53 protein-coding genes (1 of these 53 cut by a window edge) are annotated in these 56,880 nt (G+C 70.7%); 37 read left to right on the top strand and 16 right to left on the bottom strand.

Annotated features, from left to right (window positions below; genetic code table 11):
- The first annotated feature begins 217 nt into the window (after positions 1-217).
- Genes ASD43_RS07095 through ASD43_RS07110 form a run of 4 tightly spaced genes read left to right on the top strand, consistent with a single transcriptional unit; the run spans position 218 to position 5,062 of the window.
- Positions 218-937 (top strand): L-ribulose-5-phosphate 4-epimerase, encoded by a 720-nt coding sequence (locus ASD43_RS07095; RefSeq protein WP_056415342.1) that lies wholly within the window; start codon positions 218-220, stop codon positions 935-937.
- The gene (locus tag ASD43_RS07100) at positions 934-2,553 is read left to right on the top strand and encodes a xylulokinase (RefSeq protein WP_056415344.1); all 1,620 of its coding nucleotides are present in this window, start codon (positions 934-936) and stop codon (positions 2,551-2,553) included. Before ASD43_RS07095 ends, ASD43_RS07100 begins: the two co-directional genes overlap by 4 nt.
- Positions 2,554-2,582: 29 nt before the next feature.
- Positions 2,583-4,106, top strand: a complete 1,524-nt coding sequence (araA, locus tag ASD43_RS07105) for an L-arabinose isomerase (RefSeq protein WP_056415346.1) — start codon at positions 2,583-2,585, stop codon at positions 4,104-4,106.
- Positions 4,106-5,062: an aldose 1-epimerase family protein gene (locus tag ASD43_RS07110; RefSeq protein ID WP_056415348.1), complete on the top strand. Its 957-nt coding sequence runs from the start codon at positions 4,106-4,108 to the stop codon at positions 5,060-5,062. The genes araA and ASD43_RS07110 overlap by 1 nt, the downstream gene beginning before the upstream one ends.
- 620 nt (positions 5,063-5,682) lie before the next feature.
- Here ASD43_RS07110 and ASD43_RS07115 read toward each other — a convergent pair.
- Entirely contained in the window at positions 5,683-6,270 is a 588-nt protein-coding gene (locus ASD43_RS07115) for an antibiotic biosynthesis monooxygenase (RefSeq protein ID WP_056415350.1), read from the bottom strand.
- A gap of 261 nt (positions 6,271-6,531) precedes the next feature.
- Between ASD43_RS07115 and ASD43_RS07120 the strand changes: the two genes are divergently transcribed.
- On the top strand, positions 6,532-7,716 hold the full coding sequence (locus tag ASD43_RS07120; RefSeq protein WP_056419298.1) for a thiolase family protein: 1,185 nt from the start codon (positions 6,532-6,534) through the stop codon (positions 7,714-7,716).
- Positions 7,717-7,927: 211 nt separating this feature from the next.
- Here ASD43_RS07120 and ASD43_RS07125 read toward each other — a convergent pair whose 3' ends face one another.
- A complete protein-coding gene (locus tag ASD43_RS07125; protein ID WP_056415352.1) occupies positions 7,928-9,976 on the bottom strand; it encodes a beta-galactosidase in 2,049 nt (682 codons plus the stop codon).
- A 179-nt stretch (positions 9,977-10,155) separates the two neighbouring features.
- On the opposite strand from ASD43_RS07125, the gene ASD43_RS07130 reads away from it, so the two are divergent.
- The 4 genes from ASD43_RS07130 (at position 10,156) to ASD43_RS07145 (ending at position 14,947) form a co-directional block, all read left to right on the top strand.
- Positions 10,156-11,658 (top strand): CoA-acylating methylmalonate-semialdehyde dehydrogenase, encoded by a 1,503-nt coding sequence (locus ASD43_RS07130; protein WP_056415355.1) that lies wholly within the window; start codon positions 10,156-10,158, stop codon positions 11,656-11,658.
- 29 nt (positions 11,659-11,687) lie between these two features.
- A complete protein-coding gene (locus tag ASD43_RS07135) occupies positions 11,688-12,869 on the top strand; it encodes an acyl-CoA dehydrogenase family protein (protein WP_056415357.1) in 1,182 nt (393 codons plus the stop codon).
- Positions 12,866-13,765, top strand: a complete 900-nt coding sequence (mmsB, locus tag ASD43_RS07140; protein ID WP_056415359.1) for a 3-hydroxyisobutyrate dehydrogenase — start codon at positions 12,866-12,868, stop codon at positions 13,763-13,765. The genes ASD43_RS07135 and mmsB overlap by 4 nt, the downstream gene beginning before the upstream one ends.
- Positions 13,766-14,170: 405 nt before the next feature.
- Positions 14,171-14,947 (top strand): enoyl-CoA hydratase-related protein, encoded by a 777-nt coding sequence (locus ASD43_RS07145; protein ID WP_056415362.1) that lies wholly within the window; start codon positions 14,171-14,173, stop codon positions 14,945-14,947.
- Positions 14,948-15,065: 118 nt separating this feature from the next.
- Here ASD43_RS07145 and ASD43_RS07150 read toward each other — a convergent pair whose 3' ends face one another.
- From ASD43_RS07150 to ASD43_RS07160, 3 genes are read right to left on the bottom strand one after another with little or no spacing between them, the layout of a single operon-like run.
- A complete protein-coding gene (locus ASD43_RS07150; protein ID WP_056415365.1) occupies positions 15,066-15,509 on the bottom strand; it encodes a YdeI/OmpD-associated family protein in 444 nt (147 codons plus the stop codon).
- A complete protein-coding gene (locus ASD43_RS07155) occupies positions 15,506-15,976 on the bottom strand; it encodes an SRPBCC family protein (RefSeq protein WP_056415368.1) in 471 nt (156 codons plus the stop codon). Before ASD43_RS07155 ends, ASD43_RS07150 begins: the two co-directional genes overlap by 4 nt.
- A gap of 1 nt (position 15,977) precedes the next feature.
- Positions 15,978-16,514 carry a MarR family winged helix-turn-helix transcriptional regulator gene (locus ASD43_RS07160; RefSeq protein ID WP_082539303.1) on the bottom strand — a complete coding sequence of 179 codons (537 nt, stop codon included), beginning with the start codon at positions 16,512-16,514 and terminating at the stop codon, positions 15,978-15,980.
- Between the two features lie 131 nt (positions 16,515-16,645).
- Here ASD43_RS07160 and ASD43_RS07165 point away from each other — a divergent pair, with 131 nt between their 5' ends.
- The 3 genes from ASD43_RS07165 to ASD43_RS17630 all read left to right on the top strand — a co-directional run bounded on the left by ASD43_RS07165 (position 16,646) and on the right by ASD43_RS17630 (position 20,257).
- Positions 16,646-17,422 (top strand): electron transfer flavoprotein subunit beta/FixA family protein, encoded by a 777-nt coding sequence (locus ASD43_RS07165; RefSeq protein WP_056415382.1) that lies wholly within the window; start codon positions 16,646-16,648, stop codon positions 17,420-17,422.
- Position 17,423: 1 nt separating this feature from the next.
- The gene (locus tag ASD43_RS07170; RefSeq protein ID WP_056415384.1) at positions 17,424-18,395 is read left to right on the top strand and encodes an electron transfer flavoprotein subunit alpha/FixB family protein; all 972 of its coding nucleotides are present in this window, start codon (positions 17,424-17,426) and stop codon (positions 18,393-18,395) included.
- A 755-nt stretch (positions 18,396-19,150) separates the two neighbouring features.
- Positions 19,151-20,257, top strand: coding sequence for a cytochrome b/b6 domain-containing protein (locus ASD43_RS17630; protein WP_327043708.1), 1,107 nt, complete (start codon positions 19,151-19,153; stop codon positions 20,255-20,257).
- A gap of 112 nt (positions 20,258-20,369) precedes the next feature.
- Here the strand turns inward: ASD43_RS17630 and ASD43_RS07180 are convergent, their stop codons facing one another.
- A complete protein-coding gene (locus ASD43_RS07180) occupies positions 20,370-20,876 on the bottom strand; it encodes a GNAT family N-acetyltransferase (protein ID WP_056415390.1) in 507 nt (168 codons plus the stop codon).
- A gap of 130 nt (positions 20,877-21,006) precedes the next feature.
- Here ASD43_RS07180 and ASD43_RS07185 point away from each other — a divergent pair, with 130 nt between their 5' ends.
- The 5 genes from ASD43_RS07185 (at position 21,007) to rocD (ending at position 28,733) form a co-directional block, all read left to right on the top strand.
- Complete coding sequence (locus ASD43_RS07185; protein ID WP_056415393.1) at positions 21,007-21,567, top strand: acyl-CoA thioesterase; 561 nt, start codon at positions 21,007-21,009, stop codon at positions 21,565-21,567.
- A 4-nt stretch (positions 21,568-21,571) separates the two neighbouring features.
- On the top strand, positions 21,572-22,396 hold the full coding sequence (locus ASD43_RS07190) for a hypothetical protein (RefSeq protein ID WP_056415396.1): 825 nt from the start codon (positions 21,572-21,574) through the stop codon (positions 22,394-22,396).
- 165 nt (positions 22,397-22,561) lie between these two features.
- Complete coding sequence (locus ASD43_RS07195; protein WP_056415399.1) at positions 22,562-26,266, top strand: proline dehydrogenase family protein; 3,705 nt, start codon at positions 22,562-22,564, stop codon at positions 26,264-26,266.
- 360 nt (positions 26,267-26,626) lie between these two features.
- Entirely contained in the window at positions 26,627-27,532 is a 906-nt protein-coding gene (ddaH, locus tag ASD43_RS07200; RefSeq protein WP_056415402.1) for a dimethylargininase, read from the top strand.
- A 1-nt stretch (position 27,533) separates the two neighbouring features.
- Positions 27,534-28,733, top strand: coding sequence for an ornithine--oxo-acid transaminase (gene rocD, locus ASD43_RS07205; RefSeq protein WP_056415405.1), 1,200 nt, complete (start codon positions 27,534-27,536; stop codon positions 28,731-28,733).
- 82 nt (positions 28,734-28,815) lie between these two features.
- On the opposite strand, the gene ASD43_RS17410 is transcribed toward rocD, so the two are convergent.
- The 3 genes from ASD43_RS17410 to ASD43_RS07220 form a co-directional block, all read right to left on the bottom strand.
- Positions 28,816-29,244: a hypothetical protein gene (locus ASD43_RS17410; RefSeq protein ID WP_056415408.1), complete on the bottom strand. Its 429-nt coding sequence runs from the start codon at positions 29,242-29,244 to the stop codon at positions 28,816-28,818.
- Positions 29,245-29,314: 70 nt separating this feature from the next.
- The gene (locus tag ASD43_RS07215; protein WP_056419302.1) at positions 29,315-30,658 is read right to left on the bottom strand and encodes an MFS transporter; all 1,344 of its coding nucleotides are present in this window, start codon (positions 30,656-30,658) and stop codon (positions 29,315-29,317) included.
- A 5-nt stretch (positions 30,659-30,663) separates the two neighbouring features.
- Complete coding sequence (locus ASD43_RS07220) at positions 30,664-31,104, bottom strand: MarR family winged helix-turn-helix transcriptional regulator (RefSeq protein WP_056415411.1); 441 nt, start codon at positions 31,102-31,104, stop codon at positions 30,664-30,666.
- Between the two features lie 98 nt (positions 31,105-31,202).
- Between ASD43_RS07220 and ASD43_RS07225 the strand changes: the two genes are divergently transcribed.
- The 8 genes from ASD43_RS07225 (at position 31,203) to ASD43_RS07260 (ending at position 38,924) form a co-directional block, all read left to right on the top strand.
- Positions 31,203-31,940, top strand: coding sequence for a copper homeostasis protein CutC (locus tag ASD43_RS07225; protein ID WP_056415414.1), 738 nt, complete (start codon positions 31,203-31,205; stop codon positions 31,938-31,940).
- Between the two features lie 32 nt (positions 31,941-31,972).
- Entirely contained in the window at positions 31,973-32,827 is an 855-nt protein-coding gene (locus ASD43_RS07230; RefSeq protein WP_056415418.1) for an alpha/beta fold hydrolase, read from the top strand.
- Positions 32,828-33,002: 175 nt separating this feature from the next.
- On the top strand, positions 33,003-33,740 hold the full coding sequence (locus ASD43_RS07235; RefSeq protein ID WP_056415421.1) for a DUF1684 domain-containing protein: 738 nt from the start codon (positions 33,003-33,005) through the stop codon (positions 33,738-33,740).
- Positions 33,741-33,864: 124 nt separating this feature from the next.
- Entirely contained in the window at positions 33,865-34,914 is a 1,050-nt protein-coding gene (locus ASD43_RS07240) for a lipoate--protein ligase family protein (RefSeq protein ID WP_056415423.1), read from the top strand.
- Complete coding sequence (locus ASD43_RS07245) at positions 34,893-35,882, top strand: DNA-methyltransferase (protein WP_235564063.1); 990 nt, start codon at positions 34,893-34,895, stop codon at positions 35,880-35,882. Before ASD43_RS07240 ends, ASD43_RS07245 begins: the two co-directional genes overlap by 22 nt.
- A gap of 78 nt (positions 35,883-35,960) precedes the next feature.
- Positions 35,961-36,812: a hypothetical protein gene (locus tag ASD43_RS07250; protein WP_157550888.1), complete on the top strand. Its 852-nt coding sequence runs from the start codon at positions 35,961-35,963 to the stop codon at positions 36,810-36,812.
- On the top strand, positions 36,809-37,423 hold the full coding sequence (locus ASD43_RS07255) for a hypothetical protein (protein WP_056415432.1): 615 nt from the start codon (positions 36,809-36,811) through the stop codon (positions 37,421-37,423). Before ASD43_RS07250 ends, ASD43_RS07255 begins: the two co-directional genes overlap by 4 nt.
- A 34-nt stretch (positions 37,424-37,457) precedes the next feature.
- Entirely contained in the window at positions 37,458-38,924 is a 1,467-nt protein-coding gene (locus tag ASD43_RS07260; protein ID WP_056415434.1) for a carboxylesterase/lipase family protein, read from the top strand.
- 91 nt (positions 38,925-39,015) lie between these two features.
- Here the strand turns inward: ASD43_RS07260 and ASD43_RS17595 are convergent, their stop codons facing one another.
- The gene (locus ASD43_RS17595) at positions 39,016-39,150 is read right to left on the bottom strand and encodes a hypothetical protein (RefSeq protein WP_262492044.1); all 135 of its coding nucleotides are present in this window, start codon (positions 39,148-39,150) and stop codon (positions 39,016-39,018) included.
- A gap of 216 nt (positions 39,151-39,366) precedes the next feature.
- Here ASD43_RS17595 and ASD43_RS17305 point away from each other — a divergent pair, with 216 nt between their 5' ends.
- Both ASD43_RS17305 and ASD43_RS07265 read left to right on the top strand, forming a co-directional pair.
- On the top strand, positions 39,367-39,510 hold the full coding sequence (locus ASD43_RS17305; protein WP_162247461.1) for a hypothetical protein: 144 nt from the start codon (positions 39,367-39,369) through the stop codon (positions 39,508-39,510).
- 98 nt (positions 39,511-39,608) lie between these two features.
- Complete coding sequence (locus tag ASD43_RS07265) at positions 39,609-39,929, top strand: TraR/DksA family transcriptional regulator (protein WP_056415437.1); 321 nt, start codon at positions 39,609-39,611, stop codon at positions 39,927-39,929.
- 52 nt (positions 39,930-39,981) lie between these two features.
- Here the strand turns inward: ASD43_RS07265 and ASD43_RS07270 are convergent, their stop codons facing one another.
- From ASD43_RS07270 to ASD43_RS07280, 3 genes are read right to left on the bottom strand one after another with little or no spacing between them, the layout of a single operon-like run.
- Positions 39,982-40,329: a cupin domain-containing protein gene (locus ASD43_RS07270; protein WP_056415440.1), complete on the bottom strand. Its 348-nt coding sequence runs from the start codon at positions 40,327-40,329 to the stop codon at positions 39,982-39,984.
- Positions 40,326-41,732: an NAD(P)/FAD-dependent oxidoreductase gene (locus ASD43_RS07275; RefSeq protein WP_056415443.1), complete on the bottom strand. Its 1,407-nt coding sequence runs from the start codon at positions 41,730-41,732 to the stop codon at positions 40,326-40,328. Before ASD43_RS07275 ends, ASD43_RS07270 begins: the two co-directional genes overlap by 4 nt.
- Positions 41,733-41,760: 28 nt before the next feature.
- Entirely contained in the window at positions 41,761-42,228 is a 468-nt protein-coding gene (locus tag ASD43_RS07280) for an Lrp/AsnC family transcriptional regulator (RefSeq protein WP_056415446.1), read from the bottom strand.
- A 100-nt stretch (positions 42,229-42,328) separates the two neighbouring features.
- Here ASD43_RS07280 and ASD43_RS07285 point away from each other — a divergent pair, with 100 nt between their 5' ends.
- From ASD43_RS07285 to ASD43_RS07300, 4 genes are all read left to right on the top strand, one after another.
- Positions 42,329-43,762, top strand: coding sequence for a gamma-aminobutyraldehyde dehydrogenase (locus ASD43_RS07285; RefSeq protein WP_056419305.1), 1,434 nt, complete (start codon positions 42,329-42,331; stop codon positions 43,760-43,762).
- 120 nt (positions 43,763-43,882) lie between these two features.
- Complete coding sequence (locus ASD43_RS07290; RefSeq protein WP_056415450.1) at positions 43,883-45,022, top strand: ROK family transcriptional regulator; 1,140 nt, start codon at positions 43,883-43,885, stop codon at positions 45,020-45,022.
- Positions 45,019-45,927, top strand: coding sequence for a polysaccharide deacetylase family protein (locus tag ASD43_RS07295; protein WP_056415453.1), 909 nt, complete (start codon positions 45,019-45,021; stop codon positions 45,925-45,927). The genes ASD43_RS07290 and ASD43_RS07295 overlap by 4 nt, the downstream gene beginning before the upstream one ends.
- The gene (locus ASD43_RS07300) at positions 45,924-47,249 is read left to right on the top strand and encodes an MFS transporter (protein ID WP_056419308.1); all 1,326 of its coding nucleotides are present in this window, start codon (positions 45,924-45,926) and stop codon (positions 47,247-47,249) included. Before ASD43_RS07295 ends, ASD43_RS07300 begins: the two co-directional genes overlap by 4 nt.
- A 7-nt stretch (positions 47,250-47,256) precedes the next feature.
- On the opposite strand, the gene galE is transcribed toward ASD43_RS07300, so the two are convergent.
- The 3 genes from galE to galT are packed head-to-tail and all read right to left on the bottom strand — an operon-like array spanning position 47,257 to position 50,696.
- Positions 47,257-48,234, bottom strand: a complete 978-nt coding sequence (gene galE / locus ASD43_RS07305; RefSeq protein WP_056415455.1) for a UDP-glucose 4-epimerase GalE — start codon at positions 48,232-48,234, stop codon at positions 47,257-47,259.
- A gap of 33 nt (positions 48,235-48,267) precedes the next feature.
- Positions 48,268-49,455 (bottom strand): galactokinase, encoded by a 1,188-nt coding sequence (galK, locus tag ASD43_RS07310; RefSeq protein WP_056415458.1) that lies wholly within the window; start codon positions 49,453-49,455, stop codon positions 48,268-48,270.
- Positions 49,452-50,696, bottom strand: a complete 1,245-nt coding sequence (galT, locus tag ASD43_RS07315; RefSeq protein ID WP_235564065.1) for a galactose-1-phosphate uridylyltransferase — start codon at positions 50,694-50,696, stop codon at positions 49,452-49,454. Before galT ends, galK begins: the two co-directional genes overlap by 4 nt.
- 143 nt (positions 50,697-50,839) lie before the next feature.
- Between galT and ASD43_RS07320 the strand changes: the two genes are divergently transcribed.
- The 6 genes from ASD43_RS07320 to ASD43_RS07345 form a co-directional block, all read left to right on the top strand.
- Positions 50,840-51,850: a LacI family DNA-binding transcriptional regulator gene (locus tag ASD43_RS07320; protein WP_056419311.1), complete on the top strand. Its 1,011-nt coding sequence runs from the start codon at positions 50,840-50,842 to the stop codon at positions 51,848-51,850.
- A gap of 847 nt (positions 51,851-52,697) precedes the next feature.
- On the top strand, positions 52,698-53,861 hold the full coding sequence (locus ASD43_RS07325; protein ID WP_056415460.1) for a Gfo/Idh/MocA family protein: 1,164 nt from the start codon (positions 52,698-52,700) through the stop codon (positions 53,859-53,861).
- 2 nt (positions 53,862-53,863) lie between these two features.
- A complete protein-coding gene (locus tag ASD43_RS07330; RefSeq protein ID WP_056415463.1) occupies positions 53,864-55,093 on the top strand; it encodes a dihydrodipicolinate synthase family protein in 1,230 nt (409 codons plus the stop codon).
- A complete protein-coding gene (locus ASD43_RS07335) occupies positions 55,090-55,953 on the top strand; it encodes a sugar phosphate isomerase/epimerase family protein (RefSeq protein WP_056415466.1) in 864 nt (287 codons plus the stop codon). The genes ASD43_RS07330 and ASD43_RS07335 overlap by 4 nt, the downstream gene beginning before the upstream one ends.
- Positions 55,954-55,991: 38 nt before the next feature.
- Positions 55,992-56,750, top strand: coding sequence for a sugar phosphate isomerase/epimerase family protein (locus ASD43_RS07340; RefSeq protein WP_056415469.1), 759 nt, complete (start codon positions 55,992-55,994; stop codon positions 56,748-56,750).
- Positions 56,751-56,833: 83 nt separating this feature from the next.
- Positions 56,834-56,880, top strand: partial view of a LacI family DNA-binding transcriptional regulator gene (locus ASD43_RS07345; RefSeq protein WP_082539444.1) — the start only. 1,012 nt of this gene lie beyond the right edge of the window; only the first 47 of its 1,059 coding nucleotides appear in the window; the start codon lies at positions 56,834-56,836; its stop codon lies off the right edge, out of view.

Here is a 56,880-nt window from a genome sequence, read left to right on the forward strand (position 1 = left end):
GAATCGCAGGCGGGGTCGATTTCGCACGTTGATCGGCCGTATCCGATGCGAAACTGACCCCGCCTGGATCCGCGGTGCGAAACTGACCCCGCCTGGATCCGCGGTGCGAAACTGACCCCGCACGGACGCGGCGACAGCGCGCGTCTTGACCGCCGCCGCACCCGCGTGACACACTTCTGTGACCGGTCACAGTGACCACCGACGACCCGAGGTACCCGTGAGCAACGAAGCCCCCGCCTTCTCCCCCGAGATCGCCGCATCGATCCAGACCGTCCGTGAGGACGTCGCCCGCCTGCACGGCGAACTCGTGCGCTACGGGCTCGTGGTCTGGACGGGCGGAAACGTCTCGGGGCGGGTCCCCGGCGCCGATCTGTTCGTGATCAAGCCCTCGGGAGTCAGCTACGACGACCTCGCGCCCGAGAACATGATCCTCTGCGACCTCGACGGCGCCGTGATCGCCGGAACGCCGGGCAGCGATCGCTCGCCCTCCAGCGACACCGCGGCTCACGCCTACGTCTATCGCCACATGCCCGAGGTCGGCGGCGTCGTGCACACGCACTCGACCTTCGCGGTCGCCTGGGCGGCCCGCGGCGAGGAGATCCCCTGCGTCATCACGGCCATGGCCGACGAGTTCGGCGGACCCATCCCCGTCGGGCCCTTCGCGATCATCGGCGACGACTCGATCGGACGCGGCATCGTGCAGACCCTCTCCGGCCACCGCAGCCGGGCGGTGCTGATGCAGAACCACGGCCCCTTCACCATCGGCGTCGATGCGAAGGACGCCGTGAAGGCGGCCGTCATGGTCGAGGACGTCGCCCGCACCGTGCATCACGCCCGCGAGGCGGGCCCCCTGATCCCCCTCCCACAGGAGGCCGTCGACAGCCTCTTCGCCCGCTACCAGAACGTCTACGGACAGAACTCGGACGCCCGACGATGAGCGACACGACCCCCCGCACCACCGCCCCCCGCACCAGCGCCCGCGACGACATCCTCGCCGCCCGCACGAGCCTCGGCATCGAGCTCGGCTCGACCCGCATCAAGGCGTGCCTGATCGGATCGGATGCGACCGAGGTGCTCGCCACCGGGTCGTTCGCCTGGGAGAACCGCCTCGAGGGCGGCCTCTGGACCTACGACCTCGACGAGGTCTGGGCGGGCCTGCAGGCCGCGTACGCCGAGCTCGTCGCCGACGCGGAGCGCGCGCACGGCGTGCGCCCCGAGACGTTCGGCGCCATCGGCATCTCGGCGATGATGCACGGATACCTCGCGTTCGACGCGCAGAGCGAGCTGCTCGTGCCGTTCCGCACCTGGCGCAACACCAACACGGGCGTCGCCGCGACGGAGCTGACCGAGCTGCTCGGGGTGAACATCCCGCTGCGCTGGTCGATCGCCCATCTGCACCAGGCCGTCGTCGACAGCGAGGAGCACGTGCCGCAGCTCGACTTCGTGACCACGCTCGCCGGATACGTCCACACGGCTCTCACCGGCCGTCGCGTGCTCGGTGTCGGCGATGCATCCGGCATGTTCCCGATCGATTCGGCGACCGGCGACTACGACGAGCGGATGCTGCAGGCCTACGACGCGCTCGCGGCCGACCGCCTGCCGGCGAGCGCCAGAGACCTTCTCCCTGAAGTCCTCCCCGCCGGCGCCGAGGCCGGCACGCTCACCGCCGACGGGGCGGCCCTGCTCGATCCGACCGGCGCGCTGCGCCCCGGCATCCCGCTGTGTCCTCCCGAGGGAGATGCGGGAACAGGCATGGTCGCGACGAACTCGGTGTCGCCCCGCACGGGCAACGTCTCGGCGGGGACGAGCATCTTCGCGATGGTCGTCCTCGAGGGCCCGCTGTCGCACGTGCACCACGAGCTCGACCTGGTGACGACCCCGGCCGGCGACGCGGTCGCGATGGTGCACTGCAACAACGGGGCGAGCGAGCTCGCCGCGTGGGCCGGACTCTTCACCCGCTTCTCCGCTGCGGCCGGGCAGCCGCTCGACGCCGATGCGGTGTTCGACGCGCTCTTCCGTGAGGCGCTCGAGGGCGAGGCGGATGCCGGTGGCCTGCTCGCCTACAACCATCTCGCGGGCGAGCCGATCGCCGGCCTCACCGAGGGGCGTCCGCTCTTCGTGCGCACCCCCGACAGCGCCTTCACCCTCGCGAACTTCATGCGCGCGCAGCTGTACGGCGTCTTCGGCACCCTCGCGCTCGGGATGCAGGTGCTCACCGACGAGGGCGTCGAGCTCGACCGCATGTTCGCGCACGGGGGGATGTTCCGCACCGCGGGAGTCGCGCAGCGCTTCCTCGCCGGCGCGCTGGATGCCCCGGTCTCGGTGGGCGAGCTCGCAGCGGAGGGCGGGGCCTGGGGCATCGCGGTGCTCGCGTCGTACCTGGCCCATGCCGACACGCGCACCCTGGGGGAGTACCTCGACGGCGAGGTCTTCGCCTCGGCATCCCTCGTCGTGGCCGAGCCCGATCCTGCCGACGTCGCCGGATTCACCGCCTATCTCGACCGCTACCGTGCAGGCCTCGCCGTCGAGGCCGCCGCCACCACCGCTCTCTGAACTGCTCCCGCCAGACCGAAGGATCCGCCATGCCCCGCACCCCGCTCACCACCTCGCTCGACGGCTACGAGGTCTGGTTCCTCACCGGGAGTCAGCACCTCTACGGTCCCGAGACGCTCGCGCAGGTCGCCGAGCAGTCTCAGCAGATCGCCCGCCTCCTCGACGAGGCGGGGGAGGTTCCGGTGAAGATCGTGTGGAAGCCGGTCCTCACCGATTCCGCCGCCATCAAGCGCACCGCTCTCGAGGCCAACGCCGACGAGAGGGTGATCGGACTGATCGCGTGGATGCACACGTTCAGCCCCGCGAAGATGTGGATCGCCGGTCTCGACGCGCTGCAGAAGCCGCTCGCCCACCTGCACACGCAGGCGAACGTCGAGCTGCCCTGGGCCGACATCGACTTCGACTTCATGAACCTGAACCAGGCCGCGCACGGCGACCGCGAGTTCGGCTACATCCAGACGCGTCTCGGCGTGCCGCGCAAGACCGTGGTCGGCCATGCGAGCGACCCCCGGGTGCGTCAGGAGATCGCCACCTGGCAGCGCGCGGCGGCCGGCCTCGCCGCCTCGCGTTCGCTCAAGCTCGCCCGCTTCGGCGACAACATGCGCTTCGTCGCCGTGACCGAGGGCGACAAGACCGAAGCCGAGCTGCGCTTCGGCGTGCAGGTCAACACGTGGGGCGTGAACGACCTGGCGGATGCGGTCGCCGCGGCATCCGCGTCCGAGATCGACGCCCTCGTGGCCGAGTACGAAGAGCTGTACGAGGTGGTGCCCGAACTGCGCCGCGGTGGCGAGCGCCACCAGTCGCTGCGCGACGGCGCCGCGATCGAGATCGGTCTGCGGTCGTTCCTCGAAGAGGGCGGCTTCGGCGCCTTCACCACCTCGTTCGAGGACCTCGGTGCGCTGACGCAGCTGCCCGGCCTCGCGGTGCAGCGTCTGATGGCCGAGGGCTACGGATTCGGTGCCGAGGGCGACTGGAAGACAGCGATCCTCGTGCGGATCGCCAACGTCATGGGGTCGGGCCTGCCCGGCGGGGCGAGCCTCATGGAGGACTACACCTACGACATGACCCCCGGTGACGAGCTGATCCTCGGCGCGCACATGCTCGAGGTCTCGCCGTCGCTCACGACCGCGAAGCCCACTCTCGAGATCCATCCGCTCGGCATCGGCGGCAAGGACGACCCGGTGCGCCTGGTCTTCACGGCAGACCCCGGGCCCGCGATCGTCGTCGCGCTCAGCGACATGCGCGACCGGTTCCGCCTCACCGCGAACGTCGTCGAGAACGTGCCGCCGCGTCAGTCGCTGCCCAAGCTCCCCGTCGGCCGTGCCGTCTGGAAGCCGCAGCCCGACTTCACCACGTCGGCCGCCGCCTGGCTGACCGCGGGTGCCGCGCACCACACCGTGATGTCGACCGCCGTCGGTCTCGAGGCCTTCCGCGACTTCGCCGAGATGGCCGAGGTCGAGCTGCTCGTGATCGACGACGACACCACGCTGCCCGAGTTCCAGAAGCAGGTGCGCTGGAACCAGGCGTACTACCGACTCGCGCAGGGGCTGTGATGACGCAGGGCGCCGCACCGGCCGTCGATGTCGTGGCCGCCGCACGTCTGCGCTCCGGCCGACAGCTGCGCATCGCGGCTCACGGGTACGAGGCGGTCATCGCGAGCGTCGGCGCCTCGCTGCGCGTGCTCACCCACGACGGGCGGGATCTGATCGTGCCGTTCGACGCCGACGAGGTGCGCCCCGGATACCGCGGCGCCACCCTCGCGCCGTGGCCGAACCGCATCGTCGACGGCCGCTATACGTTCGGCGGGGTCGAGCACCGGCTGGCCCTCACCGAGCCGACGCGGGGGCAGGCGCTGCACGGGCTCCTCGCGTGGACCGAGTTCGAGGACCGTCTCGTGCTCGACGACCGCGTCGTGCTCGCCGCCGTCATCGAGCCGCAGACCGGGTACCCGTTCCGCGTCGAGGTCGAGACCGAGTACCGTCTCGACGCCGACGGGCTGCATCAGACGGTGACCGCGCACAACCTCGGGGCGGATGCCGCGCCATGGGGCGCCGGACCGCATCCGTACCTCGTCGCAGGCCCCGGCCGGGTCGACGACTGGACGCTGACTCTGCCCGCCTCCGACGTGCTCACGGTGACACCCGACCGGCTGAGTCCTGTCGCGGTGGAGGGCGTGACCGCGCATCCGCAGTGGGACTTCCGCGCCGCGCGCCCGATCGCCGATGTCTTCATCGACCACGCCTTCACGGGTCTCGCCCGCGAGGGCGGAGTGGCCGAGGTGCGCCTGGTGACGGATGCCGGAACCGGCGTCGCGATGACGTTCGACGAGCGCTGCCCCTGGGTGCAGGTGCACACGGCCGACAATCCCGAGATCGCCGCGATCCACCGCATCGGCCTCGCGGTCGAGCCGATGACCTGTCCGCCGGACGCGTTCAACTCCGGGACCGACCTGGTGGTGCTCGAGCCCGGGGACCAGCACTCCGCATCCTGGCGGATCGCCGCGATCTGAGCCGGAGCGGCGGGCTCCGCGTCTCGCGCGGTGCGTTCCGGCTGCCGTCTCGCGCGGTGCGGGGTCAGTTCTGCATCCGTGACGTCCGATTCCGGTGCGCAAGTGGCCCCGCCTGGCGGGGAGGTGCGCAAGTGACCCCGCCTAGGGGAGAGCTGCGCGAGGCGGTGGATGCGGCGTGGGGCGACTGCGGTGCGTTCCGGGCAGTTGTGCCCTGCCGATGTCTGTGCGGGGTCAGTTCCGCATCCGCACGTTGTGCGGGGTCAGTTCTGCATCCGTGACGTCCGATTCCAGTGCGCAAGTGGCCCCGACTGGTGGGGAGGTGCGCAAGTGGCCCCGCCTGGTGGGGAGCTGCGCAAGTGGCCCCGACCGGGTGCGGCAGCGCGAGGCGGCGGATGCGGCTGTGGCGGGTTCCGGCCGCAGTTGTGCGCTCGGCGGTTACGCGGGGTCAGTTGCGCATCCGTAACGCCTGATTCCGGTGCGCAAGTGGCCCCGCCTGGCGGGGAGGTGCGCAAGTGGTCCCGCCTGGGAAGGCAGCAGGCGAGGCAGCGCCAGCACGAGCCAGCACGCGGCAGCACGAGGTCGCGACGGATGCGTCGGCCGATGCGCGCGGCGGTCTTGCGTCAGCGGGTGAGCCAGCGGCGCAACGACCGCGTGACGAAGGGCAGCACCCAGTAGGCCATGATCGGCGTGAGCGCCACGGTCGTCGCCAGCACCCGCAGCCAGATGGGCAGCTCGTTCCAGCCGGGAACCGGGCTCATCGCGTACGTGAAGGCCAGGTTGACGGGGAAGAAGCCGAGCCAGATCGAGATGGCCTGCTTCCACCGCGGCGGCGTGCTCACCATCGCGACCGTGGTCGTCGATCCGTCCGCGCGCGGCAGCGTGATCGTGTCGGTGGTCGGCTCGTCGAACCAGCCCTCGATGCCGGTGCGACGCTTCACGCGCTCGCTGCGCACGAACTGCTCTCCGGTCGACTTCCACCACTCCCGCTCGCCCGACTGCTCCCAGGCGATCAGCGACTTCTCGTCGGTGAAGCGGTAGAGCATGTGCCAGACGTGCGAGTCCTCGCCGTCGCGCACCCAGCCGGAGCCGAGGAATCCCGGGTACCGGTGGGCGAGATTCACGCCGGTCTGCACCCACGCGGTGGCGGCGGCCACGTGCTCGGGGTCGACCTCGCGGCGGATGGAGACGGTGATGGGTTCGCTGGACATGGTGGGTCCTCGGAGAGTGCGGTCGCCCGGGTCACGGACGCCTCGACGGTGGGGGTGTCGCGCCAGGGTGCGGGCGCAGGATCGATTGTATTTCGGATGCCGGGGTCGACGCCTCGTTTTCGCGGCGCGCGAAGACGGCATCCGCTCATCGCACGCCCGCGACCCCGCACCCACGTCCCGCACCCACGACCCGGCCCCGCGATCGGCCGCCCACGAATCGCATCGGTCACAGGCGAACGCGACGGGGAGAGAATGGGTCTCATGAGCACGCGCAGCGAAGCCGTTCTGATCGATGTCGTCCGCACCCCCGTCGGGCGGGGCAAGCCGGGCGGTGCCCTGTCGGGTGTGCATCCGGTCGATCTCGCGGCCGGAGCGCTCGCCGCGATCCTCGCGCGCAGCGGTCTCGAATCGCGGCAGATCGATGACGTGCTGCTCGGGTGCGTGAGCCAGGTCGGCGATCAGTCGTCGAACATCGCCAGGCAGGCCGTGCTCGCCGCCGGCTTCGACGAGGCGATCCCCGCGGCGACGATCGACCGGCAGTGCGGGTCGAGCCAGCAGGCGGTGCATTTCGCCGCGCAGGGGATCATCGCCGGGGCCTACGAGGCGGTGATCGTCGGCGGTGTCGAGTCGATGAGCAGGGTGCCGCTGGGGTCGTCCGCCGCGGGCGGGTCCCCGATGTCTCCTCGTCTGCGGGAGCGCTACCCCGAGGGGCTCGTGAACCAGGGTGTCTCGGCCGAGCTGATCGCCGCCCGCTGGGGTCTCGACCGGGCGGCTCTCGACGCGTACGCGGCCGAGTCGCACCGTCGCGCCGCCGCTGCGTGGACCGAGGGGTTCTTCGACCGCACGGTCATCCCGGTCGCGGAGGCGCCGGATGCCGTCGTCGACGAGACCGTCCGCGCGGGCACGACGGACGCGGGGCTCGCCGGGCTTCCGGCGGCGTTCCGCACGGATGCGCTCGCGGCCCGCTTCCCCGAGGCGGACTGGCGGATCACCCCCGGGAACTCCTCGCCGCTCACCGACGGGGCTTCTGCCGCTCTGCTGATGAGCGCGGAGCGTGCCGACGCCCTGGGGCTCACACCTCGGGCGCGGTTCCACGCCTTCACGGTGGTCGGTGACGACCCGCTCATGATGCTCACCGGGCCGATCCCCGCGACACGGCGCATCCTGGAACGCACGGGGCTCTCGATCGACGACCTCGACGCGTACGAGGTCAACGAGGCCTTCGCGTCGGTGCCCCTCGCGTGGGCGGCGGAGGTGGGGGCGGATGCCGCGAAGCTCAACCCGCGCGGTGGCGCCATCGCGCTCGGGCACGCGCTCGGCTCGTCCGGCACCCGTCTGCTGGGCACGCTCATCGATCAGCTCGATGCCGTGGGCGGGCGGTTCGGTCTGCAGACCATGTGCGAGGGCGGCGGCATGGCGAACGCGACGATCATCGAGCGCCTGTAGTCCGCGCCCCCCGCCCCGCAGAGCAGAGAAGACCCCCGCCGACCCGATTCGGCGGGGGTCTTTCGCGGTGCGATCACCGCGACGGGAGCAGATGCTCGCCGTGTCGCGCGGATGACGTGACTACCCGATCCGGTCTGAGTCTGTGTCCGCGCATGTGAAGTTGTAGTCGGGCGACGTGTCCACAGGGTGAACGGCCGGCGAACGCGAAGCGTCAGCGGCCTCGCCGAGTGTCGCCGACGGTGCCCGTGTCGATGAACGCCCATCCGAAGGCGTCGAGCTCGCGGCGCGGTTCGGTCGATCCGCTGAGCAGATCGACGCCCTCGACGTCCACGGCGTACGGCCGGGTGCTGTGGTTGATGACGGTGAGGACGCTGCCGCGGCGGGCGACCTCCACATGCTCCGGCAGCCCCTCGATCTCGGGGGCGACGCCCGCCTCCACCGCGAGCCAGCCGAGCACGGCCGCCATGCCGTCGTCGTCGGGGATGGTCGCGAGATAGTACCCGCGGCCCGTCCCGAACGTGTGGCGGGTGAGTGCGGCGCGCCCAGTGGTGCGGCCCTCGGTGAAGCGGCCGAGCACCTCGGCATCCTGCACCAGCAGCTCCTCGGCGAAGTACTGCCCGACGATGCGTCCGGCAGGGCTCTCGAGCGGCGCCTCGGACTGTCCGGGGCCGCCGACGGATGCGTGGCTGGCGACCTCTCCTGCCGAGTCCGCGCCGCGCACCGACGCGGGCGGCACGAGCGCCCCGAAGTCCTCGAGCGCGACGCCGAGCACATCGCGCAGGCTCACGAGGAACCCGCCGTCGCGGAACGCGTCGTCCTGGTCGACGACGTCGCTGAACGCCGAGACGAACAGGTGGCCGCCCTGTTCGACGTAGTTCGAGAGGTTCGCGGCCCCCTCATCGCCGAGCAGGTACTGCTGCGGCGCGACGACGAGCGAGTAGGCGCTCAGATCGGACGTCGTGTTCACGATGTCGACCGAGAGGTTCTGGCGGTGGAGTGCCGCGTGCCACCGGTGGGACAGCGTGAGGTAGTCGAGCACGATCGGGTGGTCCCGGCCGTCGATCGCCCACCAGTTCTCCCAGTCGAAGACGAGGGCGATCTTCGCTCCCGAGGTGACGTCGGGCAGATCAGGGAGCTGTGCGAGCTGGGCGCCGAGAGCCGTGACCTCCCGCCAGGTCCGGGTCTCGCGCCCGGCCTGGGGCAGCATCGCGGAGTGGAACTTCTCGCTGCCGCGGCGGGATTGCCGCCACTGGAAGAACATGATGGCGTCGGCGCCGCGGCCCACGGCCTGGGCGCTGATGGCGGCCATCTGCCCCGGTGCCTTCGGCGCGTTCGTCGGGCGCCAGTTCAGGGCGTTCGTGGACTGCTCGGTGAGCAGCCACGGCACCCCGGGCTTCAGCCCGCGCATCAGCTCGCGGGCGAACGCCGCGCCCCGGAACGATTCGGGGTCGTTGGGGTCGGGGTAGTTGTCGTCGCAGATGACGTCGACCTCCGCCGCCCACTTCCAGTAGTCGGCCGGGGGGAACGCGCCCATGAAGTTGGTGGTGATCGGCTGCGTGGCGCCGGCCGCGCGGATGATGTCGCGCTCCATCACGTACAGCTCGAGGAGGGTGTCGGAGGTGAAGCGCTTGAAGTCGAGCACGCTGGTCGGGTTGATGCTGTACGGCGCTTTGCGTGGCGGCACGATCTCGTCGAACGCCGTGTAGCGCTGCGACCAGAAGTCGGTTCCCCAGGCGTGGTTCAGCGCGTCGATGGTCTCGTACTTGCGGCGCAGCCACGTGCGGAAGTGATCACGCGCCGCGTCGGAGTAGTCGTAGTGCAGGTGGCATCCGTACTCGTTGTTGACATGCCAGAGCGTGACGCCCGGATGCTGCGCGTAGCGCTCGGCGAGGGCGGTGACGAGCTCGGCGGCGAGGCGGCGGTAGATCGGCGACGACGGGGCGAAGGCCTGCCGGCTGCCCGGCCAGAAGGTCGAGCCGTCGGCATCCTGCGGCAGCATCTCCGGGTACGCGGCCGAGGCCCAGGGGGGAGGGGATGCGGTCGCCGTGGCGAGGTCGACCTCGATGCCGCCCTCGTGCAGCAGCCCGATGATCTCGTCGAGCCAGTCCCAGTCGAACTCGCCCTCGGCCGGCTGGATGCGCGACCAGGCGAAGATCCCCAGACTCACGAGGGTGACGCCTGCCTCGCGCATGAGTCTGACGTCCTCGGGCCACACCTCTCGTGGCCACTGCTCGGGGTTGTAGTCGGCGCCGTAGTGCATGGATCTCCCGGGTAGGTGGTCGTTGATCGCGCATCCAGCCTATCGGGAAGCGCTTTCCAAGCGCACCCCCAGGGAGCACGAGAGCGCCGGACGAAATATAGATGGACGCCCTAGTAAATATCCGGAGGCCGAACTATCATCGTCATAGTGCCAACGACGGCGCGAAGGGACATCGCACAATGACTCGCACCATTCCCCATTTCGTAGGCGGATCGCACCTCACCCCCGAGGGAGGTCGCTTCGCCGATGTGTTCGACCCGAGTACCGGATCCGTGCAGGCGCGCGTTCCCCTCGCGTCCGCCGACGAGGTCCGCGACGTGATCGCCGACGCCGAGGCCGCGCAGGTCGCGTGGGCGGCGACCAACCCCCAGAAGCGCGCGAGGGTGCTGCTGCGGTTCCTCGACCTGGCGCAGCGCGAGATGCAGTCGCTGGCCGAGCTGCTCGCGAGCGAGCACGGCAAGACGGTCGACGACGCGAAGGGAGACATCCAGCGCGGACTCGAGGTCATCGAGTTCTCCGCCGGTGCCCCGCATCTGCTCAAGGGCGAGTACTCCACCGGTGCCGGTGCCGGCATCGACGTCTACTCCATGCGCCAGCCGCTGGGAGTCGTCGCGGCGATCACCCCGTTCAACTTCCCCGCCATGATCCCGCTGTGGAAGGCGGGCCCCGCCCTCGCCGCCGGCAACGCCGTCGTGCTCAAGCCCAGCGAGCGCGACCCCTCGGTGCCGGTGCGCCTCGCCGAGCTGTTCCTCGAAGCGGGCCTGCCCGCGGGCGTCCTCAACGTCGTGCACGGCGACAAGGAGGCCGTCGACACCCTGCTCACCGACGACCGCATCCGCGCCGTCGGTTTCGTCGGCTCGACGCCGATCGCCGAGTACATCTACTCGACGGCCGCCGCCCACGGCAAGCGCGCGCAGTGCTTCGGCGGCGCGAAGAACCACATGATCGTGATGCCCGACGCCGACCTCGACCAGGCCGTCGACGCGCTGATCGGCTCGGGATACGGGTCGGCGGGCGAGCGCTGCATGGCGATCTCGGTCGCGGTCCCGGTGGGGCAGGAGACAGCGGATGCTCTCGCCGCGAAGCTCACCGAGCGAGTGGCGCAGCTGCGGATCGGGCCTTCTCTCGCGCCCGACGTCGACTACGGGCCCCTCGTCACGCGGGCTGCGGTCGAGCGGGTCGTCGGGTACATCCAGCAGGGTGTCGACGAGGGGGCCACCCTGCTGGCCGACGGGCGCGGCTTCACGGTCGAGGGCCACGAGGAGGGCTTCTACCTCGGGCCGACCCTCTTCGATCACGTCACGACCGACATGGCGATCTACCGCGAGGAGATCTTCGGTCCGGTGCTCGTGATCGCCCGTGCCGCCGACTACGAGGAGGCGCTGCGCATGGCCTCGGAGCACGAGTACGGCAACGGCGTCGCGATCTTCACCCGCGACGGCGACGCCGCGCGCGACTTCGCGGCCCGTGTCGAGGTCGGCATGGTCGGCGTCAACGTGCCGATCCCCGTGCCGATCGCGTATTACACGTTCGGGGGTTGGAAGCGCAGCGGATTCGGCGACCTGAACCAGCACGGCGCCGACGCGTTCCGCTTCTACACGAAGACCAAGACGGTCACGAGTCGCTGGCCGTCGGCGGGGATCCGCGACGGCGCCAGCTTCGTGATCCCCACCATGCACTGATCCCGCGACACCTCCCGCAAGGAACCACGATGACAATGACCACCGTCACCACCACCGCCGAAGAGCGCGAGGCCATCCTCGACGCCGTCCGGGAGTTCGCCGACACCGAGCTCGCCCCCTTCGCCGCCGAGCGCGACGAGAAGCACCTCTTCCCGCGCGAGTCGCTGGGCAAGGCCGGCGAGCTCGGACTCGGCGGCATCTACGTGCGCGAGGACTTCGGGGGCACGGGCCTCAGCCGCTCCGACACGGTCGCGATCTTCGAAGAGCTCGCCAAGGGCGATCCCGCGGTCGCCGCGTACATCTCGATCCACAACATGGTGGTCTGGATGATCGACACCTACGGCGACGATGCGCAGCGCGGCGAGTGGCTGCCGAAGCTCACCGCGATGGAGGAGTTCGGAGGCTACTGCCTCACCGAGCCGGGCGCGGGGTCGGATGCCGCGAACATCGCCACGAGCGCGGTCCGCGACGGCGACGACTTCGTGCTCACCGGCGTCAAGCAGTTCATCTCGGGAGCCGGCGAAGCCGCCGTCTACGTGGTGATGGCCCGCACCGGCGAGCCGGGAGCGCGCGGAATCAGCGCCTTCCTCGTCCCGGGCGATGCCGAGGGACTGAGCTTCGGCGCTCCCGAGAAGAAGATGGGCTGGCACGCCCAGCCGACCCGTCAGGTCATCCTCGACGGCGTCCGCATCCCTGCATCCGGAGTGCTGGGCGACGAGGGGCGCGGCTTCGCGATCGCGATGTCGGCGCTCAACGGCGGCCGGCTCAACATCGCCGCCTGTTCGCTCGGCGGAGCCCAGTGGGCGCTCGACCGGGCCGTGCAGTACGTGCACGAGCGGGTCGCGTTCGGCGAGCCCCTGGCCGAGAAGCAGTCGATCCTCTTCGCGATCGCCGACATGCGCACCGATCTGCAGGCTGCGCGCCTGATGGTCCGCGACGGGGCGCGAGCGGTCGACGAGCAGGCGCCCGACGCCACGATGCGGTGCGCCATGGCCAAGCGCTTCGCGACGGATGCCGGCTTCGACGTCGCCAACCGCGCACTGCAGTTGCTTGGCGGCTACGGCTACCTGCAGGACTACGGCATCGAGAGGGTCGTGCGCGATCTGCGGGTGCACCAGATCCTCGAGGGCACCAACGAGATCATGCGCCTGATCGTCGGCCGCGAGATGCTGAGGCCCGCAGGTTCCGTGTCGATGCGGAGCGCCTCATGACCGGGTCGCCGAGCAGAGTCGCGTTCCTCGGCCTCGGCCATATGGGTCTGCCGATGGCGAAGAACCTGGTCGCGGCAGGCCATGAGGTGCACGGCTTCGATCTCGTGCCGGCGGCGATCGAGGCGGCCGAGGCCGCCGGCATCCCGATCGCGGCGAGCGGGGCGAATGCCGTCGCCGACGCCGATGTCGTCATCACGATGTTCCCCGCCGGCCGCCACGTGATCGACGCGTATCGCACGGAGCTGCTGGCCGCCGCGCGTCCCGACACCCTGTTCATCGAGTCGTCGACGATCGCGGTCGACGAGGCCCGTGCCGCGCACGCCCTCGCGCTCGCCGCGGGGCACCGCAACATCGATGCTCCCGTCTCGGGTGGCGTCGTCGGGGCCGAGAACGGGACCCTGGCGTTCATGGTCGGCGGCTCCGACGAGGACGTCGCCGCTGCGATGCCGCTGCTCGAGGTCATGGGAAAGCGCATCGTGCACTGCGGCGGACCCGGGCTCGGTCAGGCCGCGAAGGTCTGCAACAACATGGTGCTCGCGGTGTCGCAGATCGCCGTCGCCGAGGCGTTCGTGCTGGGAGAGCGGCTCGGGCTCGAGCATCAGGCGCTGTTCGACGTCGTCTCGCAGGCATCCGGACAGTGCTGGTCGATCACGACGAACTGCCCGGTGCCGGGGCCGGTGCCGGCGAGCCCGGCCAATCGCGACTACCGGCCGGGCTTCGCCGGGTCGTTGATGGCGAAGGATCTGGGACTCGCGCTGCAGGCGATCGATCAGACCGGGACCGATGCCCGCATGGGGCGGCTGGCGCAGCAGCTGTATGCGGCATTCGCCGCGGGCGAGGGGGCGACGCGCGACTTCTCGGGCATCATCACCGACATCCGCGACGGCGCCGTGTGACTCGTGAACCGACGCGCGCGTTTCGTCTCGCTGCGCTCGCTCAACGAGCGGAGGTCTCCCCGGTCGTTGCGCGGGGCCGCGAAGCGCCTGGGACGCGCGCGTTTCGTCTCGCTGCGCTCGCTCAACGGACGGAGGTCTGCCCGGTCGTTGCGCGGGGCCGGGGAGCGCCTGGGACGCGCGCGTTTCGTCTCGCTGCGCTCGCTCAAAGAGCGGAGGTCTGCCCGGTCGGCTCGATGGGCGGAGGTCTGCCCGGTCGGCTCGATGGGCGGAGGTCTGCCCGGTCGGCGAGCGAGGCCGCGGAGCGCCCCAGACCCGCCCGTTGAGCGAGGCCGCGGAGCGCCCGAGACGAAACGCGACGATCACCCCGCGACATACTGAGATGACCACGACGGAGAGGGCTTCACGATGACCGAGTACGAAACGATCCTGGTCGAGCAGCGCGGACGAGTCGGGTGGATCACCCTCGACCGACCCGAGGCTCTGAACGCACTGAACAGCCGGCTCGCCGAAGAGGTCACCGCTGCCGCCGTCGCCTTCGATCTCGACGACGGCGTCGGCGCGATCGTCGTCACGGGATCCGAGAAGGCGTTCGCCGCCGGGGCCGACATCAAAGAGATGGAGGGCATGTCCGCCGCCGGGATGCTCGAGACCGACCACTTCGGGGTCTGGCGTGACTTCGCCGCCGTGCGCACGCCCGTGATCGCCGCCGTCTCGGGCTTCGCCCTCGGGGGAGGATGCGAGCTCGCGATGATGTGCGACATCATCCTCGCCGCCGACACGGCGAAGTTCGGCCAGCCGGAGATCAACCTCGGCGTGATCCCGGGCATGGGCGGCACGCAGCGACTGATCCGCGCGGTCGGGTACTACAAGGCCGCCGAGCTCGTGCTGTCCGGTCGCTTCATGGGCGCCGAGGAGGCCGAGCGCGCAGGGCTCGTGTCACGCGTCGTGCCGGCATCCGACCTGCAGGATGAAGCCACCAGGCTCGCCGAGACGATCGCGTCGAAGTCTCTGCCGTCGGTGTTCGCCGCGAAGGCCGCGCTCGACGCCGCGATGGAGACCACTCTCGCCGAGGGGCTCGCTCACGAGAAGAGCGCGTTCGCCGCGCTGTTCGACACCGAAGACCAGAAGGAGGGCATGTCGGCCTTCCGGGAGAAGCGTGCTCCGGACTTCCGGAACCGCTGAGCGCGCCCGGTCGGGGTTCACGATTCAGCACAGAAGCCGCGGAATGCCTACCTCGACACCGATCCGGCACTCGGCGCACCCGCTCATGCTGAATCGTGAACGGCGCACGCCCGAGACCTCAGCCGCGGAGCGCGTCGAGGATCTTCGCGATGCGGCGCTCCCGGGTCGCGTCCTGCTTCGCCTCGGCGACCGAGCGGGCGTGCTCTTTGCGCACCGAGTACGACAGTGCGGCGAAGGCGGTGCGCAGCGAGGCATCCGCGTCGAGCGCCGCCGCGAGGGCGGGCGGGATCTCGACCTCGCGTTCGGCGGAGTCCACGCGGATGACCGCATCGACGTCCTGGCCGATCTCGACCCCGAACTCGGTGCGCACGGCCTTGCTGAAGCCGATCATGTTCTGCCCGCCCATGCGGGCGAGGCGCAGCCGGCCGGAGTGGCCGCCGATCGTGACGACGACGGGGAACGCCTTTCCGGCGCGGAGCTCGGCGACCTGCTCGTCGGTGAGGATGATCGCGGCGGCGGGGCCGCGCCCTTCGAGCGTGGTGTGCAGGCGCAGTTCACTCATGCGGGCAGTGTACGCCCGCGCTCCTCGGCCTCGGAGGCCAGGTGGTCGTTGCGTTCCTCGATCAACGCGCGCATGTACTCGCGCAGGAACACGCGGTCGACGAGGCGCCCGATCGGACCGAGAGGCGAGTGGAAGATCACGGTGTCGCGCAGCAACGTCCCGGTCGGATGCTCCTCGAACACGTGCACGTGCAGGAACGCCCCGAAAGGACCCGAGAGCTGCCGGTCACGGAACCCGCTCGGGGCGTCGACGTCGTACACCATCGTCCGCAGTCGGAACGGGATGCCGAAGTGCCGCGCCCGCCAGGTCACGGTCGATCCCTCCGTGAACACGCCGCCGTCGGGCGCCTCGATCATCGTCTCGCCGTATCGAGCCATCGATCGCAGGTGCAGTCCGGGGTCGAGCGCGAGCGCGAACACCGTCTGCCTCGGCGCGGCGATGACCCTCTCGAGCACGAACTCGGCCACGTCAGAGCGGATCGGGTTGAGGCTTGGGGTCGGTGAAGTCGCCCGCCGCCTTGCGCATCCGCGCGACGATCGCGACGAGCTCGGCGGCATCCGCGCTGGTCATGCCGGGGTCGGCGAAGACCTCGGCATTGAGGGCGTGCGTCGCGCGGTCGACGAGCTCGCGGCCCGACGGGGTGAGGGCGAGCAGCGCCGCGCGACCGTCGTGCGGGTGCGGTTCGCGCACGATGAGTCCGTCGCGCACCAGACGCTCCGCGGTGCTCGTGACGGTCGTCGCGTGCACCTGCAGTCGGGCGACGACACTCGACAGGGGCAGGCGGCCCGACCGGCTGAAGGCCAGCAGCCGCAGCATCTCGTAGCGGGCGAAGCTCAGCGCGAAGGGCTTGAGCGCCGCATCCACTCGCGCGAGCAGCAGCTGCTGAGCCCGCATGACCGAGGTCACGACGGTCATACCCTCGGCGGCATCGGACCAGCCGTGCGCAAGCCACTGCCGCTTCGCCTCGGCGAGCGGATCGACGGGCAGAGGGCGGGGTCGGACCACGGTTCTACGGTAAGGCATCCGCTCGCTGCGCCGGGGATGCGGGGCTGTGCGCACTGTGTGGATCTCAGTCGCTCAGAGGCTGGGACTCAGTATCAAGGGACTAGAATCAAGGCAGTCGTGAGGAGCAATCGATGAAGATCTTCGTCCTGGTCAAAGAGGTGCCTGACACCTACGGCGATCGCAAGCTGGATCTCGAGACCGGCCTCGCCGATCGCGGTGCCGGTGACCTGGTGCTCGATGAGATCACCGAGCGCGCGCTCGAGGTCGCGCTGAGTCATGCCGACAAGAACGAGGGCACCGAGGTGGTCGCGCTCGCGATGGCTCCGGCCGGGTCGACGGCGTCGGTGCGACGGGCGCTCGCGATCGGCGCAGGGTCGGCCGTGCACATCGCCGACGAGCAGCTCGCGGGCGCCGATCTCGGCCTCACCGCCGAGACGCTGGCAGCCGCGATCCGCCGCGCCGAGCCCGACCTCGTGATCACCGGCAACCTCTCGACCGACGGATCGGGCGGCGTGATGGCGGCGATGCTCGCCGAGCATCTCGGCTGGTCGCAGGCGACGGCGCTCACGAGCGTCGAGATCACGGCCGACGCGGTCACGGGCATGCGAGGGGCGGATGCCGGCGGCCAGTCGATCTCCGCATCGCTGCCGGCCGTGATCTCGATCACCGAGGCGCTGCCCGATGCGCGCTTCCCGAACTTCAAGGGCATCATGGCGGCCAAGAAGAAGCCGCTCGAGGTGCTCACCCTCGACGACCTCGGGGTCTCGGCGGATCCCGCCGCGGAACCGCGAACGATCATGACCGCGGTGGCCGAGAAGCCCCCTCGCGCCGCCGGCGTCAAGATCGTCGACGAGGGCGACGCCGCCGACAAGCTCGTCGAGTACCTCGTGCAGAACAGGCTGGTGTGACATGTCGTATCCCGAGAACCCCATTCTCGTCGTGGTCGATCTCGACCCGGCCGGCGACCCCGCCAGCAGCACGGCGGCCCTGATCGGCGCCGCGTCGACTGTCGGAGCGCCCGTCGCCCTCGTGGTCGGCGGATCCGAGCAGGCGGTGTCGAAGGTCGCCGCCCTCGGCGCCTCGGTCGTGCTCACCGCCGATGCCGACGCGACCGTCCTCACGGTGCCGGTCGTCGATGCTCTGCAGGCGGCCGTCGCCCAGGTGCATCCCGACGCCGTGCTGATCTCGAACTCGATCGCCGGGCGCGACATCGCCGGACGTTTCGCCGTGCGCGCGCGGCTCGCGCTCTCGGTCGACGCGGTCGGCGTCTCCCGTGACGACGAGGGGGTGCTCGCCCACCATTCCGTGTACGGCGGGGCGTACCTCACCGACTCGGCGCCCACGTTCGGTGCGCCGGTGATCACGGTGCGCCAGGGCGCGGTCGAGGCCCGTGCCGAGGCGGTGCCCTCGCCGACCGTCGAGCCGCTGAGCGTCGAGGCGTCCGGTGCGCCGAGCGCGACGGTCGGCGCGGTCGAGGCCGTCGAGGCGACGTCGTCTCGGCCCGAGCTCCGCGGCGCGACGCGCGTGGTCTCGGGTGGACGCGGACTCGCCTCGAAGGAGAAGTTCGTGCTGGTCGAGGAGCTGGCGGATGCTCTGGGGGCCGCCGTCGGCGCGTCCCGCGCCGCGGTTGACGCCGGCTACATCCCCCAGTCGCATCAGGTCGGCCAGACCGGTGTCTCGGTGTCGCCGCAGCTGTACGTCGCGCTCGGCATCTCCGGCGCGATCCAGCACCGGGCGGGCATGCAGACCGCGAAGAACATCGTGGCGATCAACAAGGACGCGGAGGCGCCGATCTTCGACGTCGCGGACTTCGGCATCGTCGGCGATCTGTTCACCGTCGTCCCGAAGGTGATCGCCGCACTCGAGGCGCGGAACAAGTAGTCATGGCGACGCGGATGCTGAGGCGCGGGCTGCCCCGCGTGCGCGGCGGCGAACCCTGGCCCCCCGGCGACATCGCGGCGCATGCTGCCGTGCCGGCCCCCGCCGTGTCGGCCCCTGCCGTGCCGGCCCCCGCCGTGCCGGACCCTGCTGTGCCGGCCCCTGCCGTGTCGGACCCTGCCGTGTCTTCCACTTCGGGGGCCGACACGCCACTCGCAGGATCGTCTGTTGGCGAGCATCCTTCATCTGGCGTGTCGGCCCCCGAAGTTAACAGTGCGGCGACCTCGGGCTCTGCTGCACTTCGTCGGGGGCTGCCGCGCGTCTCGGGTGGCGAGCCCTGGCCGCCGGTGGGCGCGGTCGCATCGGCGGTCGCGAGTGCACACGCCGTTGTCGCGCCGGGTGGCACCGTTCCAGGTACTGCCGTTCCAGGACCCGCCGTGCCGGGTCCTGCCGTGCCGGGTCCTGCCGTGCTTTCCACTCCGGGGGCCGACACGCCACCTGCAGGATCGTCTGTCGGAGAGCATCCGTCATCTGGCGTGTCGGCCCCCGTCCCAGACGGCGTGGCGACGCGGCCCTCCATGTCCGTCCGTCGCGGGCTCCCGCGGGTCACAGGCGGCGAGCCGTGGCCACCGGGAGGGACGGCGCCGGTTCTGCCGACGCCCGCGTCGTTCACTTCGGGGGCCGACACGCCGCAATCCGGACCCATTCCCGGCGGAAGCCCTACGGGTGGCGTGTCGGCCCCCCAAGTGGAGGGCGCGGTGTCGGACACGGCGTCGGTGTCGGCCACGGCGTCGGCCACGGCGTCGGTGTCGGCGTCGGCACCCGCCGCCGCGGCCGCCGCGGCCGCCGCCGCGCTGGCCCGCGTGCCCGTGCTCGGCGACCCGTCGGTGCCGCTGCCGGCGCCGCGCACGGTCTGGAACGGCAGCGCCCCTCGGCACATCACGGCGGCGACGTCGACGGCATCCGGTCGGCCGAGGCCCGCATGGACCCAGGCGATCGCCGCTCTGCTGGGGGCCGCAGCTCTCGGCATCCTGGCGGCCGCGGCCGTCGCCTTCGTGCGTGCACTGCTGAGCTTCCCGTTCATGCAGGACTTCCTCGCCGCGTTCCCGGGGGAGTACACCCCGGCCATCGCCGTCGAACCGGGATTCGCGCCCTGGGTCAACTGGGCGCACTTCTTCAACGCGTTCCTGATCGTGCTGATCATCCGATCGGGTCTGCGCATCCGCAACGAGAAGCGGCCGACCGCGTTCTGGACCCCGCGCAACAACCCCAAGGGCAAGGTCAGCCTGACGATCTGGTTCCATCAGGCACTCGACATCCTGTGGCTGCTGAACGGCGCCGTCTTCGTGGTGCTGCTCTTCGTCACCGGGCACTGGGTGCGCATCGTGCCGACGAGCTGGGAGATGCTGCCGAACGCTCTGTCGGCGGCGCTCCAGTACGTCTCGTTCGACTGGCCCACCGAGCACGGCTGGGTCAACTACAACAGCCTGCAGCAGCTGGCGTACTTCGTGACGGTCTTCATCGCCGCCCCGCTGGCCGCGGCCACCGGCTTCCGGATGTCGGGGATGTGGCCGAAGCGCGCAGAGCGACTGTCGAAGGCGTATCCGATCGAATGGGCCCGCGCCCTGCACTTCCCGGTGATGATCTACTTCGTGGTGTTCATCATCGGCCACGTCGCGCTCGTGTTCCTCACCGGGTTCCTGCGCAACCTGAACCACATGTACGCCTCGTCGGATGCCGTCGGCTGGACCGGGTTCTGGGTGTTCGTCGCCTCGATGGTGGTCATCGCCCTCGGCTGGGTGGCGGCGCGGCCGCTGGTGATCGCCCCGATCGCCAAGCTGTTCGGCAGCGTGTCGGGTCGCTGAGCCGTTCCGTATTCAGCATCGACACCGTCCGCGGACGCGGAACGGCCCCCGGATCGGAATCCGGGGGCCGTCGCTGCTGAATCGTGAACGCAAGGTTCGCGAGGTGTCGACCTCAGCGAGTGAAGCGCACCTCGGTCAGCGTCTCGCCCAGGAACGGCTCGGTGTGGCTGGCGCCGTCGAGCGTGAATCCGTTGCGCGTGTAGAAGCGGTGGGCGCGGGGGTTGTCCTCGGCGACCCAGAGGTACAGCGACTCGCCCTCCTCGACCGTGGCGTCGAACAGCTTCTGGCCGATGCCGGTGGAGTGGTACGCGTCGAGCAGATAGATGAAGTAAAGCTCGCGGAAGGCGGGAGCATCCTTGTCGCGGGCGGGGCCGGAGCCGACGAAGCCGACGATCTCGCCGTCGACGAGCGCTGCGCGCATCGTGAACTCGGGACCCTGCGACGCCCAGTGCGTCCACAGCTCGGCCATGCGACGAGGCGAGACCTTCTCGAGAGCGGCCTTGCTGATCAGGTGGTCGTAGGTCTCGTGCCAGCACTGTGCATGCACGCGACCCAGAGCCTCCGCATCCACATCACGGACCGGACGGACGATGACTTCAGGCTGGGCTTCGGCGCTCATAGCGCGACTCTACGCGCGGCCCCGGGGAACCGGAAATCGAGCGGGGACCCTTGCGGTGGCCGATCCCGCCAGTGGAGGATTCGCACAACGATGTTCGCGATCCCTTCCGCGATGGCTACGATCGATCCTCGTGAACGTGATCTGGCGCACCCTCCTCGTCATCCTCCGTGCTCGTCGTCGCCTGCGCCGGGAGAAGACGCTCGACGTCTCGTCCGTCGGACGCATCCGGCTGACGACGCTGCCCACCGACATCGACATCCTCCGGCACATGAACAACGGCCGATACCTGTCGCTGTTCGATCTCGGCCGGTGGGATCTGCTCATCCGCACGGGGCTGCTCGACGCGATGACCGAGCGCGGCTGGTACGCGGTCGTGTCGAGCGAGACGGTGACCTTCCGCAAGTCGCTGCAGCTGTGGCAGCGGTTCGACGTGGAATCGCGCTTCGTCGGTCACGACGACAAGGCGGTGTTCCTCGAGCACAGGGCCGTAGTCGACGGAGAGATCTACGCGCGGGTGATCGTGCGATCGCGCATGCTGCGCCGCACCGGCGGCACGGTCAGCAACGGAGAGCTGTTCGCCGCGGTCGGCAGACCGGAGGGCGTGCCGGAGATCGACCCGTGGGTGCACGACTGGGCGGCGGCCTCTGCACTGCCGCCTGTGCGCACCCCGGCGCCGAGCGTGTGGAGCTGACGCCGTGACGGATCCCTGGGGTCTCGGAACGCGCACGCCCGGCGCGACGCTGCTGGTCGGATGCGGCAAGCTCGGCGTGCGGCTCGGTGAGCGGCTGATCGCGCAGGGCGCGGAGGTCACCGCCATGCGGCGCCAGGCGGGCGCCGTGCCGTTCCCGACGATCGAGGCCGATCTGCGGCATCCGCTCGCGCAGGCGCTGCCCGCGTTCGATTCGGTCGTGATCACGCTGCCGCCGAGCACCGAGGGGGAGTCGATCTATCCGCCCGCGTTGCGCGGTCTCGCCAGGGCGCTGCCGACGATGCCCGACAGGGTCGTGTTCGTCTCGTCGACCCGGGTGTTCGAGGGGCGCCCCGGTGGCACGCCGCTGACCGAGCGCGACGCCCCGAAGGTGTCCACCGAACGTGGCGGCGACCTCGTCGAGGGGGAGCTGCTGGCGACCGAGCTCCTCGGCGCGCGGATCGTCCGCCCGGCCGGCATCTACGGCCCCGGCCGCGACTACCTCATCCGCCGCGTGCTCGAGCAGGCGCCCGTGGATCACACTCGCCGGACGAACCGCATCCACGAGACCGACCTCGTGCGGCTGCTCGAGGCGGTGCTGCGGGCGGATTCCGCACCGCCGCTGATCCACGCGGTGGACCGGGAGCCGGTGCTGCTGGGCGAGGTCGCCGCGCACATCGCCGCGCGACTCGGCGTCGCGCCCCCGCCGCACGCGGACCCCGAAGAGGGCGGCGGCACCGTGCTCGACGGGCACCTGCTGCAGGAGTTCCTCGGCACTCTCGACTACCCGACCTTCCGCGAGGGGTATGACGAGATGATCGCCGCCCGCTGACCCAGGAACGACATCCACGAACGGCACGAACGGCATCCGGGAACGATCCGGACGGCACTCGAAACGACACGGACGGCACCCGGAACGACACGGACGGCACCCCGGGAACGATCCGACGCGCTGTCGTTCCCGGGCACGCGTGCATCGCCGTCCTAGGCTGAGGTCATGGCCGACCCGATGCCCTCGGCGGAATCCGGAACGGATCCCGCATCCGACTCTCTCGAGGCCCGCGCGGTCGCGCTCGCTCGGCGCTGGGCGGTCGAAGCCGCCGCCGCCGACGTGGACCCCGCCGCCGCGCGTCTGGCCGGCGTGCTGCAGGATGCGAACGGGCTCCCGTTCACGCTGGGATTCGTCGACGGGGTGATGCGTCCGGAGAGCCTGAGCGCGGCGGCCTCGCAGCTGCACCGGATCGCGCCGATCGTGCCGGAGTTCCTGCCCTGGTACCTGCGCTCCGCGGTGCGGCTCGGCGGCGGGCTCGCGCAGGTGCTGCCGACTCCGGTCGTCCCCATCGCGCGGCGCGTGCTGCGCGAGATGGTCGGACATCTCGTCGTCGATGCGCGCCCCGCCAAGCTCGGCCCCGCGATCGCGAGGATCCGCGAATCCGGCGCCAGGCTCAACCTCAACCTGCTGGGCGAGGCCGTGCTGGGCGAGGCCGAGGCGCAGCGCCGGCTCGACGGCATCCACGACCTGATCCGTAGACCCGACGTCGACTACGTCTCGGTCAAGGTGTCGGCGATCATCAGCCACATCTCGATGTGGGCGTTCGACGAGGTCGTCGACGCGGTGGTGGAGCGGCTGCTCCCGCTCTATGCGACGGCGGCCACGGATCGCACCTTCATCAACCTCGACATGGAGGAGTACCGCGATCTCGATCTGACGATCGCGGTGTTCACCCGCATCCTCGAGGATCCGCGTCTGGCCGGACTCGAGGCGGGGATCGTGCTGCAGGCGTATCTGCCCGACGCCCTGCCCGCTCTGCAGCAGCTCACGGCGTGGGCGCGCGAGCGGGTCGAGCACGGCGGTGCGCCCATCAAGGTGCGCCTGGTCAAGGGCGCGAACCTCGCGATGGAGAACGTCGAGGCGCGCATGCACGGCTGGACGCCCGCGACGTACGACACCAAGGTCGACACCGACGCCAACTACCTGCGCTGCCTCGACTGGGCGCTGCAGGCCGAGCACATCGAGGCCGTGCACCTGGGCATCGCCGGACACAACCTGTTCGGCATCGCCTACGCCTGGCTGCTCGCCGGAGAGCGCGGACTGCGCGATCTCACCGCGGTGACCGAGGCGGGGCAGCCTCCGATCGAGTTCGAGATGCTCCTGGGCATGGCGCAGGGGCAGGTGCAGGCGGTCTCGCGCGAGGTCGGTGAGGTGCTGCTGTACGTGCCCGTCGTGAAGCCCGACGAGTTCGACGTCGCGATCAGCTATCTCGTCCGGCGGCTCGAGGAGAACGCCTCGACCGACAACTTCCTCTCCGCCGCCTTCCGTCTCGGCGAGGAGGAGGCGCTCTTCGCCCGCGAGCGCGATCGCTTCCTCGACGCCGTCGCGCGCTCCGCATCGCCGACCCTGTGGGAGGGAGCACGGCGCACCCAGGACCGGCTCGCTCCCGTGCATGAGTCGATGCGCCCTGTACCCGTGGCCCCCGCCCCCGAGGAGGGGCTCACGAAAGCCGTGCTCGGCATCTCCCGGGGGTCTGCAGAGGCGACGGGGCCGTTCCTCGAGACCGCGGTGTACGCGCCGAGGGAGCTCGAGGAGGGGACCGGCGGCGCTCCGGGCTTCGCCAACACCCCCGACAGCGACCCCTCGCTGCCGGCCAACCGCGAGTGGGCGCGCGGCATCCACGCGCGCATCGCGGAGTCGCCTCTCGGCGTCGCGACCGTCGAGGCCGCCCGCATCGACGACCCCGAGGTGCTGGAACGCACGATCTCCGAGGTGCGCGATGCCGGCGCCCGGTGGGGGTCGCGTCCGGCCACCGAGCGGGCCGAGGTGCTGCTGCGGGCCGCGGCCGCGTTGGAGGGCCGGCGGGGCGAGCTCATCGAGGTCGCCGCATCCGAGACCGGCAAGGTCTTCGCCGAGGCGGACGTCGAGGTCAGCGAGGCCGTCGACTTCGCGCGCTACTACGCCGCCAAGGCAAGGGAGCTGGATGCCGTCGCCGGCGCCGCGTTCGAGCCGGCGCGCGTGACCGTCGTGACCCCGCCCTGGAACTTCCCCCTCGCGATCCCGGCCGGCGGCGTGCTGGCGGCGCTCGCCGCGGGCTCCGGAGTGGTGTTCAAGCCGGCGCCGCAGTCGCGCCGGTGCGCCGCGGTGATCGCCGAGACGCTGTGGGAGGCCGGCGTGCCTCGTGACGTGCTCGCCCTCGTCGACATCGAGGAGAGCGACCTCGGCCGCACGCTGATCACGCACGATGCGGTCGACCGGGTGATCCTCACCGGCTCGTGGGAGACCGCCGCGCTGTTCCGCTCGTGGCGTCCCGACCTGCCGCTGCTCGCCGAGACGAGCGGCAAGAACGCGATGATCGTCACCGCCTCGGCCGATCTCGACCTCGCGGTCTCCGACCTGGTGCGCAGCGCGTTCGGACATGCGGGGCAGAAGTGCTCGGCCGCGTCGCTGGCGATCCTCGTCGGGCCGGTCGGCCGCTCGCATCGCTTCGCCCGCCAGCTGGCCGATGCCACGCGCTCGCTGCACGTGGGCTGGCCCTCCGATCCGCTCGCCGAGGTGGGGCCGGTGATCGAGCGTCCCCAGGGCAAGCTCGCCTGGGCTCTGACCGAGCTCGAGGGGGAGGAGAAGTGGCTCATCGAGCCGGCCGTGTCGGCCGACGACCCGAGCGGGCGACTGTGGCGTCCCGGCATCCGCGTCGGTGTGCAACCGGGATCCCGCTTCCACGTCGAGGAGTTCTTCGGCCCGGTGCTCGGGGTGATGCACGCGCCGACGCTGGAGCGGGCGATCGAGCTGCAGAACGCCGTGGCCTACGGGCTGACGGCGGGGCTGCACACGCAGGATCCCGCGGAGCTCGCGCTCTGGCTCGACCGGGTGCAGGCCGGCAACCTCTACGTGAATCGCGGTATCACCGGCGCCATCGTGCAGCGACAGCCGTTCGGCGGGTGGAAGCGCTCGTCGGTGGGGCCCGGCGCGAAGGCGGGAGGACCGAACTACCTGATCGGCCTCGGATCCTGGCGCTCGAGCGGATCGGGACCGGTGTCGAGCACGCTGCACCTGCGCGGCCTCGACTCCCGCATCACCGAGCTGATCGAGTCGGCTCAGCCGTCGCTCGACTACGAGTCGTTCGAGTGGCTGCGCCGGTCGGCGCTGTCGGACGCCCTGGCCTGGGACCGCGAGTTCGGCCAGGTGCGCGACGTGTCGCGACTGGGCGTGGAGCGCAACCTGTTCCGCTACCGGCCCGTGCCCGTCTCGATCCGGGCGACGGCGGATGCCGGATGGCAGGAGCTCCTGCGCGTCGTGATCGCCGCCGTGCGCGCCGGTGCGGCGTTCGTGCTGTCGACCCCGGTCGGTCTGCCGGCCGAGGTGCGTCGGGCGCTCGGCGACGTCGGCGCGGTCGTGTACATGGAGAGCGACGACGAGTGGATCGCGCGGATGCGGGGCCGCGGCTCCGACTCCGATGCGGCGTCGGAACTGCTCGACGCCGACACCCGGCCCGGCCGCGTGCGCCTCGTCGGACCGCGGGCCTCCGTCGCGGCGCTGCATCGCGCGGTGGCGGAGGCGGTCGAGGGCGACCCCGATCTCGCGGTGTACGACGGGGAGGTCACCTCCGCCGGTCGCATCGAGCTGCTGCCGTTCGTGCACGAGCAGGCGATCGCGATCACCGCGCACCGGTACGGCAACCCCGACGACTGGAGCGCCTCCGTCATCTGAGCGCTGGTGCCGGCGTTCGCGTCATCTGCGGCATCCGCGGCATCTGCCTCGGCCCCGGCATCCGCCTCTCCGCGCCTGCCGTGCGGGGTCAAAAACGCACCTCCGTGCTGTGCGGGGTCAGAAACGCACGGGAATCTGGCGATGGCGATGCACTATTGACCCCGCCTGCGTGCGGCGATGCACTTTCGACCCCGGCTGAGCGCGGGCCTCGGCTCTGGCGGCGTCCAGGGGTGGATGACACAATGGAGCCTGGCGTGCCCGAGTCGCATCTTCCCCGGGCGCCGGCTCTCATCGAGCGGCGCGGGTCGAAGGACCGTCGGGCCCCTGGACAGCGTCCGCCGCATCCGTTCGAGGAGCCCCATGTCTGTCGAGACCACCACGTCGACGTCCGAGACCACGCCGGTCCGCACCGCCCATCACCGTCGCTACCTGATGTGCATGCCGTCGCACTTCACGGTCACCTACTCGATCAACCCGTGGATGGAGCCCTCGCGTCCGACCGACACCGCCAACGCGGTCGCCCAGTGGCAGAAGCTGCATGATCTGTACCTCGAGCTGGGGCATGAGGTCGAGCTGATCGAGCCCCTCGCCGACTACCCCGACATGGTCTACACCGCGAACGGCGGCTTCGTGATCGACGGCCGCGCCTACGTCCCGAAGTTCCGCTTCGTCGAGCGGCAGGGTGAGGCGCCCGCGTTCGCCGACTGGTTCCGCGAGGCCGGCTACGACACCGTCATCCCCGAGGAGGTCAACGAGGGCGAGGGCGACTTCCTGCTCGTCGGCGACGTGATCCTCGCGGGCACCGGGTTCCGCTCCACCGGCGACAGCCACCGCGAGGTCGGCGAGGTGTTCGGCCGCGAGGTCGTCTCGCTCAACCTCGTAGACCCCCGCTTCTACCACCTCGACACCGCCATCGCGGTACTCGACCCCGTGCAGGGCGCCGAGAACGGCGGCCCGGAACGCGCCAACATCGCCTACCTCCCCGGAGCCTTCGACGACGCCAGCCGCGCGATCCTCGAGGAGCGGTTCCCCGAGGCGATCCTCGTGTCGGACGAGGACGGGTCGGTGTTCGGCCTGAACTCGGCGAGCGACGGCTACAACGTGGTCATCTCGCCGCGCGCGGTCGGATTCGAGAAGCAGCTGCGCGAACGCGGCTACAACCCGATCATGGTCGACCTGTCGGAGCTGCTGCTCGGCGGCGGGGGTATCAAGTGCTGCACCCTCGAGCTGCGCTCGTCGTCTCGGCGCTCAGGAACCGGTGAGTGACATGACGACTTCTGAGCCCGCACAGCAGGCCGAGCCGCACGTCGCCCACAACTACCACCCGCTGCCGGTCACGATCGCGCGCGGTGAGGGTGCCTGGGTGACGGATGTCGAGGGCAAGCGCTACCTCGACCTGCTCGCCGCGTATTCGGCGGTGAACTTCGGGCACCGGCATCCCGCCCTCGTGGCGGCGCTGACCGAGCAGCTCGGGCGGGTCGCGCTGACCAGCCGCGCCTTCCGGAGCGACCGTCTCGAACCGTTCGCCGCCGCGCTCGCGGCGCTGGCCGGCAAAGAGATGGTCCTGCCGATGAACACCGGCGCCGAGGCCGTCGAGACCGGCATCAAGGTCGCCAGGGCCTGGGGCTACCGGGTCAAGGGCATCGCCGAGGGCCGCGCGCGCGTCATCGTCGCGGCCGGCAACTTCCACGGTCGCACGACCACCATCGTCAGCTTCAGCGACGATGAGGAGGCCCGCGCGGACTTCGGCCCGTACACGCCGGGGTTCGACACTGTGGCGTACGGAGATGCGGATGCCGTCGCCGCCGCGATCACCGACGACACCGCCGCCGTGCTCATCGAGCCCATCCAGGGCGAGGGCGGCGTGGTGATCCCGCCCGAGGGCTACCTGCGCCGCATTCGTGAGATCTGCGACGAGAAGAACGTGCTGTTCATCGCCGACGAGATCCAGTCCGGTCTCGGGCGCGTGGGCGAGACGTTCGCGTGCGACCGCGAAGGCGTCGTGCCCGATCTGTACCTGCTGGGCAAGGCGCTGGGCGGCGGGATCCTTCCGGTGTCGGCCGTCGTCGGTGATGCCGACGTGCTCGGCGTGATCCGCCCGGGGGAGCACGGGTCGACGTTCGGGGGCAACCCGCTCGCGGCGGCCGTGGGCCTGCGGGTCGTCGAGATGCTCGAATCGGGGGAGTTCCAGGAGCGCGCCCGTGCCCTCGGCGCCCACCTCGGCGCCGCTCTCGAGCCGCTCGTCGGTCACGGCGTGACCGAGGTGCGCATCGCGGGACTCTGGGCCGGAGTCGACATCGACCCCGCCAAGGGGACAGGGCGGCAGATCGCCGAGCGGCTCCTCGACCGCGGCGTCCTGGTGAAGGACACGCACGGCCAGACCATCCGCATCGCGCCGCCGATCGTGATCCGCGCGACGGAACTCGACTGGGCCGTCGAGCAGCTCAAGCTGGTTCTCGGGGCCTAGTCCTCCGCGCCTCGTCCTCCGCGCCTCGTCTTCAGCGGTGCGGTCCGCGTTCCCCGCGGGCCGCACCGACGGTCCTCCTGCGTCAGGCCGGGGCGTCGTCCGGATCGAGAGTGCGCAGGGTGTCGCGCTCGACGTCGGTGTCCGCCGTGAGCTGGTCCTCGGTGTTCTCGTCACCGCCGAGAGCGGCACCGCGGTCGGGGCTCGCATCGCCCTGGATCGCGCCGTGCGGCGACTCGCCGTGCGAGCTGTCGCCCTGGATGGCGCCGCCCTGCGCCGAGCCCTGGGGGTCGCCGTCCTCGGCCTCGCCCTGGATCGCGCCGCGGGGAGATTCGCCGTGCGAGCTGTCGCCCTGGATGGCGCCGCCCTGCGTCGAGCCCTGGGCGTTGCCGTCGAGCTCGTCGCGCTCGGACGAAGGCTGGCCGTCGGGCGCGGTGTTGTGCGCGGGGTTCTGGTCGGTCGAGCCCTCGGCGGGCTCTTCGGCGTGAGGGGTGCGTCCTGTGTTCTGGTCCATGGGCCGACGCTACGTCCGTCCAGAGGCTCCGTGCAGGGGATTGACAAACGGCGTCGCCGCGGGAGGTCCGTCAGTCCTTCTTCGGGAGGCGGATCGGCGAGGTCGCCGCGACCCCGTCCGTGAACTGCACGGGGTCGGTGCGTTCGAGGATGTCGGCCTCGTCGACCACGTTCAGCGGTCTGGTCTCATCGAGCGTCATCAGGAAGCGGCTGTCCTCCGACCGGTGCAGACGGCCGGAGGTGATGACCCAGACGGCGCCGATCGCGCAGGCGATGAAGCCCGCCGTGCCGCCCAGCATGATCGCGCTGCGCGGACCGAAGGTGTCGGCCACCCAGCCGGCGATGGGCGCACCCACCGGCGTCGAGCCCATGATCACGGCCATGTAGAGCGCGAGCACGCGTCCGCGCAGTGCCGGGGCGGTCGTCATCTGCACGTAGCCGTTCGCGGTCGTCAACAGGGTGACGATCATGAATCCGGTGAAGGTCAGGGTGATCGCGTAGGTGAGATACGTCGGCATCGCGGACGACACGAAGGCGGCGATGCCGAAGCCGCCGGCAGCCAGGATCACGACCCGCACGCGGGCCCGATCGCGGCGGGCCGAGAGCAGCGCGCCGGCGAGCGAGCCGATCGCGAGCACCGAGCTCAGCACGCCGTAGCCGTCGGCCCCCGCGCCGAACTCGAGCGCCATCGTCGAGGCGAAGATCGGGAAGTTCATGCCGAACGCGCCGATCAGGAACACGGTCACGAACACGACGCGCAGGTCGCTGCGGCCCCAGACGTAGCGGAAGCCCTCGGCGAGGCCGCCGGGGCGGCGGTTCTTCGGGCGGGGCGCGAGCTGGGAGGTGCGCAGCAGGAGCAGGGCGACGAGCATCGCCAGGAACGTCACCGCGTTCGCGATGAACACCCAGCCGGATCCGATCGCCACGATCAGCAGACCGCCGACGGCGGGCCCGATCATGCGGGCGAGGTTGAAGGATGCCGAGTTGAGGGCGACCGCGTTCGAGGTGTCGCCGGCCGAGACCATGTCGGACACGAAGGCCTGGCGCGCGGGCGCGTCGAAGGCGTTCACGACACCGAACGCCGCGGCGAAGCCGAACATCATCGGGAGGGTCATGACGTCGTTCAGCAGCAGCACGCCCACCGCGATCGCGAGCAGCAGCAGAGCGGACTGGGTCGCGAGCAGGATCCGTCGCCGCTCGAACCGGTCGGCGACCCAGCCGGTCAGGCTCACGAGCACGAGCGGAGGACCGAACTGCAGGGCCATCGTGACACCCATGGCGGCGGCGTCGTTGTCGGTGAGCTCGGTGAGCACCACCCAGTCCTGGGCGGTCGCCTGCATCCATCCGCCGACATTGGAGACGAGTGCGCCGGCGAACCAGATGCGGTAGTTGATGTTCGAGAACGAACGGAACATCGCGCTCATCGCTCGACCACCCGGCGCATCAGTTCGCTCGCCTCGCGGAGGGTCGAAAGCTCGTCGGGGGTGAAATCGAGTTCGGCGAGCATCGCGGCGAGCAGCTCGTCGCGGCGGCGGATCGTCTGCGCGACGATCTCGGTGCCGGCGTCGGTGATGTCGACCTGCACGCGACGACGGTCGTCGCTGTCGGGAGTGCGGAGGACGAAGCCCTGCGTCTCGAGGCCGTTGATCATGCTCGTCATCGAGGGTGCGGTGACCCGCTCCCGCTCCGCGAGAGCGGAGATCGTGCGGCGCCCGTGCAGGCGCAGCGTGGCGAGCACGGCGAGCTGCGCGTCGCTCATCTCGTCGACCGCGCGGGCGCAACGGAGGCGTCGGGCCAGGCGGAAGGTGGCCATGCGCAGATCGGTCGCAGTGAGCTGGAGGAGATCATCGGAGGCAGGCATTACTTAGACAGTCTATCTAATCCGAATCCGCACAGGGCCGCCATGCTGGAGATCCGCACCCTGCCAGGTCGCGAGTCCGGCTCGGGCACAATGGTCGGGTGACCCGAACCCCCGCGATCGAGATCGCCGTCCAGGATCCCGCCGGCGTCCGCATCGCCCGAGCCGTGGGCGCCGCGCGCGTGGAGCTCGCTCAGGCGCTGCCGCTCGGCGGGCTGACGCCCTCGATCGCCACCGTCGAGCTGGCCGTGGAGACGGCCCGTGCAGACGGACTCGAGGTGCACGTGCTCATCCGGCCCCGAGCGGGCGGCTTCCGCTACGACGGCGACGAGATCGCGCTGTCCGAGCGCGACGTCCGCCGGGCCGTCGACGCCGGAGCCGACGGGGTCGTGATCGGAGCCCTCGCGGCCGACGGGCACCTCGACCTCGACGCCATGGCGCGTCTGCGCGATGCGGCCGGCGGGGCGTCGGTGACCCTGCACCGTGCGATCGACGTCACCCCCGATCCGGTCGCCACTCTCGTCGCCGCGCGGGGACTCGGACTGCGCCGCGTGCTGACCTCGGGCGGGGCATCCGCCGCGATCGACGGCATCGAGACCCTGCGTGCCCTCGTCGTCGAGGCCGCAGGCGGGATCGAGGTCATGGCGGGCAGCGGAGTGGGAGCCGCCAACGCCGCCGATCTCGCCGCCACCGGCGTCGATGCGCTGCACTTCTCCGCCAAGCGCACGGTGCACGAGGCCGGCGGGGTGCGGATGGGGGCGGCCGCCGAGGGCGTCGGAGGGTACGACGTCACCGATCTCGCGATCGCCCAGAGCGTGCTCGCCGCCCTCGCCGACTGACGGCTGCCGCTCGCGCTCAGTAGTGTGGGGGCGTGACGGATACCCGAGAATTCACGGATGCCGACGGCATCGCCATCGTCTACGACGTGCACCCGGCGGCAGGTGATGCCCGAGGAGTGGTGCAGCTGCTGCACGGGGTGGGCGAGCATGCGGGTCGGTACGGACGGCTGATCGCCGCACTCACCGACGCCGGATTCATCGTCTACGCCGACGATCATCGCGGGCACGGTCGCACCGGCATCCGCCAGCACGGCGGACCCGAGAAACTCGGCCGACTCGGCAAGGGCGGTCTGCGCGCGGCGGAGGCGGCGATCTGGCAGCTCACCGGCATCATCACGGCGGAGCACCCCGACCTTCCCCTCGTGCTGCTGGGGCACTCGTGGGGGTCGTTCCTCGCACAGATGCTCGTGAACGACCACCCCGAGGCCTGGGATGCGGTGATCCTCTCCGGCTCGGCTCTGCGCACCCCCGGCTCGCTCAATGCCGCACCGCTGAACGCGCGGTGGGCAGCGGACGACGCCACCGGCCTCGAATGGCTCAGCAGGGACCCGGCGGTGTGGACGTCGTTCGACGAGGACCCGCTCACGACGAACCAGCCGCTGCTCAAGCTGTTCGGTCCCGTCGAGGCGGCCAAGCTCTACGGCCGTCCGCGCAAGGACCTCGACCGCGACATCCCGCTGCTGCTCCTCGTCGGTCGCGATGATCCGGTCGGGGGTCCTCGGAGCGTGCACAAGCTCGCCGACGAGTACCGCACGCGCTCGGGACTCACCGACATCACGACCCTCGTCTACCCCGACGCGCGCCACGAGATCTTCAACGAGCTGCAGCAGGACGAGGTCCGCGCCGACATCCTGTCGTGGCTCGACGCGCGCATCCCCTCGCGCTGAGCACCCGCATCTCGTATCGCTGAGAACCCGTGGGTCCTCGCGCTGAGCACCCGTGGGTCCTCGCGTGACGCCCGATGACCCCGTGTGACAGCGGGTGAATGCGCATGACGTCGCGCGCGCCTCTCTCCCCCGCCCCCGCATATTTTCGTGTGAGGGGGCGAGAGGGAGGTGAGCGGTGGGTTTCGACGAGGAGTGGCGCAGCTGGCACGAGACGCGGGAGCGCTATGCGGGGGCGGAGTACGGTCCGGCGGCACTCGAGTCGACGAACTGGCTGATCACCGAGCCCGCCGCCGTGGAGGGTGTTCCGGGCCTCTGGGCGCTGACCGGCGACGGCGGGATCCGCGGAACCGACCTCGGCACGTCCGGATCGGTCGTCACGCTCCACGGCCCGCAGGCGCTGCGACTCGGCAGGCGTGAGCTGCGGGTGTTCGATCGGCGGGGGTCGGTCGCGTTGCGGGTCTTCAACCCGCAGCGCGCCGAGCGCGAGTCGTTCGGCGGCATCGACGCGTATCCGCCACGGAGGGGGTGGCGGATCCGCGCGTCGTTCACCGAGACGCCCGGGGAATCGGTGACCGTCACCGCGGTCGACGGCTCCGTGCACGAACAGGCGCTGGCCGGGCGACTGCGCTTCGAGCTCGACGGCATCCCGCACTCGCTGAGCGTGACGCGCACCGAGCGCGGCGGTCTCACGGCGGTCTTCGCCGACGGCACGAACGGCATCGAGACGTATCGGTTCCGGTTCCTGCCGATCGGCGAGCCCGACGACGACGGCACGGTGATCGTCGACTTCAACCGGGCGTACCTGCCGCCGTGCGCTTTCTCCGACCAGTACCTGTGCCCGCAGCCGCTCGCCGAGAACCGCTACTCGCTGCCCATCCGCGCGGGGGAGCGCGCGGTCGTGCGGGGGCGCTGACCCCGTCGGCGCCGCACTCGCCGCCCCGCCGCGCCGCACTCGCCGCCCCGCCGGGCCGCACTCGCGACCCCGCTGGCGCCGCACTCGCCGCCCCGGCGGGAGCCCCGCGCCTTAAGCTGTACTCGTGCACGGAGAATACAAGGTCCCAGGGGGCAAGCTCGTCGTCGTCGACCTCGAGGTCGACGACGGCAGGATCGCGGAGTTCCGCCTGGCGGGTGACTTCTTCCTCGAACCGGACACCGCGCTCGACGCGATCAACGACGCCGTGAACGGGCTGCCCGTCGAGACGGATGCCTCGACGATCGCCGCCGCCGTGCGTGCGGCCCTGCCCGAGGGCGCGCAGCTGCTCGGCTTCACGCCGGAGTCGGTCGGCACCACGGTTCGCCGTGCTCTCGTGACGGCCCCGGGCTGGCGCGACTTCGACTGGGAGATCGTGCACGACAAGGCGGTCTCGCCCCAGATGAACCTCGCCCTCGACGAGGTCCTGACCTCGCGCGTCGGCGAGGGCCGTCGCCGCCCGACCCTGCGCATCTGGGAATGGGACGGATCGGCCGTGGTGATCGGCTCGTTCCAGTCGTACCGCAACGAGGTCGACCCCGAGGGGGCGGCCCGGCACGGTTTCGACGTGGTGCGTCGCATCTCCGGCGGTGGAGCGATGCTCATCCCCGCAGGGCAGATCATCACGTACTCGCTGTACGTGCCGGCATCCCTCGTGCAGGGCATGACCTTCGCCGATTCGTACGCGTTCCTCGACGACTGGGTGCTGCACGCGCTGCGCTCGGTGGGCATCGACGCGGTGTACCAGCCGCTCAACGACATCGCGAGCCCCTCGGGCAAGATCGGCGGCGCCGCGCAGAAGCGCCTCGCCAACGGAGGAGTGCTGCACCACGCCTCGCTCTCGTACGACCTCGACGGTCAGATCATGACCGAGGTGCTGCGCATCGGACGTGAGAAGCTCAGCGACAAGGGCACCACGTCGGCGGCCAAGCGGGTCGACCCCCTGCGTCGGCAGACCGGTCTCACGCGCGAGGAGATCATCGAGCGCTTCATCGAGACCTTCCGCTCGCTCACCGACGCGGAGACGGGTGAGATCACGGCCGACGAGTACGCCGCGGCCGAGGCGCTGGTGGAGTCGAAGTTCGCCACCGAGGCGTGGCTGCACCGCGTTCCGTGACCGCGCAGCCCGGGCCGGACGCCCCCGGCGCGGTCTCGATCATCCAGGGCGACAACCTGGCCGTCGCCGCGTCGCTGCCGTCGGCGTCGTTCACGCTGGTGTACCTCGATCCGCCGTTCAACACGGGTCGTACGCAGGAGCGTCAGGTGGTCACCGCCCGCCGCTCGGTCACGATTCAGCAGGAGTCGGAGGCAGGGGCCGGTGCGGTCGCGGAATCCCGCGGATCCGATGCCGCGGCAGACTCGGCCGTGCGGAGAACGGAACCGGCGACGCCGCCGTCCGAGGTGCGGTACGGGTTCCACGGGCACGCCTACGAGCGGGTCCGCGGGATGCTGCGCGCCTACGACGACCGCTTCGACGACTACGGCGCGTTCCTGATGCCGCGGCTCGAGCAGGCGTGGCGGCTGCTCGCCGACGACGGCACGCTGTACCTGCATCTCGACTACCGCGAGGCGCACTACGCCAAGGTCATGCTCGACGCGGTGTTCGGCCGTGACTGCTTTCTCAACGAGCTCATCTGGGCCTACGACTACGGTGCCAAGTCGCGCCGCCGCTGGCCGACCAAGCACGACACGATCCTCGTGTACGTGAAGAACCCGCGCGAGTACGTCTTCAACTCCGACGACATCGACCGTGAGCCGTACATGGCACCGGGTCTCGTCACACCCGAGAAGGCCGCCAGGGGCAAGCTGCCCACCGACGTGTGGTGGCACACGATCGTGCCGACGACCGGGCGCGAGAAGACCGGGTACCCGACCCAGAAGCCCGAGGGCATCCTTCGGCGCATCGTGCGCGCGTCGAGCCGACCGGGAGACCGCGTGCTCGACCTCTTCGCGGGCAGCGGCACGACCGGGGCCGTCGCGTCGGCGCTCGGGCGGGATGCGGTGCTGGTCGACGACAACCCCGAAGCCGTGCGCGTGATGACCGTGCGGATGCCGCACGCCGAGGTCGCAGCCTTCGACGAGTAGCACGCGGGCGCCCGCCGACCGGCCGCACGGCCGAAGCGGCGGTCCTGGAGCGTCGGGGGTGCCGGATAGGCTCGACGCATGCGACGTATCCGGGGGGTGGTCGTCATCGCGCTCGCGGTGACACTGGTGGGCTGTGCAGGGCAGGAGGGCGACGCGGATCCCGCGTCGGTCGAGGCGATGCTCGACGTCGAGAAGGTTCCCGGCGTCCTCGTCGCGCCGTACGAGCACTTCGTGCAGATCGACCCCGATGCGCCGGAGGACGAGATCGTGACGACGGCGCTCGCGGTGCGCGACATCGTCGACGGGATGGGCGAGGACCGCCCGCGCGACCTCGAGATCGTCGCCGTGTACCCGGGTGACCCCTACGTGAACACGACGTTCACGACGTCCACGTACGACGACCCCGACCGCTTCGAGGACGACGTCCGTCTGTGGGCGGGATTCCTCGACGACGGCTTCACCGAGGTCAGTTATGTCACCGCCTCCGAGGGGGCGGGCCCCGGAACCCTGGCGGTGTTCTCGGAGGGTCAGGGAGAAGCAGGAAAGACGCTGGCCGAGGCTTACGGCGCGATCGAGCAGGCCGTGAGCGAACCGCCCTACTCCGATGCTCCGCCGTCGCTGTACGCGTCCGTCGATCACGCCTCGATCTCGAACAAGTCGGGTCGCGCCGATCTCGGAGACGCGTGGATCGAACCGAGCGAGGAGCTGGCGAGTCTGGACTGCCTGACGAGCGCCAGAGTGAGCCTCACTCCCGACGAGACCTGGGTCTCTCTCGTCGGAGACACCGACCTCACCGCCGAGCAGACGGCGCAGATCATGGCGGTGCTCGCGGACAGAGGGGTGCTCGGCCCCGCCGTGAATGTGATCCACACCAACAGGTCCGCGCTTCCGAAGGACTCCAAGACCACGCTGTACGGAGTGGCCGAATGAGCCGGCGGATCGCGGCCATCGCCGCCGCGGCCGCCGTCGCCGCGCTGCTGCTGACGGGCTGTGCGCCGCAGTACGCGACCCCCGACGAGCGTTCGGAATCCTTCGCCGAGCCGGTGGCAGAAGCGGTGAACGAGCTCGACTCCGCCCCCGACGACGTGCAGGCCAGGTCGTCCTTCGACGGGATCGTGCTCGAGGCCCGCCTGGGCGACATGTCGTATGCCGAGACGCGAGCGTTCATCGAGGAGGCGCTGCCGATCGTCGAGGAGTCGCCCCTGGGCGCCATGCCGGTGCGCCTGCTTCTGAGTCACACGCAACAGGGGTCCGGGCAGCAGGGAGCCGTGGCAGGGTCGACCACACTCGAGTGGCGGGGGTACGACCCCGAGCGCGCCGACCGCTACTTCGCGGCGGTGCAGGTGTGGCTCGACACCCTGGCAGACCCGGGGGTGCAGTTCGACGAGACGTTCCAGGTGCAGGCGGCCGCCGTGTTCGGCGACATCAGTGTGCTGGACGGTCGTGACCTCGACGCGTACAGCGCCGAGATCACCGCACAGCTGGAGAAGGCCGGATACGTGGAGCCGAGGATCATCGTCGCCGCGCGGCCCGCGCCGTAGTCTGTCGGACCCCCGCCGTGAGAGTGTGAGGGGCATGACCGAGTACGTCGACGTGCAGACCGCCGCGGGGCGGGTCCGAGGGCGCTGGCGCCCGACCACCGGAGGGCGCGGGGCCTCGCGCTCGGCGGCATTCCTCGGCATCCCGTTCGCCGAGGCGCCGATCGGCGATCTGCGATTCCAGGCGCCGGTGCCGAAGGCGCCGTGGGAGGGCGTGCTCGATGCGCTCGAGTTCGCCGCCACCGCGCAACGCGGAGACCCCGGAGTGACGCTCATTCCCGAGCCGAGTGTCGAGGGCGACTCGACGCTGAACGTCAACGTCTTCACCCCCGATCCGACGGCTGCAGGTCTCCCGGTGCTCGTATGGATCCACGGCGGCGGATACTTCGCCGGGTCTCCCGCGAGCCCCTGGTACGACGGGCGCAACTTCAATCGAGATGGCGTCGTCACCGTCTCGATCTCGTACCGGCTCGGATTCGACGGCTTCGGGTGGATCGCCGATGCCCCGTCGAACCGCGGGGTGCGCGACTGGCTGCTCGCGCTCGAATGGGTGCAGCAGAACATCGCCGCATTCGGGGGTGACCCCGGCCGGGTGACCATCGCCGGGCAGTCCGCCGGGGGAGGGGCGGTGCTCACTCTGCTCGGGATGGAGGCGGCACAGCACCTGTTCCACGGGGTCTACGCGATCTCGGGTGCGCTCGGCGACGTCGCGCCTGCGAGGGCCGAGGCGTTCGGGCGGGCGCTCGCCGCTGCGGCCGGCGTCGAGCCCACGGTGGCCGGCTTCGCGACGGTGACGGAGGATCGTCTGCTCGCACTGCAGAAGAAGGCGACCCAGCTCGGGCCGTCGTCGATGACGACGATGATCGACGAGGGGCTTCCGCTCGGGCCGGCGATCGATGGAGACCTTCTCGCACGGTCGACCCGCGAGTCGCTGCGCGCCGGCGTCGGCGCCGACAAGCCACTCGTGATCGGGGCGGCCGACGATGAGTTCACCATGGCGTTCACGGGCAAGGCCGCGACAGCGCTGCGGTGGGTGCCGCAGTCGGTGCTGTTGAACCGGCTCGGGCTGCCCCGGAGCATCCGTGCCGAGTATCTCGCGGCGAACGCCGACATCGCGCGTCTCGGCAAGGCGCGGCTCGCGGGGCGTGTGCTCACCGACCGGATGTTCCGCCGCACCGTGCCGCGCATCGCCGCCGACAGGGCGGACGCGCCCACCTGGCTCTACCGGTTCTCCTGGCCGTCCGGACACTTCGGCTTCGCCGAGCACTGCCTCGACGTGCCGTTCTTCTTCGACTGCCTCGACGGGCCGTCGATGGAGGCGCTGGCCGGGCCGAACCCGCCGCAGACCCTCGCCGACGACCTGCACGGCGCGGCCGTCGCGTTCGTCACCACCGCAGACCCGGGGTGGCCGAGGCACGAGGGTGGTGCCGGCACCGTGCGGATCTACGACGTGCAGACCCGCGACGTCGCCGATGCGTACGCGTCTGTGCGCGCTCTGATCTGAGGCGTTCCGCCGCAGAGGCACCGCGGCCGATGGCCGGCCGCTCCCGGAGGTGTGTGCGGCCGGCCATCGGCATGATCGAACGGTGGTCGGGTCAGCGGGCGGCGGCCTTGCGCGGCTTCAGGAATTCCTCCGGCTCACGCTTTTCGCGTTTTGCAGCGCGCTTTTCCTTGATGGTCATTTGCGGGGCCTTTTTCGACCCTCGGACGTGTGGTGTCTTTGCGGACATGAGAAACTCGCTTCCCCTCGTGGCTGGCGTGCGTCCTCTGACCATAGCCCGCCGGTGCAGGAAATCAAATCGCCTCTGACGAGGTTATTTTCTCCTCACTCCGCACCGCAGTCCGCACCGGGACATTTACGCATCGCGTCATCGATAAATGCACGATCCGCCACGTCCGGGTTTTACCGAATTGCTTTTTCCGGGCATCCGGCTATGGTGATGCACATGACGATATCGACCGTTCTCCCGCGCAGTGAGCGTCTTCGCGACGCTTCCGTGGTGACGACAGCGGTCGACATCGCCGGTGCCCGGCACGAGGTTCTTCCGCCTCGGCTGATCGCCCTCCGCGGACTGCCGATCTCCTTCTGATCCCCCGCCGCGACCGCGTCGACCGCTGATCCCGGCCGTTGCGACACCCCACCCGAGACGCCGCGCCTGCGGCGTCCTTCCGTCTGCAAGGAGCAGCCATGCCCGATCTCACTCCCGTCGCCGATCTCCCGCCGTCCGCGGAGATCGCCTCTCGACTCGAGAGCCTTCTCCGCGATCGCGAGACGGTTCTGCGCGAGCTCGAACCGCGCGCGCTCCCGACCGTCGACCCGGTGGCGTATCAGACCGCGGCGTCGCACCGCGCCGTGATCCGTCAGCTCACCGATGCGCTGGAACGGGTCGCCGCGGGTACCTACGGGCTCTGCGGGCGATGCGGAGAGCCGATCGCGCCCGCCCGTCTCGAGGTGCTGCCCCAGGCGTCCGCCTGCATCGAGTGCCAGAGTCTCGTCGACGCGGCCTGATCCCGAGCGTCCGGCGGGCGGCGTGCGATGGGGCACGCCGCCCGCCTCACCCTCAGGCGATGTAGATCTTGCGCAGCGTCTCGGTGACGGTCCACACGGTGCGCTGGCCCTCGGCCAGGCGCACGACGGAGCCTGCGTCCACCTCGATCGCGGGCAGCGGCGGGTCGACGAACTCTATCCGGGCGTGACCGGCGAGCACGACGAAGACCTCATCGACCTCGGTGTCGGATGCCGTGCCCGGTGTCATCTCCCAGATGCCGACCTCGACGGCGCCGACCGTCGCCAGAGCATGCGCGGCGGTGGTCGGCCGGCCGAGGATCACCTCATCGGCAGGCAGGGACGCGTGCACGAGCGGCAGTGCCGCGGCATCCACTGCCTCGCCGGGCGCGAGCGTGCTCATGAGTCGAATCCCATGCCGACGGCATCCAGCGTCTTGAGGAACAGGTTGCGCCGGCCCTCGTTGTGATCGGCCCTGTCCATCGCCGCGCGCACGAGATTGACGCCGATCGAGGCGAGGGGCTCGGGCGGGAACGGGATCGGCTTCTCGCGCACCATGGCGAGCTCGGTGCGCTCGGTCGGCTCGCCCGACAGCTTGTCGAGCATCACGTCCGCGGCGAACCGCGCGGCGCCGACGCCCAGACCGGTGAATCCGGTGGCGTAGGCGACCCGGCCCCTGCGGGCGGTGCCGAAGAACGCGCAGAAGCGGCTCGACGAGTCGATCGCCCCGGCCCAACGGTGTGTGAAGCGCAGGCCCTCGAGCTGCGGGAACGTCGTGAAGAAGTGCGAGGCGAGCTTGCGGTGGCTCTCCATGCGGTCCTCGTACTCCGGCCGCACCTTTCCGCCGAAGTGGTAGACGGCGTCATAGCCTCCGAAGAGGATGCGGTTGTCGGCTGTGAGCCGGTAGTAGTGGAACTGGTTGGCGCTGTCGGCGAGGCCCTGGCGGTTCGACCACCCGATGGAGGCGAGCTGGTCATCGGTCAGCGGCTCGGTCATCAGCACGTAGTCGTACACCGGCACCGTCATGAGCCTGTTGCGCTTCAGCAGCGACGGGAACACGTTCGTGCCGAGCGCGACGGCATCCGCGACGACCCGCCCACCCCCGCGCGTCACGAGCGTGACGGGGCCCGCGCCGTCGCCCTCGAGCGCCCGCACGAGCGAGTGCTCGTAGATCTCGACACCCAGCTCCACCGCGACCCGTGCGAGCTCGAGTCCGAGCTTGGCGGGGTGCACGAGGGCGGAGCCCTCGCGATCCCAGGCGCCGGCGAGGAACGTGTCGGAGTGCACCTCGGCCTGCACGGCGTCGCGGTCGAGGAAGCCCTCCTCCTCGCGCAGCCACTCGACCTGGTGCGGTTCGACGGCCACCGCGAGCTGGCCGGTGCGCTCGAAGTCCACGTCGAGGGAGTAGCGCGACACGGTCTGCTCGATGCCGTCGAGGTTCTCGCGTCCGAGCTCCTCGAGGCGGTCGATCTCGTCGGGCCAGCGCGTCAGGCCGTTCTCGTGTCCGTGGGTGAGGCTCGCCTCGCAGAAGCCGCCGTTGCGACCGGAGGCGGCCCACGCGATGCGCGAGGCCTCGAGCAGCACCACACGGCGATCGGGGTCGCGCTCCTTGGCGCGGACGGCGGTCCACAGCCCCGCATAGCCGCCGCCGACGATCGCGAGGTCGGCGGTGACGGTGCCCGACAGGGCGGGGTGCTCGGGGCGCTCCACATCGTCGAGCCAGAACACGTCGAGGACGGTGTCGCGCAACGACCGCTCGATCGCGACCGGCGCGGGAAGGCGACGCTCGAAGACGGTGGTTCCCATGCTCACTCCCGGTTTCCGGGCCCGCGCCTCAGCGTGTGCCCCAGTTGTAGAGGTCCTTGTAGAGCCCCGCGTACAGCAGGCTCTCGGTGTGCGCGACCCCGGGGATCGTGCGGATGCGGGTGGCGATGAGGTCGAGCAGGTCGGCGTCGCTCTCGCACACCGCCTCGACGAGGATGTCGAAGGTGCCGAGCGTGACGACGACGTACGCGAGCTCGGTGATCTTCGTGAGCTCCTCGGCGATCAGCCGCGGATCGCCGGTGACGCGGATGCCGATCATCGACATGCGGTGGAACCCGAGCTGCATCGGATCGGTGACGGCGACGATCTGGATGATCCCGGCCTCGGTCATCCGCTGCACCCGCTGGCGTGCCGCCGCCTCGCTGAGCCCGACCTCTCGACCGATCTCGGCGTACGGTCGGCGTCCGTCCTCCTGCAGCAGCTCGACGATCCGCTTCGAGATGTCATCAAGGACCGGCTGCTTCGGCGTCGCGCTCATGTGTCGATATTGACAGGACGAGTGCACCTTGGCAACTGATTCCATCGCCCAGATCAAGAGACTCTTCTGTATTCGCAAGCGCGTCGCTAGCATGGCGGTCATGGCGACAGAACTCCTCCAGAACTTCATCGGCGGTCGATACGTGGCCGTCTCGGGACAGGGGCGGATGCCGCTCATCGACCCCGCGACCGAGCAGAGCTACGGCGAGCTGCCCGTCTCCGACACCTCCGATGTCGATGCCGCGTATGCCGCGGCCGCTGCGGCGTTCCCGATCTGGCGCGACACCACCCCCGCCGACCGCCAGCTGGCCCTGTTCCGCATCGCCGACGCGATGCAGGCGCGAGCCGAGGAGTTCGCCGACCTGGAGTCGAAGGACACCGGCAAGCCCAGGGCGACCCTCGTCGACGACGAGATCCTGCAGTCGATCGACCAGCTGCGCTTCTTCGCCGGTGCCGCGCGCAGCCTCGAGGGGCGCGCCGCGGGGGAGTACCTCGCCGGGCACACGTCGTTCGTGCGCCGCGAGCCGATCGGTGTGATCGGCCAGGTCACCCCGTGGAACTACCCGCTGAACATGGCCGTGTGGAAGATCGCCCCCGCGCTCGCCGCGGGCAACACGGTCGTACTGAAACCCGCCGAGTCGACGCCGCTGACCACGCTTCTGCTGGCCGAGATCGTCGCGCTGCACACCCCCGCGGGCACGCTCAACGTGGTGCTCGGCGACCGCGACACCGGGGTGGCGCTGGTCGAGCATCCGACGCCGCAGATGGTGGCGATCACCGGGTCCGTGCGCGCCGGGATGGCGGTCGCGCGGTCGGCGGCGGACGACGTCAAGCGCGTGCATCTGGAACTCGGTGGCAAGGCGCCGGCGATCGTGTTCCCCGATGCGGACCTCGACAAGGCGGCATCCGGCATCATCACGGGAGCCTTCTTCAACGCCGGACAGGACTGCACCGCGGCCACCCGGGTGCTCGTCCACTCCTCGGTGCACGACGAGTTCGTCGCGGCGCTCGTCGAGAAGGCGAAGACGGATGCCCGCACCGGCGGTCCTCACGAGAAGGACGTGCTCTACGGGCCGCTCAGCAGCGCCGCGCAGCTCGCCCAGGTGCAGGGATTCATCGACCGGCTGCCCGCGCACGCCTCGATCGAGACCGGCGGGTCGCGACAGGGCGACACGGGGTACTTCTTCGAGGCGACGATCGTCTCGGGGCTGCACCAGGACGACGAGGCGGTGCAGGGTGAGATCTTCGGACCCGTGCTGACCGTGCAGTCCTTCGAGACACCAGAGCAGGCACTCGAGATGGCGAACGACGTGCCGTACGCGCTGGCGTCGTCGGTGTGGACGACTGATCACGCCCGTGCGATGCGCTTCTCGCGCGACCTCGACTTCGGATGCGTGTGGATCAACACCCACATCCCGTTCGTGTCGGACATGCCGCACGGCGGATTCAAGCACTCGGGCTACGGCAAGGACCTCTCGCAGTACGGCTTCGACGACTACACGCGCATCAAGCACGTGATGTCGGCGCTCGATTGAGCGGGTCGCGCGTCGCGCATCCGGCGTCTCGGCGGAGCGTCGTCCTGAGCCCGTGATCGGGCGTGCGCGGGTGAGACGCGATGTGTCATGCTGGGGCGGACGCCGACTCCGGGGGGATCCATGGCACGACCGCTCGCAGGTCCGCAGGGCCTGCTGCGCACGCTCAACGGGCGTGCGATCCTCGAGACGCTCGCGCGTCGGGGGCCACTGACCCGCACCGAGCTGATGACCGAGACGGGGCTGTCGCGCACCGCGGTGACCCAGGTGCTGCGGATGCTCGAGAGTGCGACCGCGGTCGCACCGGCCGGCGTGGATCGCGAGACCCGGGGACCCGCTGCCGGACGCGTCGCTCTGCATCCGCAGCTCGGGGTCGCCGCCGCGGTGCACGTCGACGTCCATGCCGCGCACGTCGTGCTCGTCGATCCCACCGGTGCGGTGCGCGCCGAGAACCACGCGCCCTTCCCGATCCGTGGCGACCGGGTGGATCACATCGCCGGACTCGTGGACGCGTGCCGTCGTGCGGTGGGTGCGACCGTGCAGCTGGCGGTCGTCGGGATCCCGGGGATCGTCACCGCCGACGGCGGCATCCGTGACGATCAGGGTCCCGACGGGGGCGCCTTCAAGAACGCGCTGTCCACCAGGCTCGGGTGCCCGGTGCGTGTCGAGAACGACGTCAATCTGGCCGCTCTCGCCGAGCTGACTTCGGGCACCGGTGCCGACCTCGACAGTTTCGCCCTGCTGCTGCTCGACGAGGGGCTCGGAGCCGGGATCGTCATCGACGGCCGGCTGCACCGCGGCTTCTCGGGGGTGGCGGGCGAGGTCATGTACCTGCCGCAGACCCCGGTGCCGATCGGCGCCCCCGTGCTCGGCGACGACGTGGTGCGCGATCTCGCCCTCGCTCACGGGCGCGACCCCGAGCTGACGATCGATCAGCACCTCGACGCCGCGAGCGACGGCGACGGGGGAGCGCTCGCGATGGCGACCGAGATGGGCCGACGGCTCACACTGATCGCCGGGACGATCGCGCTCGTGCTCGATCCCCAGGCGTTCATCCTCAGCGGATCCGCCGCGCATCCCGCGATGGTCGACGCGACCGCGAGGGCCGCCGAGGACCTCGCCCCGCGGCTGCCGCTGAGCATCCTCGCCTCGTCGTTCGGGCCGGAGGCCCCGCTCGTCGGTGCCGTCGGCGAAGCGGCCGCGGCGCTGCGGGCGACGGTCTTCTCCCGCCTTCTTCCCGGATCAGAGCGGAGCCGCCGGTGATCTCCGATCTGGCCGATCGCCTCGGCCTCGCACCGGGCGCCCGCGCCATCATCATCAACGCCGACGACTTCGGGATGTGCCACGCGGCCAACACGGCCATCACCGGACTGCTCAGCGCCGGGCACATCGATTCGACCACGGTGATGATGCCGTGCGCGTGGGCTCCCGAGGCGCTGGCCTTCGCCGCGGCGCGGACCGACCTCGACGTCGGCGTGCATCTGGTGCTCACGAGCGAGTGGACCGCCTACCGGTGGCGTCCGCTCACCGGGACCGAGACGAGCCTGGTCGATGCCGGAGGGTGCTTCCCGGCCGACACTCTCTCGATCGAGCAGAATGCCGACGACGCCGACGTGGCGGCAGAGGTCGCCGCCCAGCTGCAGGGCGCGCTGGATGCGGGAGTCGACGTCACTCACCTCGACAACCACATGGGGTCGGTCTACGGACTGCTCACCGGTCGCGACTTCCTCGCGCAGGTGCTCCCCCTCGCGGCGCAGCACGGTCTGCCCTTCCGGCTGCCGCGCAGCATGGAGGGCACCGCCGACGACGCGGCCCTGCAGGCGAAGCTCACCGAGGCGGCCGGCGCCGCCGACGCACTCGGCGTCGAGATCATCGACCGGCTGTGGAGCCATCCGTTCGACGCCGCGCCCGACGAGTCGTACGAGCAGGTGCGCGACGGCTTCATCGCCCTGCTCCGTGCAGTACCCGCCGGGGTGACCGAGATCTACCTGCATCCGATGGTCGACGACGACGAGCTGCGCGCGGTGGTCGACTTCGGTGCCGTCAAGCGCGGTCACGAGCTGCGTCTGCTGTCGGACCCCGCGGTGCTGCAGGCGATCGCCGATGAGGGACTGGTCAGGATCGGATGGCGCGCGCTGCGCGACCTGCAGCGGAGCCCTCGCCCATGACCTCGCTGCGCGCGGGACTGCGCGACCGACGCCTGCATTCCGCGCCGACGAGGAGGCAGTCCGTCGCGTTCGGGGCCTCCGGGTTCCCGACGCAGCTCATGACGCAGACGTTCTCGGCGTTCGTCGTCTACTTCTACGTCGCGCACCTCGGTGTCGAGCCGACCTGGGTGGCGGCGGCGATGATCGCCCATGGCATCCTCAACGCCGTCCTCAATCCGCTCGTCGGCACCTTGTCCGACCGCATCCGCACTCCCTGGGGCCGCCGCGTCCCGTGGATCGGTGTCGGGATCGTCCCGCTCGTCGTCGCCTTCGCTCTGGTCTGGATGCCGCCGCCGCTGCCCGCCGCGGGGCTGATCGTCTGGTTCCTGGTGGTCGTCGCGGTCTACGACATCGCGTTCGTGGTGGTGGTGCTGAACATCTCGGCGCTGTTCCCCGAGATCTTCCGCACCACGGAGGAGCGGGCGCGCGGCAATGTGCCTCGGCAGATCTTCGCGATCGTGGGCATCGTGCTGGGAACGGCCGGGGCGCCCCGGCTCTACGGCTGGATCGGCTGGTCGGGCATGGCTCTCGTGCTCGCCGGGGTCTGCCTCGTGCTGCTCGTCGTGTCGTTCCTCGGCGGGATGCTCGAGCGCGACGTGCCCGAGGCGGCCTCCGAGGCGATGCGGTGGCGGGACCAGCTGCGGTACACGTTCGCCAACCGCGCGTTCGTGCCGTACGTGCTCGGTTCGCTGTTCATCCAGACCGCGATCGCCGTCATCCTCGCCGCGGTCCCCTTCTACGTGCGGTACTCGCTGGGTGCCGCCGAGGGCGAGGGGAGCCTGCTGCTGGGGGCGATCTTCGTGACCGCGATCCCGTCGATCGTGCTGTGGAGTGCGGTCGTGCGTCGCACGTCACCGCGCACGGCGCTGCTGTGGAGCGTCGCGGTCTTCGGCCTCGCAGTTCTCGGCTACCTGCTGCCCTCGAGCGTGACGGCGGCCGCGCTGATCGGGGTGGCGGTCGGCGTCGGGGTCGGCGGGCTGCTGCAGCTGCTCGAGGTCGTGCTCGCCCAGATCATCGACGAGGATGCGGTGCGCACCGGCCATCGCCGCGAGGGCGCGTACTTCGGGGTCAACGGCTTCGTCGTGCGCGGTTCGGTGGTGCTGCAGGCCGTCGTCGCCGCGGCGGTGCTCACCTCGTCGGGGTTCGACGCGTCGCTCGGCGATGCGCAGCCCGAGGCCGTCGACGGCGGGATCCGCGTGATGGTCGCGGTGATCCCGCTCGTCTTCGCCGCGCTGGCGTGGCTGTGCTTCTGGCTCTACCCCATCCGCACGCGCGACCTCTGATCCGACGTCAGGACGCGGCCTGACGCGCCTCCCAGCCGGTGCGCACCATCTCGTCGACCGTGTACCGCATCTTCCAGTCGAGGTCGCGGGCAGCGAGCTCGCCGGTGGCGACGATGCGGTCGGGGTCTCCCGGGCGCCGGGGGCCGATCTCGGGGGTGAAGTCGATGCCGGTGACGCGGGCGACCGCGTCCATGATCTGCTTCACGCTGAGGCCGTCGCCCGAGCCGAGGTTGTACGCGGCCTCGATCGGCTCGCCGCCGGCGAGACGCTTCGCAGCCGCGACGTGCGCGGCGGCGATGTCGCCGACGTGCACGTAGTCGCGCACGTTCGTGCCGTCCTCGGTGTCGTAGTCGTCGCCGTTGATGCGCGGAGTCTCGCCCGCGATCAGTTTCTCGAACACGATCGGGAAGAGGTTGTGCGGGCTCACGTCGTAGACGGTCGGATCGGCGGACCCGACGACGTTGAAGTACCGCAGAGAGGTGTGACGCAGCGGGGCGTCGGAGTCGGCGGTCGCGATCGCCTGATCGCGCAGCAGCCACTCCCCGATGAGCTTCGACTCGCCGTACGGGCTCGCCGGCCTCTTGGCGGTGTCTTCGACGACGAGCGCCGTATCGGGCGTGCCGAACACGGCGGCCGACGAGGAGAACACGATGTTCGCGACGCCCGCGGCATCCATCGCCTCGAGGATCACGCGGGTGCCCTCGACGTTCTGCGCGTAGGTGTGCAGCGGCCGCTGCACCGAGACGCCGGCGTACTTGTATCCCGCGACGTGGATGACGCCCTCGGCGTCGTGATCGCGCAGCGTCTTCACGACGAGCGCGCGATCGAGGATGCTGCCCTGCACGAAGGCCACGCCCTCGGGAACGAACGAGGCGACCCCGCTCGAGAGGTCGTCGAGGATGACGGGTGTGAGCCCGGCATCCGCCAGTGCGCGAACGACGTGCGAGCCGATGTAGCCGGCGCCGCCGGTCACGATCCAGGACATGGTGCTCCTCAGGGTGGGGAAGTGTTCAGTATCTCAGGAGTCGCGGTGCGCGCCCGCCGCCGGCGTGACGGTGAAGATCACGGGGGCGGTGAACCCGGATGCGGCGAACGCGGCGTTCACGGCATCCGTCACCTGCTGCACGGCATCCTGCTCGATCAGCGCGATCGCGGCGCCGCCGAAACCGCCGCCGGTCATGCGTGCGCCGATCGCGCCGGCGGCGAGGGCTGCCTCGACCGCGGTGTCGAGCTCGGGCACCGAGATCTCGAAGTCATCGCGCATCGAGGCGTGCGAGGCCACGAGCAGGTCGCCGATCGCACGGGCACCGTCTTCGCGCAGCACGCGGACGGTGTCGAGCACGCGCTGGTTCTCGGTGACCACGTGCCGCACGCGGCGGAACGTCACGTCGTCCATGAGCTCCTCGGCACGCGGCAGGTCGCCGACCGCGACATCTCGCAGGCTCGGCACGCCCATGATGGCGGCTCCCCGCTCGCACGCGGCGCGGCGCTCGCCGTAGCCGCCCGTGGAGTGGGCGTGCTTGACGCGCGTGTCCATCACGAGGATCGCAAGACCGGCCTCGGCGATCCCGACGGGCACGAGCACCGCGTCGAGCGAGCGGCAGTCGAGGAAGATGGCGGCGTCGGGCTCACCGAGCATCGAGGCCATCTGATCCATGATGCCCGTCGGGGCGCCCACGGCCTCGTTCTCGGCCTTGCGACCGACGCGGGCGAGGGCGATGCGGTCGAGTCCGGCATCCCAGAGGTCGTTCAGGGCGGATGCCGTCGCACCCTCGATCGCGGCGGACGAGGAGAGCCCTGCGCCCACGGGGACGTCGGAGGTGATCGCGATGTCGAGTCCGCGGCCTTCCGCACCGGCCTGACGCAGCGCCCAGGCGACGCCCAGAGGATATGCGGCCCATTCGGGCACGCGCGGGGCGGTGCCGGACGGGGTGGGGAACAGGTCGTCGAGCTCGTCGAGGGCGACCTCGACCGGCTCGTCGGCGAACGTGGATGCGACGCGCACGCGACCCAGGCCGTCGTCACGGACCCCGACGGCCGCGTAGGTGCGGTGGGGGATCGCGAACGGCAGCACGAAACCGTCGTTGTAGTCGGTGTGCTCGCCGATCAGGTTCACGCGCCCCGGAGCCGACCAGACGCCGTCGGGAGTGCGGCCGGTGAGGTCGGTGAACAGGGCGGTCGCCTGCGCGGCGGTCGTGGTGGTCATGCGGAGGCCTCGTCTGCGGTGTCTGCGGTGCGTGCGGTGTCTGCTGTGCGCGGTTCGTCGCCGTGGGCGGCGTCGGCCTTCGCGATCGCCTCGCGGATGCGGGCGGCGCCCTGCTCGGGGGTGACCTCGGCGGCCCACGCCCACATCGCGGCCTCGGATCCGGCGAGGAACTTGAGCTTGTCGGCGGCGCGGCGGGGGCTGGTCAGCTGCAGGTGCAGGCGCACGCTGTCGCGCCCCACGTGGACGGGGGCCTGGTGCCACGCGGCGATGTACGGGGTCGGGGTGTCGTAGAGCGCATCGACGCCACGCAGCAGGCGCAGGTAGAGGGGCGCGAGCTCGTCGCGCTCGGCCTCGGTCGTCTCGGCGAAGTCCGGGACGTGGCGGTGCGGCATCAGGTGCACCTCGAGAGGCCACCGCGCGGCGAAGGGCACGAAGGCGGTCCAGTGCTCGCCGCGGAACACGACCCGCTCCGAGGCCTGCTCGGACTCGAGGATGTGCTGGAACAGGTCGGGGGCGGTGCGGTCGATCGAGTCGAGCACTCTCGTGGTGCGGGGTGTGACGTACGGGTAGGCGTAGATCTGACCGTGCGGATGCGGCAGCGTGACGCCGATCGCCTCACCGCGGTTCTCGAACGGGAAGATCTGCTCGATGCCGGGGAGCTGCGAGAGGGCGGCGGTGCGGTCGGCCCAGGCCTCGATGACCGTGCGCGCGCGGGTGACGGACTGCGTGCCGAAGGATCCGGTGTGCTCGGGGCTGAAGCACACGACCTCGCACCGACCGACCGAGGTGCGCGTGCGCCCGAGTCCGAGGGCCGCGAGATCGTCGAGGCCACGCGGAGCGTTGGATGCCTCGGGGGCTGAGCCGATCGCCTCGGCCAGCGCGGGGCCGAACGCGGGGGAGCGGTTCTCGAACACGGCGACGTCGTACATCGACGGCACCTCCGACGGGTTCGTCGCAGTCTGCGGTGCCAGCGGGTCGGCGTCGGCGCTGGGCATCATGACGCGGTTCTGACGGTTCGCGGCGACCGTGATCCAGTCTCCGGTCAGCACGTCGAGGCGCATCGTGGCGGTGGCGCCGCGCGGGTCGAGCGTGCGGGAGTCGACAGCGCGCTCGGCACCGAGCGTCGTGTCGGGGTCGTCGAAGTAGATCAGTTCGCGGCCGTCGGCGAGGGTCGTCGCGCGCTTGGTGATCCCCGCGGAGAGGGACTCGGTTCGCAACTCAGGCAATTCGTGCGTGTTCACGTAAACATGCTACGCACAGGGCCGTGGTAACGTCAACACTGCTGAGTTGTGAACGCGAGGCGGGGGTGAGCGGGATGGACGACGACCCGCTGCGCGCGCCGGATGCTCGCCGCCGGCGCCGCCCCGCATCGGGGCGCGTCTCGATGGCGATGGTCGCGTCTCGCGCGGGCGTGTCCGGTCAGACCGTCTCGCGCGTCGTCAACGACAGTCCGCGGGTCGATCCCGCCACACGTGAGCGTGTCGAGACCGCGATGGCCGAGCTCGGATATCGGCCCCATCGTGCGGCGCGCGCGCTGCGCACCGGGCGCTCGCAGACCATCGGTCTCGTCGTCACCACGCTCGCCACGGTCGGCAACTCGCGGATGCTGCAGGCCACCGCCGAGGCGGCCGCCGAACGCGGATACGCGCTCACGCTCGTGACGGCCGGTGACAGCGCGTCGACCACCGCAGAACGCGACGGCGCCCCTGCGAGCGGCAGCGGCTCCGGCGACACCGTAGCCGACGCGTTCGAACGCCTCTCGGAACAGGAGGTCGACGGCGCGATCGTGCTCAACGAGGCCTCGGCCCTGGTGCCTGCCGCCGAAAGGCCTGCAGGTCTCCGGCTCGTCGTGGTCGATGCCCCGGCCACGGCCGATCTCGTCGTCGTGCACAGCGACCATGTCGGCGGGGCTGCTGCGGCGACCGCGCATCTTCTGGAGCGCGGGCACGCGACCGTGCACCACCTCGCGGGCCCGGCCGACTCGTTCGCCGCCGGCGAGCGCGAGCGGGGCTGGCGTGAGACCCTCGTCGCCGCGGGCATCGAGCCGCCGCCGATCGTGCGCGGCGACTGGACGGCGGAGGCAGGCTTTCTCGCGGGCGAGGCGCTGCTCGCGGCATCCGCCGTCTTCTGCGCCAACGACCAGATGGCGCTGGGGCTGCTGCGGGCGCTCGCCGACGCCGGGCGTCGGGTGCCGGAGGACGTCAGCGTGATCGGCTTCGACGATGTGCCGGATGCCGCGAACTACCGCCCGCCGCTGACGACGATCCGGCAGGACTTCCCGGCCCTCGCGCACCGCGCCGTCGGCCTGCTCGTCGCAGAGATCGAGGGGACGCCCGGGGCTGAGGCATCCGCTGTCGTGCCGACCCTCCTGGTCGAGCGCGCCAGCACCCGCTGATCCGGTCGCGGCGCCCGCATCCGTTCCCCGCGTCTGTCGGTGTCGCCGCCGCGTCTGTCGCCGCCGCCGCGTCTGTCGCCGTGGCGGTGCGGGGTCAAAAGCGCACCGGGCCTGTGGTCGGGGTCAGTTCGGCATCGAGAGCGGCGGTTTTGGATGCGTAGGTGGCCCCGCCTGGAGGGCGGGATGCGTAAGTGGCCCCGCCTGGCGTGGCGGATGCGCCCGTTCTCCCGCGCCGGATCGCCTGCATCCGTCGCCGTGGCTGTGCGGGGTCGAAAGCGCACTGGGCCTGTGGTCGGGGTCAGTTCGGCATCGGAAGCGGTGGTTTCGGATGCGTAAGTGGCCCCGTCTGGCGCGCGAGATGCGCAAGTGGCCCCGTCTGGCGTGGCGGATGTGCCCGTTCTTCCGCACCCGATCCCCTGCATCCGTCGCCGCGCGTCTGTCGCCGCCGCGTCTGTAGCTGCCGCGGTGCGGGGTCAAAAGTGCACCGGGCCTGTGGTCGGGGTCAGTTCGGCATCGGTAACGGCAGTTTCGGATGCGCAAGTGGCCCCGTCTGGCGTGGTGGATGCGCAAGTGGCCCCGTCTGGCGCGCGGGATGCGTAAGTGGCCCCGCCGGGAGCGACGGATGCGCAAGTGGCCCCGCCTGCCGCGCACGCCGAGCACCCGCGCGCCTCGCGAGCGCATGCTTTTCGCCCCGTGCGGATCTCCGGCGCGGGGCGCGCTGAAGGAGAGCGTTTTCCACCGGTCCTTGCATCCGGCCCCACGGCATGGCATGCTGTCGGAAAGCGCTTACCCGCGCGGCCTCCATGCGGAGGACGCGGGCGACGGAGATAGAGAGAACGGATCAGCAATGTCACAGGCGACGACCCGCGAGATCGGGATCATCATGAACGGCGTCTCCGGGCGCATGGGCTACCGGCAGCACCTGGTGCGGTCGATCCTCGCGATCCGTGACGGGGGCGGCATCGAGCTGCCCGACGGATCCCGCATCACGGTGAAGCCGATCCTCGTCGGCCGCAACGAGGCGAAGCTCGCCGAGCTCGCCGCGAAGCACGGCATCGAGGACTACACGACCGACCTCGACGCAGCGCTGGCCGATCCGAAGTGGGAGATCTACGCCGACTTCCTCGTGACGAAAGCGCGCGCGTCGGCGCTGCGCAAGGCGATCGCGGCAGGCAAGGCGATCTACACCGAGAAGCCCACGGCCGAGTCGCTCGACGAGGCCCTCGAGCTCGCGCGCCTCGCGGATGCCGCCGGCGTCAAGACCGGCGTCGTGCACGACAAGCTCTACCTCCCGGGTCTGCAGAAGCTCAAGCGCCTCATCGACTCCGGTTTCTTCGGCCGCATCCTGTCTGTGCGCGGCGAGTTCGGCTACTGGGTGTTCGAGGGCGACTGGCAGCCCGCGCAGCGCCCGAGCTGGAACTACCGCACCGAAGACGGCGGCGGCATCATCGTCGACATGTTCCCGCACTGGAACTACGTGCTCGAGAACCTCTTCGGCGAGGTCAAGAGCGTGTACGCCCAGGCCGCGGTGCACATCGCGGACCGCTGGGACGAGCACGGCGAGCACTACACCGCCACCGCCGAAGATGCCGCCTACGGCATCTTCGAGATCGAGGGCGGGATCGTCGCCGAGATCAATTCCAGCTGGACCGTGCGCGTCAACCGCGACGAGCTCGTCGAGTTCCAGGTCGACGGCACCCACGGATCCGCGGTCGTCGGACTCTTCGGCGCGAAGATCCAGCCCCGCAACGCCACGCCGAAGCCCGTGTGGAACCCCGACCTCGAGGACTCGCACGACTACGACGCCGACTGGCAGGAGATCCCCACCAACGACGTGTTCCTCAACGGATTCCGTCAGCAGTGGGAGGAGTACCTCGTCTCGTTCGTCGAGGGCACGACGTACCCGTTCGACCTGCTCTCGGGCGCGCGGGGCGTGCAGTTCGCCGAGGCCGGTCTGACCTCCAGCGCCGAGGGTCGCAAGATCGCTCTCTCGCCGCTCGCGCTGGGCTGAGCATGAGCACTCTCCGACTTCTCGACGCCGCGGGTGCGGCGACGGATGCCGAGCTGCGCGAGGGCGGCGGGTACACGCGACCCGCCGCCCCGCTGCAGAGCCGCGTCGCCTACGCCGCCGCGCACGTCGTCCCGAAGGTGCATGCCGACAACACACCGGGTCAGCCCGCCGACATCGACTGGGATTCGACCCTCGCATTCCGTCGCAACGTGTACTCCTGGGGCCTCGGCGTCGCAGACGCCATGGATACCGCGCAGCGGAACATGGGGCTGGATGCCGCTGCGACCCGAGAGCTCATCGCTCGCAGCGCCGAGGTCGCCCGCGAGGAGGGCGGCTCGGTCGTGGTCGGCGTCAACACCGACCACATCGCCGAGTCGCACATCTCGCTCGACCAGGTCATCGACGCCTACACCGCACAGCTGCACTTCACCGAGGAGCAGGGGGCCGGCCCCGTGCTGATGGCCTCCCGCCACCTCGCCAGGGTGGCCGAGAACGCCGACGACTATCGCCGGGTCTACCGGTCGGTGCTGCAGTCGGCCACGGTGCCGGTGGTGCTGCACTGGCTCGGCCCGGCCTTCGACCCCGAGCTCGCGGGCTACTTCACTTCGTCTTCGTCGAGTCTGGGTGGCGCTCCGGATGACTGGCAGGCGGCATCCGCTGTGCTGCTCGATATCATCGCCGAGAACCCCGACAAGGTCGCGGGCGTGAAGATGAGCCTGTTGAACGCCGAGTCCGAGATATCGGTGCGCGAGCGCCTGCACTCTCAGGACTCGACGCGGGGCGTGCGCATGTTCACAGGCGACGACTTCAACTACGTCGGCCTGATCGGCGGTGACACGGTGGGGCAGGGCGAGGGGCACTCCGACGCGCTGCTCGGCGCGTTCGCGGCGATCACGCCGGTGGCGTCCGCCGCGATCCAGGCGCTGGATGCCGGAGACCCCGCACGCTACCTCGAGATCCTCGGGCCGACCGAAGAACTGAGCCGTCAGGTGTTCGCGGCCCCGACCTTCTACTACAAGACGGGTGTCGCGTTCCTCGCCTGGCTGAACGGGCATCAGCCCGCGTTCCAGATGGTCGGCGGCCTGCATTCCGCACGGAGCCTGCCGCACCTGAGCCGCATCGTCGAGCTCGCGAACGCCTCGCTGGCGTTGGAGAATCCCGAACTCGCACGTGAGCGCTGGCACGGGATGCTGCGCCTGAACGGCGTCGACACCGGGAGCGTGGCACGGTGACCGTCGATCCTCGCCTGTCGATCAACCAGGCCACCATCAAACACGCCGACCTGGCGACCGCACTGCGGGTGACCGCGGATGCCGGCATCCAGGCGATCGGTCTGTGGCGCGAACCCGTGAACGAGGTCGGACTCGAGGTCGCCGCGCGCATGCTCGCCGACTCGGGGCTGCGCTTCACGACCCACTGCCGCGGCGGGTTCTTCACGCTGCCGGACGGCCCGGAACGCGTCGCCGCCCTCGACGACAACCGCCGTGCGATCGAGGAGACCGCGACCCTCGCCGCCGCGGGGGCCGACGGATCCACCGCCGTTCTCGTGCTGGTGGCCGGTGGCCTTCCGGCGGGCTCGCGCGACCTGATCGGTGCGCGCGAGCGGGTGCGCGATGCGATCGGCGTGCTCGCGGCCGACGCGAAGGCCGCGGGCGTGACGCTGGCGATCGAGCCACTGCATCCGATGTATGCCTCCGACCGCGCCGTCGTCTCGACCCTCGGTCAGGCGCTCGACATCGCCGCCGACTTCGATGCCCACGTCGTGGGTGCGGCCGTCGACACGTTCCACATCTGGTGGGATCCGCAGGTGCTCGAGCAGATCGCGCGCGCCGGCCGAGAGGGCCGCATCGCGACCTACCAGGTGTGCGACTGGAAGACCCCGCTCGCCGCCGATGTGCTGCTGTCGCGGCACTACCCGGGCGAGGGCGTGATCGATTTCGGCTCGCTCACGCGCGCCGTGATCGAGACCGGATACGACCGCGACATCGAGGTCGAGATATTCCACGCCGACATCTGGGCGGATGCTCCCGAGAACGTCGTGCGACGCACGGCCGAGGCGTTCGGCGCCGCGGTCTCGCCCCACCTGAGGTGACGGAGTCTTTCGCCGGCGCCGCTTGAGAGGATGAACACATGACGAGGATCCGACCTGGCCTGTGCTCGGTGACCTTCCGGTCGCTGACCGCAGAACGGGTGATCGACCTCGCGGTGCAGGCCGGACTCGAGGTCATCGAGTGGGGCGCCGACGTGCACGTCGCCCCGGGCGATGTCGAGCGCGCCGCCGCCGTGGCGCAGATGACGACGGATGCCGGGTTGACCTCGTGCTCGTACGGGTCGTACTTCCGCGCCGGGCGGGACGAACCGCTCACGCCGATCCTCGACACCGCGGCCGCGCTCGGCGTCGATCGGGTGCGCGTCTGGGCCGGCGAGCGCGGGTCGGCAGAGGCGTCACCCGCGCACTGGGCATCGACCGTTGCCCGACTGCAGGATGCGGTGGACGAGGCGGATGCACGCGGCATCGCCCTCGCACTGGAGTTCCACTCCGGCACTCTCGCCGACACGGCGCCGACGACGTTGCGCCTGCTCGCCGAGGTGGCCAGTCCCGCGCTCAGCACCTACTGGCAGCCGACGGTCGCGGCGAGTGTCGACGATGTGCTCGCCGAGTACCGCGCGGTCGCCGCGCACACCAGTGCGGCGCACGTGTTCTCGTGGTGGCCCGCGCAGGAACGACGTCCGTTGCGGGCGCGGGATGCCCTCTGGACGCGCTTCTTCACCGAGGCGCTCTCCGCCCCGAGGCCGCCCCGCGAGGCGTTGCTCGAGTTCGTGCCGAACGACGACCCCGCGCTGCTGCCCGGCGAGGCGGCGGCCCTGCGCTCCTACCTCTCGAACTGATGGCCGACATCGCCGCGATCACGCGGGTGCGGGATACCGGTCCGCTCCCCGGTGCGGAGCCCGCCCCGCAGTATGCTCAGGGCATGAGTCAGCAGGAAAGCCCTTCCCGCGCGCGTCAGCCGCGCCACTC

It is taken from the genome of Microbacterium sp. Root553, assembly GCF_001426995.1.
Classification (GTDB): domain Bacteria; phylum Actinomycetota; class Actinomycetes; order Actinomycetales; family Microbacteriaceae; genus Microbacterium.

Coding starts and splice junctions, on each gene's coding strand:
- ASD43_RS07220 (WP_056415411.1), bottom strand. CDS start 31,104: ATGCCTGCCTCCGATGATCTCCTCCAGCTCACTGCGACCGATCTGCGC.
- ASD43_RS07100 (WP_056415344.1), top strand. CDS start 934: ATGAGCGACACGACCCCCCGCACCACCGCCCCCCGCACCAGCGCCCGC.
- ASD43_RS07330 (WP_056415463.1), top strand. CDS start 53,864: ATGAGCACTCTCCGACTTCTCGACGCCGCGGGTGCGGCGACGGATGCC.
- ASD43_RS07125 (WP_056415352.1), bottom strand. CDS start 9,976: ATGCACTACGGCGCCGACTACAACCCCGAGCAGTGGCCACGAGAGGTG.
- ASD43_RS07265 (WP_056415437.1), top strand. CDS start 39,609: ATGCCCGATCTCACTCCCGTCGCCGATCTCCCGCCGTCCGCGGAGATC.
- ASD43_RS07260 (WP_056415434.1), top strand. CDS start 37,458: ATGACCGAGTACGTCGACGTGCAGACCGCCGCGGGGCGGGTCCGAGGG.
- ASD43_RS07270 (WP_056415440.1), bottom strand. CDS start 40,329: ATGAGCACGCTCGCGCCCGGCGAGGCAGTGGATGCCGCGGCACTGCCG.
- galE (WP_056415455.1), bottom strand. CDS start 48,234: ATGTCCTGGATCGTGACCGGCGGCGCCGGCTACATCGGCTCGCACGTC.
- ASD43_RS07250 (WP_157550888.1), top strand. CDS start 35,961: ATGCGACGTATCCGGGGGGTGGTCGTCATCGCGCTCGCGGTGACACTG.
- ASD43_RS07280 (WP_056415446.1), bottom strand. CDS start 42,228: ATGAGCGCGACGCCGAAGCAGCCGGTCCTTGATGACATCTCGAAGCGG.
- ASD43_RS07130 (WP_056415355.1), top strand. CDS start 10,156: ATGACTCGCACCATTCCCCATTTCGTAGGCGGATCGCACCTCACCCCC.
- ASD43_RS07180 (WP_056415390.1), bottom strand. CDS start 20,876: ATGAGCGCCGAAGCCCAGCCTGAAGTCATCGTCCGTCCGGTCCGTGAT.
- ASD43_RS07340 (WP_056415469.1), top strand. CDS start 55,992: ATGACGAGGATCCGACCTGGCCTGTGCTCGGTGACCTTCCGGTCGCTG.
- araA (WP_056415346.1), top strand. CDS start 2,583: ATGCCCCGCACCCCGCTCACCACCTCGCTCGACGGCTACGAGGTCTGG.
- ASD43_RS07150 (WP_056415365.1), bottom strand. CDS start 15,509: ATGAGTGAACTGCGCCTGCACACCACGCTCGAAGGGCGCGGCCCCGCC.
- ASD43_RS07255 (WP_056415432.1), top strand. CDS start 36,809: ATGAGCCGGCGGATCGCGGCCATCGCCGCCGCGGCCGCCGTCGCCGCG.
- ASD43_RS17305 (WP_162247461.1), top strand. CDS start 39,367: ATGACGATATCGACCGTTCTCCCGCGCAGTGAGCGTCTTCGCGACGCT.
- ASD43_RS07325 (WP_056415460.1), top strand. CDS start 52,698: ATGTCACAGGCGACGACCCGCGAGATCGGGATCATCATGAACGGCGTC.
- ASD43_RS07300 (WP_056419308.1), top strand. CDS start 45,924: ATGACCTCGCTGCGCGCGGGACTGCGCGACCGACGCCTGCATTCCGCG.
- ASD43_RS07120 (WP_056419298.1), top strand. CDS start 6,532: ATGAGCACGCGCAGCGAAGCCGTTCTGATCGATGTCGTCCGCACCCCC.
- ASD43_RS07115 (WP_056415350.1), bottom strand. CDS start 6,270: ATGTCCAGCGAACCCATCACCGTCTCCATCCGCCGCGAGGTCGACCCC.
- ASD43_RS07285 (WP_056419305.1), top strand. CDS start 42,329: ATGGCGACAGAACTCCTCCAGAACTTCATCGGCGGTCGATACGTGGCC.
- rocD (WP_056415405.1), top strand. CDS start 27,534: ATGACGACTTCTGAGCCCGCACAGCAGGCCGAGCCGCACGTCGCCCAC.
- mmsB (WP_056415359.1), top strand. CDS start 12,866: ATGACCGGGTCGCCGAGCAGAGTCGCGTTCCTCGGCCTCGGCCATATG.
- galK (WP_056415458.1), bottom strand. CDS start 49,455: ATGACCACCACGACCGCCGCGCAGGCGACCGCCCTGTTCACCGACCTC.
- ASD43_RS17410 (WP_056415408.1), bottom strand. CDS start 29,244: ATGGACCAGAACACAGGACGCACCCCTCACGCCGAAGAGCCCGCCGAG.
- ASD43_RS07290 (WP_056415450.1), top strand. CDS start 43,883: ATGGCACGACCGCTCGCAGGTCCGCAGGGCCTGCTGCGCACGCTCAAC.
- ASD43_RS07195 (WP_056415399.1), top strand. CDS start 22,562: ATGGCCGACCCGATGCCCTCGGCGGAATCCGGAACGGATCCCGCATCC.
- ASD43_RS07275 (WP_056415443.1), bottom strand. CDS start 41,732: ATGGGAACCACCGTCTTCGAGCGTCGCCTTCCCGCGCCGGTCGCGATC.
- ASD43_RS07110 (WP_056415348.1), top strand. CDS start 4,106: ATGACGCAGGGCGCCGCACCGGCCGTCGATGTCGTGGCCGCCGCACGT.
- ddaH (WP_056415402.1), top strand. CDS start 26,627: ATGTCTGTCGAGACCACCACGTCGACGTCCGAGACCACGCCGGTCCGC.
- ASD43_RS07165 (WP_056415382.1), top strand. CDS start 16,646: ATGAAGATCTTCGTCCTGGTCAAAGAGGTGCCTGACACCTACGGCGAT.
- ASD43_RS17595 (WP_262492044.1), bottom strand. CDS start 39,150: ATGTCCGCAAAGACACCACACGTCCGAGGGTCGAAAAAGGCCCCGCAA.
- ASD43_RS07145 (WP_056415362.1), top strand. CDS start 14,171: ATGACCGAGTACGAAACGATCCTGGTCGAGCAGCGCGGACGAGTCGGG.
- ASD43_RS07135 (WP_056415357.1), top strand. CDS start 11,688: ATGACAATGACCACCGTCACCACCACCGCCGAAGAGCGCGAGGCCATC.
- ASD43_RS07320 (WP_056419311.1), top strand. CDS start 50,840: ATGGCGATGGTCGCGTCTCGCGCGGGCGTGTCCGGTCAGACCGTCTCG.
- ASD43_RS07215 (WP_056419302.1), bottom strand. CDS start 30,658: ATGTTCCGTTCGTTCTCGAACATCAACTACCGCATCTGGTTCGCCGGC.
- ASD43_RS07170 (WP_056415384.1), top strand. CDS start 17,424: ATGTCGTATCCCGAGAACCCCATTCTCGTCGTGGTCGATCTCGACCCG.